Annotated in this window: 39 protein-coding genes and 1 pseudogene (1 of these 40 only partly in view); 20 read left to right on the forward strand and 20 right to left on the reverse strand. The window is 62.9% G+C overall.

Annotated features, from left to right (window positions below; all coding sequences use genetic code 11):
- The 5 genes from CDV49_RS10425 to CDV49_RS10445 all read left to right on the forward strand — a co-directional run.
- Positions 1-129 carry the final stretch of a sugar phosphate isomerase/epimerase family protein gene (locus CDV49_RS10425; RefSeq protein WP_088215473.1) on the forward strand. Its footprint begins 930 nt before the window's first position, so the window shows 129 of its 1,059 coding nt (coding positions 931-1,059); the start codon falls outside the window, past its left edge; its stop codon occupies positions 127-129.
- Positions 126-1,259, forward strand: a complete 1,134-nt coding sequence (locus CDV49_RS10430; RefSeq protein WP_218821936.1) for a Gfo/Idh/MocA family protein — start codon at positions 126-128, stop codon at positions 1,257-1,259. Before CDV49_RS10425 ends, CDV49_RS10430 begins: the two co-directional genes overlap by 4 nt.
- Positions 1,256-2,755, forward strand: a complete 1,500-nt coding sequence (locus CDV49_RS10435; RefSeq protein WP_088215474.1) for a sugar ABC transporter ATP-binding protein — start codon at positions 1,256-1,258, stop codon at positions 2,753-2,755. Before CDV49_RS10430 ends, CDV49_RS10435 begins: the two co-directional genes overlap by 4 nt.
- Positions 2,748-3,719, forward strand: a complete 972-nt coding sequence (locus CDV49_RS10440) for an ABC transporter permease (protein WP_088215475.1) — start codon at positions 2,748-2,750, stop codon at positions 3,717-3,719. Before CDV49_RS10435 ends, CDV49_RS10440 begins: the two co-directional genes overlap by 8 nt.
- A 119-nt stretch (positions 3,720-3,838) precedes the next feature.
- Positions 3,839-4,798 (forward strand): ABC transporter substrate-binding protein, encoded by a 960-nt coding sequence (locus tag CDV49_RS10445; RefSeq protein WP_088215476.1) that lies wholly within the window; start codon positions 3,839-3,841, stop codon positions 4,796-4,798.
- Between the two features lie 140 nt (positions 4,799-4,938).
- Here the strand turns inward: CDV49_RS10445 and CDV49_RS10450 are convergent, their stop codons facing one another.
- The 8 genes from CDV49_RS10450 to CDV49_RS10485 all read right to left on the reverse strand — a co-directional run bounded on the left by CDV49_RS10450 (position 4,939) and on the right by CDV49_RS10485 (position 13,339).
- Positions 4,939-5,409: an SRPBCC family protein gene (locus tag CDV49_RS10450; protein ID WP_088215521.1), complete on the reverse strand. Its 471-nt coding sequence runs from the start codon at positions 5,407-5,409 to the stop codon at positions 4,939-4,941.
- A gap of 350 nt (positions 5,410-5,759) precedes the next feature.
- On the reverse strand, positions 5,760-6,194 hold the full coding sequence (locus tag CDV49_RS10455) for a PaaI family thioesterase (RefSeq protein WP_088215477.1): 435 nt from the start codon (positions 6,192-6,194) through the stop codon (positions 5,760-5,762).
- A 463-nt stretch (positions 6,195-6,657) separates the two neighbouring features.
- Complete coding sequence (locus tag CDV49_RS10460; protein ID WP_256947308.1) at positions 6,658-7,881, reverse strand: pyridoxal phosphate-dependent aminotransferase; 1,224 nt, start codon at positions 7,879-7,881, stop codon at positions 6,658-6,660.
- The gene (locus CDV49_RS10465; RefSeq protein WP_088215478.1) at positions 7,874-8,536 is read right to left on the reverse strand and encodes an amino acid ABC transporter permease; all 663 of its coding nucleotides are present in this window, start codon (positions 8,534-8,536) and stop codon (positions 7,874-7,876) included. The genes CDV49_RS10460 and CDV49_RS10465 overlap by 8 nt, the downstream gene beginning before the upstream one ends.
- A gap of 3 nt (positions 8,537-8,539) precedes the next feature.
- Complete coding sequence (locus CDV49_RS10470; protein ID WP_179209174.1) at positions 8,540-9,205, reverse strand: amino acid ABC transporter permease; 666 nt, start codon at positions 9,203-9,205, stop codon at positions 8,540-8,542.
- Positions 9,206-9,307: 102 nt separating this feature from the next.
- On the reverse strand, positions 9,308-10,165 hold the full coding sequence (locus CDV49_RS10475) for a transporter substrate-binding domain-containing protein (RefSeq protein WP_088215480.1): 858 nt from the start codon (positions 10,163-10,165) through the stop codon (positions 9,308-9,310).
- A gap of 29 nt (positions 10,166-10,194) precedes the next feature.
- A complete protein-coding gene (locus tag CDV49_RS10480; protein ID WP_088215481.1) occupies positions 10,195-12,525 on the reverse strand; it encodes a xanthine dehydrogenase family protein molybdopterin-binding subunit in 2,331 nt (776 codons plus the stop codon).
- A gap of 1 nt (position 12,526) precedes the next feature.
- Positions 12,527-13,339: an amino acid ABC transporter ATP-binding protein gene (locus CDV49_RS10485; RefSeq protein WP_306424945.1), complete on the reverse strand. Its 813-nt coding sequence runs from the start codon at positions 13,337-13,339 to the stop codon at positions 12,527-12,529.
- 213 nt (positions 13,340-13,552) lie between these two features.
- Here CDV49_RS10485 and CDV49_RS10490 point away from each other — a divergent pair, with 213 nt between their 5' ends.
- The gene (locus tag CDV49_RS10490) at positions 13,553-14,425 is read left to right on the forward strand and encodes an IclR family transcriptional regulator domain-containing protein (RefSeq protein WP_088215483.1); all 873 of its coding nucleotides are present in this window, start codon (positions 13,553-13,555) and stop codon (positions 14,423-14,425) included.
- 227 nt (positions 14,426-14,652) lie between these two features.
- Here CDV49_RS10490 and CDV49_RS10495 read toward each other — a convergent pair whose 3' ends face one another.
- Positions 14,653-16,203: a gamma-glutamyltransferase family protein gene (locus CDV49_RS10495; protein ID WP_088215484.1), complete on the reverse strand. Its 1,551-nt coding sequence runs from the start codon at positions 16,201-16,203 to the stop codon at positions 14,653-14,655.
- Positions 16,200-16,790 (reverse strand): TetR/AcrR family transcriptional regulator, encoded by a 591-nt coding sequence (locus CDV49_RS10500; protein WP_256947309.1) that lies wholly within the window; start codon positions 16,788-16,790, stop codon positions 16,200-16,202. The genes CDV49_RS10495 and CDV49_RS10500 overlap by 4 nt, the downstream gene beginning before the upstream one ends.
- Before the next feature lie 278 nt (positions 16,791-17,068).
- On the opposite strand from CDV49_RS10500, the gene CDV49_RS10505 reads away from it, so the two are divergent.
- The 6 genes from CDV49_RS10505 to CDV49_RS10530 are packed head-to-tail and all read left to right on the forward strand — an operon-like array spanning position 17,069 to position 23,001.
- The gene (locus tag CDV49_RS10505; protein WP_088215486.1) at positions 17,069-18,565 is read left to right on the forward strand and encodes an ABC transporter substrate-binding protein; all 1,497 of its coding nucleotides are present in this window, start codon (positions 17,069-17,071) and stop codon (positions 18,563-18,565) included.
- Between the two features lie 57 nt (positions 18,566-18,622).
- Positions 18,623-19,627 (forward strand): ABC transporter permease, encoded by a 1,005-nt coding sequence (locus tag CDV49_RS10510; RefSeq protein WP_088215487.1) that lies wholly within the window; start codon positions 18,623-18,625, stop codon positions 19,625-19,627.
- Between the two features lies 1 nt (position 19,628).
- Complete coding sequence (locus tag CDV49_RS10515; protein WP_088215488.1) at positions 19,629-20,510, forward strand: ABC transporter permease; 882 nt, start codon at positions 19,629-19,631, stop codon at positions 20,508-20,510.
- Between the two features lie 13 nt (positions 20,511-20,523).
- Positions 20,524-20,895, forward strand: a complete 372-nt coding sequence (locus tag CDV49_RS10520) for a Rid family hydrolase (RefSeq protein ID WP_088215489.1) — start codon at positions 20,524-20,526, stop codon at positions 20,893-20,895.
- Complete coding sequence (locus CDV49_RS10525; RefSeq protein WP_088215490.1) at positions 20,892-21,257, forward strand: Rid family hydrolase; 366 nt, start codon at positions 20,892-20,894, stop codon at positions 21,255-21,257. Before CDV49_RS10520 ends, CDV49_RS10525 begins: the two co-directional genes overlap by 4 nt.
- Before the next feature lie 13 nt (positions 21,258-21,270).
- Positions 21,271-23,001, forward strand: coding sequence for an ABC transporter ATP-binding protein (locus CDV49_RS10530; protein WP_088215491.1), 1,731 nt, complete (start codon positions 21,271-21,273; stop codon positions 22,999-23,001).
- A 197-nt stretch (positions 23,002-23,198) separates the two neighbouring features.
- Here CDV49_RS10530 and CDV49_RS20880 read toward each other — a convergent pair whose 3' ends face one another.
- The gene (locus CDV49_RS20880) at positions 23,199-23,327 is read right to left on the reverse strand and encodes a hypothetical protein (RefSeq protein WP_256947310.1); all 129 of its coding nucleotides are present in this window, start codon (positions 23,325-23,327) and stop codon (positions 23,199-23,201) included.
- A 7-nt stretch (positions 23,328-23,334) separates the two neighbouring features.
- The gene (locus CDV49_RS10535) at positions 23,335-24,216 is read right to left on the reverse strand and encodes a LysR family transcriptional regulator (protein ID WP_088215492.1); all 882 of its coding nucleotides are present in this window, start codon (positions 24,214-24,216) and stop codon (positions 23,335-23,337) included.
- Between the two features lie 150 nt (positions 24,217-24,366).
- Between CDV49_RS10535 and CDV49_RS10540 the strand changes: the two genes are divergently transcribed.
- Positions 24,367-25,476 carry a TDT family transporter gene (locus CDV49_RS10540; protein ID WP_088215493.1) on the forward strand — a complete coding sequence of 370 codons (1,110 nt, stop codon included), beginning with the start codon at positions 24,367-24,369 and terminating at the stop codon, positions 25,474-25,476.
- 476 nt (positions 25,477-25,952) lie between these two features.
- On the opposite strand, the gene CDV49_RS10545 is transcribed toward CDV49_RS10540, so the two are convergent.
- The 4 genes from CDV49_RS10545 to CDV49_RS10560 all read right to left on the reverse strand — a co-directional run bounded on the left by CDV49_RS10545 (position 25,953) and on the right by CDV49_RS10560 (position 30,397).
- Positions 25,953-27,038 (reverse strand): replication initiator protein A, encoded by a 1,086-nt coding sequence (locus tag CDV49_RS10545; protein ID WP_088215494.1) that lies wholly within the window; start codon positions 27,036-27,038, stop codon positions 25,953-25,955.
- A 76-nt stretch (positions 27,039-27,114) separates the two neighbouring features.
- Complete coding sequence (locus CDV49_RS10550) at positions 27,115-28,131, reverse strand: ParB/RepB/Spo0J family partition protein (protein WP_088215495.1); 1,017 nt, start codon at positions 28,129-28,131, stop codon at positions 27,115-27,117.
- An 11-nt stretch (positions 28,132-28,142) separates the two neighbouring features.
- Positions 28,143-29,342 carry an AAA family ATPase gene (locus CDV49_RS10555; protein WP_088215496.1) on the reverse strand — a complete coding sequence of 400 codons (1,200 nt, stop codon included), beginning with the start codon at positions 29,340-29,342 and terminating at the stop codon, positions 28,143-28,145.
- 128 nt (positions 29,343-29,470) lie between these two features.
- A complete protein-coding gene (locus tag CDV49_RS10560) occupies positions 29,471-30,397 on the reverse strand; it encodes a carbon-nitrogen hydrolase family protein (RefSeq protein ID WP_088215497.1) in 927 nt (308 codons plus the stop codon).
- 193 nt (positions 30,398-30,590) lie between these two features.
- Between CDV49_RS10560 and CDV49_RS10565 the strand changes: the two genes are divergently transcribed.
- The 5 genes from CDV49_RS10565 to CDV49_RS10585 all read left to right on the forward strand — a co-directional run bounded on the left by CDV49_RS10565 (position 30,591) and on the right by CDV49_RS10585 (position 34,838).
- A complete protein-coding gene (locus CDV49_RS10565; RefSeq protein ID WP_088215498.1) occupies positions 30,591-30,887 on the forward strand; it encodes a ribbon-helix-helix domain-containing protein in 297 nt (98 codons plus the stop codon).
- Between the two features lie 145 nt (positions 30,888-31,032).
- A complete protein-coding gene (locus tag CDV49_RS10570; RefSeq protein WP_088215499.1) occupies positions 31,033-31,428 on the forward strand; it encodes a VOC family protein in 396 nt (131 codons plus the stop codon).
- Between the two features lie 75 nt (positions 31,429-31,503).
- Entirely contained in the window at positions 31,504-32,052 is a 549-nt protein-coding gene (locus CDV49_RS10575) for a Twin-arginine translocation pathway signal (protein WP_088215500.1), read from the forward strand.
- 15 nt (positions 32,053-32,067) lie between these two features.
- Entirely contained in the window at positions 32,068-33,645 is a 1,578-nt protein-coding gene (locus CDV49_RS10580; protein WP_088215501.1) for a GMC family oxidoreductase, read from the forward strand.
- 110 nt (positions 33,646-33,755) lie between these two features.
- Positions 33,756-34,838: a Fic family protein gene (locus CDV49_RS10585; protein WP_088215502.1), complete on the forward strand. Its 1,083-nt coding sequence runs from the start codon at positions 33,756-33,758 to the stop codon at positions 34,836-34,838.
- Between the two features lie 450 nt (positions 34,839-35,288).
- On the opposite strand, the pseudogene CDV49_RS21085 reads toward CDV49_RS10585, so the two are convergent.
- The 4 genes and pseudogenes from CDV49_RS21085 to CDV49_RS10610 form a co-directional block, all read right to left on the reverse strand.
- Positions 35,289-36,435 (reverse strand): annotated as a pseudogene (locus tag CDV49_RS21085) (ABC transporter permease subunit).
- Positions 36,422-37,252: an ABC transporter ATP-binding protein gene (locus CDV49_RS10600; protein WP_088215504.1), complete on the reverse strand. Its 831-nt coding sequence runs from the start codon at positions 37,250-37,252 to the stop codon at positions 36,422-36,424. Before CDV49_RS10600 ends, CDV49_RS21085 begins: the two are co-directional and overlap by 14 nt.
- Positions 37,253-37,262: 10 nt before the next feature.
- Positions 37,263-38,264 (reverse strand): ABC transporter substrate-binding protein, encoded by a 1,002-nt coding sequence (locus tag CDV49_RS10605; protein WP_088215505.1) that lies wholly within the window; start codon positions 38,262-38,264, stop codon positions 37,263-37,265.
- Positions 38,265-38,304: 40 nt separating this feature from the next.
- A complete protein-coding gene (locus CDV49_RS10610) occupies positions 38,305-39,387 on the reverse strand; it encodes a 4-oxalomesaconate tautomerase (protein ID WP_088215506.1) in 1,083 nt (360 codons plus the stop codon).
- Between the two features lie 111 nt (positions 39,388-39,498).
- On the opposite strand from CDV49_RS10610, the gene CDV49_RS10615 reads away from it, so the two are divergent.
- Together CDV49_RS10615 and CDV49_RS20700 are read left to right on the forward strand one after the other, a co-directional pair.
- Positions 39,499-40,401 carry a LysR family transcriptional regulator gene (locus CDV49_RS10615; protein ID WP_088215507.1) on the forward strand — a complete coding sequence of 301 codons (903 nt, stop codon included), beginning with the start codon at positions 39,499-39,501 and terminating at the stop codon, positions 40,399-40,401.
- A 1,396-nt stretch (positions 40,402-41,797) separates the two neighbouring features.
- Positions 41,798-45,334, forward strand: coding sequence for a hypothetical protein (locus CDV49_RS20700; RefSeq protein WP_218821937.1), 3,537 nt, complete (start codon positions 41,798-41,800; stop codon positions 45,332-45,334).
- The last annotated feature ends 408 nt before the right edge of the window (positions 45,335-45,742 follow it).

Here is a 45,742-nt window from a genome sequence, read left to right on the forward strand (position 1 = left end):
GGCGCGCGCGAAGGCGCGGCCCTTGTCAAAGACCACATCATCCGGGTGACGGACCGCGCCTTCGACGATTTCGCCGATGCGGGAACAGGGCGGTCGGACAACCGCCGTCTGTTGGGGCTGGAGGAATGACGCCGCTTCCGCTCGGCATGGTCGGGGGTGGTCAGGGCGCATTCATCGGCGGCGTGCATCGGATCGCTGCGGCCATGGACGGGCAGTTCGCACTGGTGGCGGGGGCGCTGTCCTCCTCGCCGGAGCGGGCGCGGGTCTCGGCGCAGGAACTGGGTCTGGCACGCAGCTACGACGACTACCGCCAGATGGCCCGGGCGGAGGCGCGGCGGAAGGATGGCATCCGCGCCGTCGCCATCGTCACGCCGAACGACAGGCATGTCGGCCCCGCCATCGAGTTTCTGAAACGCGGCATCCATGTCATCTGCGACAAGCCGTTGAGCGCCACTCTCGCCGAAGCCAAGCGGCTGGAACGAGTGGCCGCGGCCTCACCGGCGCTCTTTGTTCTGACCCAGACCTACTCCGGCTATCCGATGATCCGGCAGGCGCGGGACATGGTGGCGCGCGGCACGCTGGGCCGTATCCGGCTCGTGCAGGTGGAATATCTTCAGGACTGGCTGACGGAACCTGTCGAGGCCAGCGGATCGAAACAGGCGGAATGGCGGACGGACCCTGCACGGTCGGGTGCAGGCGGCGCGCTCGGCGATATCGGCACGCATGCGTTACATCTGGCGGAATTCGTCGCCGGGATGCAGGCGGAGGCGATTGCGGCGGACCTGTCGTCCTTCGGACCGGGGCGCGTTCTGGACGACAATGCCCATATTCTGACGCGCTATCCGGGCGGGGCGCGGGGCACGCTCCTCATAAGTCAGGTGTCTCCAGGCAATGAGAACGGCCTGCGTCTGCGGCTCTACGGGGAGCGGGGCGGGCTGGAATGGGCGCAGGAGGAGCCAAACCGCCTGTGGTTCGCACCCGTCGGAGAGGCGAAGCGCCTGTTGACCCGCGGCGGGCCGGAGGCGACGGCGGCCGCCACCCGTCTCACCCGCGTTCCGGCCGGACATCCCGAGGGCTATCTGGAAGCATTTGCGAATATCTACGTGGAGGCCGCGCGGGCCATCCGCGCACGGGAGTCGGGGCTGCCACCGCCGGACGGCGTGATCGTTCCCACGCTGGAGGACGGGATGCGCGGCATGCGGTTCATCGCCGCCGCCGTCCGGTCCTCCAAAGCCAATGCCAGATGGGTGCGGCTATGACGTCCCCTTCCCTCTCTCTCCGGGACGTGAGGAAGGCCTTCGGCCCGATCGAGGTGCTGCACGGCATCGATTTCGATCTCCACCCCGGCGAGGTACATGCGCTGATCGGTGAAAATGGCGCGGGCAAGTCCACGATCATGAAGATCCTCGGCGGGTTTCTTCAGCCGAGCAGCGGGGCCGTTCTGCTGGACGGCGCTCCGGCGCCCTACCGGTCCGGCGCGGAGGCCGAGGCACTGGGCGTCGTCGTGATCCATCAGGAATTCAACCTGGCCCCGGACCTGACCGTCGCGCAGAACATCTGGCTGGGCCGCGAGATGGGCGGCCTGCTGCTCGACCATCGCGCCATGCGGGAGGCGACGCAGGCGCTGCTCGATCAGCTCGAATGCCGCGTCAGCCCGGATGCGCGCATCCGCAATCTCTCGGTGTCGGACCGTCAGATGGTGGAAATCGCCAAGGCGCTGTCGCGCAATGCCCGTGTTCTCATCATGGACGAACCTTCCGCCACCCTGACCCGGCGGGAGGTGGAGGTGCTGTTCCGCCAGATCGACAGGCTCCGGGCGAATGGTGTGGCTCTGCTCTATACTTCCCACCGGCTGGAGGAGGTGGACCGTCTGGCCGACCGCATCACCGTTCTGCGCGATGGGGCCGTGGTCCGCCGTGCGCTGCGCGGCGAAATGTCGGAGGACAGCATGGCCACCGCCATGGTCGGGCGCAAGCTGACCGACATCTTTCCGCCCCGCCGGACCACCTTCGGCCCCGCCGTGCTGGAAGTGCGGGATTTCGACGTGCCCCCCGTGGTCAGCGGTGTTTCCTTCGCGCTGCGGCAGGGAGAAGTGCTGGGGATCTCCGGGCTGATCGGTGCGGGACGGACGGAACTGGCGGAGGCGCTGATCGGGCTGCGGCCCCACCGCGGCACCCTCCTCCGGCACGGCGCGGCAATCCGTGTGGCATCGCCGCGCGATGCGGCCCGCCACGGCATCGGCTATCTGACGGAGGACCGCAAGGAAAGCGGCCTCCTCCTCACCAAGAGCCTGCGCGAGAACCTGACACTGCCTGCGCTGGAACGCTTCGGCTGGCCGCTGCTGTCGCGCCGCGCGGAGGAGGAGGCCCTGACCAGCGCCATTGCAGAGTTCGACATCCGCGCGCCTCGGCGCGACATGGCGGTCGGCAATCTCTCGGGCGGCAATCAGCAGAAGCTGCTGCTGGCGAAGACCATGCTTCCCGATCCCGAGGTTGTCATCATCGATGAACCCACCCGTGGCATCGACATCGGCACGAAAAGCCAAATCTACCACTTCATCGACCGCCTGGCGCGGGAGGGGCTGAGCGTCATCGTCATCTCCTCCGACATGCCCGAGGTTCTGGGACTGTCGGACAGGGTGATGGTCATGCGGCAGGGCCGCGTGGCCGGAATGCTGGAAGGCGCGGAGATCACCGAGACCGCCGTGGTCCGGCTGGTGATGGGAACGACAGGGAAGGCCGAAGCGGATGCGTAAATTCTCCCTCTCGACCCTTGGCCCGTTGGCCGCGCTGATCCTGCTGATCGTGGTGGGCGCGCTCCTGAACCCCAATTTCCTGTCGGCGGGCAATATCACCAACGTCCTTGCCCGGTCCGCCTTCACGGGCATGATCGCGATCGGCATGACATTCGTCATCACCAGCGGGGGGATCGACCTCTCGGTGGGGTCGATGGCGGCCTTCATCGCGGGAATGATGATCCTCGCCATGAATGCGCTGATCCCGACGCTCGGGATCGGTGTGCCGCTCGTTCTGGCGGGGATGGCGGTCGCGCTGGCCGTCGGCCTTGCGGCCGGGTTCGTGAATGGGGCGCTGATCACCCGCGTCGGAATAGAGCCGTTCATCGTGACGCTGGGCACGATGGGGATATTCCGCAGCCTCGTCACCTGGATCGCCGATGGTGGCACGCTGAGCCTCAACTTCGATGCCCGCCAGTTCTACCGTCCGGTCTATTACGGCGGGCTGTTCGGAATCGCATGGCCGATCATCGTCTTCGCCGTGACCGCGGTGGTGGGAGAGGTCGTCATGCGGCACACGCGCTTTGGCCGGCATATCGAGGCGATCGGCTCGAACGACAAGGTGGCGCGCTATTCCGCGGTGAATGTCGAGAACACGCGCCTCATGGCCTATGTGTTTCTGGGGCTGCTCGTCGGGCTTGCGACGATCCTCTATGTTCCGCGCCTTGGCTCCGCCTCCGGCTCCACCGGCCTTCTGTGGGAGTTGGAGGCCATCGCCGCCGTCATCATCGGCGGCACGGCCCTGAAGGGCGGATATGGACGGGTCTGGGGAACGGTGGTCGGCGTGCTGATCCTCAGTCTCATCGACAACATCCTGAATCTCGCCGATCTGGTGTCGCCCTATCTCAACGGTGCGATTCAGGGCGTCATCATCGTGCTCGCCGTCGTGCTGCAGCGGGGGAAATCGACGGCCGAGGGGCGATGAACCCTGCAGCGCGTCCGGGCAGAGAACAGGCTCCGGCCGGCGCAGGAGAGAGCTTCCGCCCAACGTGGCGGCATGAGGGGAAGGCCGCCATGCCGGCGGCACAAAGGGGAGGAGAAAATATGAAACGCAGGCATTTCTTTTCCGCGGCAGCGGCGATTTCCGTCGCCATCGCGACAGCGGGAGCAGTGCGGGCACAGGATGCGGGCGCCACGATCGGCGTGTCCATCCCGTCGGCAACGCATGGCTTCATGGGAGGGCTGAACTGGCACGCGCAACAGACGATCGCGCGGCTGTCGAAGGTCTATCCCAACCTGAAATTCGTGCTCGCAACGGCCGGTGAACCCGGCAAGCAGGTTGACGACATCGAAGACATGCTCGCGACGCGCAACATCGACGGCCTCGTCGTCCTGCCGTTCGAATCCGAGCCGCTGACCGCGCCGGTCAAAGCGGTCAAGGACGCGGGCAAGTGGGTCACGGTGGTGGACCGCGGCCTTGCCATCGACGGGATCGAGGATCTCTACGTGGCGGGCGACAACACCGCTTTCGGCCGGGTGGCCGGGGAATATTTCAAGGCCAACCTGAAGTCCGGCGCCAAGGTGGTCGTTCTGCGCGGCATCCCGACGACGCTCGACAACGAACGTGTCGCGGCCTTCGAAGCGGCCATCGACGGCTCCGGCATCGAGGTGCTGGACAAGCAGCACGGCAACTGGAACCGCGACGACGCCTTTCAGGTGATGCAGGATTATCTGTCGAAATACCCCCATATCGACGCGGTCTGGGCAGCGGATGACGATATGGCCATCGGCGTGCAGGAAGCGATCGCTCAGGCAGGCCGGACGAACGAGATGTGGATCATCGGCGGCGCCGGCATGAAGGAGATCGTGAAGCGGATCATGGACAAGGATCCGCAGTTCCCCGTCGATGTGACCTATCCGCCGGCGCTGATCTCCGCGGCGATAGAAATGACCGCCCTCCGGTTCGTCTCCGACACGCCGGTCTACGGCCGGTTCATCATCGGCTCGACCCTCATCACGCCGGAGAATGCCGAGAGGTTCTATTTCCCCGACAGCCCGTTCTAACCGGGCTTCCCCCGTCGGCGCCATCCGTTGCAACGATCCGGCGGCGCGAGGGGGTGTTCCCCTCACGCCGCCTTGGGAGCGGGGCGCCTGCTGTGACGGGCAGGCTCAATCCGTTCGGCCTCCGGGGCGGGGGGACGAGGCTAACCCTGCAGCCCCCCGCAATAGGCTTCGAGCTGCGCGGCTGCCGTCCCCCAGCCGTAGAGGAACCCCATCTCCTCATGCGTCTTGCGGATCTCCGGCGTGCGGTGCCGGACGATCACCGTATAGGCAGTCTCATCGCCCGGCGCATCGGCAAGCAGCAGGATCGCGGTCATGAACGGCGCGGGCGTTGGCTTCCAGCCTTCAGTATAGCTGTCCGTGAAGACCAGCTTCTCCTCCGGCACGATCTCCAGATAGACGCCGCGGTTCTCCACCACGGCGCCATCCACGTCGAAAGTCGTATTGAATCTCCCGCCGACGCGAAGGTCGATATCCACGCCCGTAACCCTGTGCGGAGCGGGGACAAAGAAATGCGGAATATGTTCCGGTCGCGTCCAGCACGCCCAGACCAGATGTCTCGGCGCGGCCAGAACACGGGAGAAGCCCAGATCGGTATCGGGGTCGAGGTCGATTGTCATGTCGCGCTCCCTGCATCCGGTGTTGCGAGGTCACCGTTCGGCCAGCCGAGTCGGTCCTTCTGGAGACTCCGCTGAGCGTCGGGCCATTTTCTGTTCGCGTCCAGAACTTCGGGATGGTGCAGAAACTATTTCCCCGGGACAGCCCCTGCCCCGCGCCGGGAGCCGCCCGATCGCGTCCCGCAGGCGCGGGACGTTCACTTACTCACGTGGCATGACCTTTTTTCCACCCTCGTTCCGACGGCAGGCGTGGAGAACGGCGGTCCTGACCTATGCGTCTGGGCCCGGGACATGCATTTCCTGCACGGCAAGACAGACAATTGCCCCGAGAGAAGCCGCAGACCTTGTCAGGGCCGCTTTATGAAACAGGTCGCCGAAGCGCTGGCGAGCAGGTTACCCGCCTCGTCGCGCAGCGTCCCCTCCGCCACGCCAAGCGAGCGCGACAGATGGGTCACTCTGGCTTCGGCCAGCAGCGCCTGATCGCAAGGAACGGGGCGCAGCATCTTCACGCTGAGATCCACCGTGCCGTAGCGCGCGCCTGCAGGCAGACGGGAATGCACGGCGCATCCGGTCACCGAATCCAGCACGGTTGCCGCGAAACCGCCATGAACACCGCCCATCGGATTGAGATGCCGTTCGTCCGCCCGCGCATGGATGACGATATGTCCCTCCTCCACCTCCATCGTGGACATGCCCATCGTACCGCTGATCGAGGCGCGCGGCAGTTTGCCCGCTGCCGCGGCGCGCAGCAATTCCAGTCCGGTCATAGTTGCAGGATTCATGGCTCGATCTCTCCCCTATCGTAGCGGATGACCTGAAAAGAGGATCGGAAAAATGTCAACCGACAGAGCGCAGCAGCCTTCCCGCCATTAACAGGCTGCTGAAAAAGGCTTTTTGGCCTGTGTTGGAGCGGAAATCGTTCGCTATCTGACGAAATCCAGCCGGAAATCCATATACTTCCGGGCGTTTCCGGGGCCGATTTTCCGATTTCGGGCACATAGGCATGACACCTCAGGACTTTTTCAGCAGCCTGTTAACAGGCTGAAAGCAGTCGAGCATTGGCCCGGGTTTACCTTGAATGCCAGGAAACCGGGCCGGTCGAGAGTTTCCCGGGCGCTCTTCGACAATGTGGGGCAGATCTCCGCCTCGGCGCGAGCCCCGAAGCCTTTTCAGCGGCCCTCAAGCGAACCTGTCCCGCCGCGACAGGGCCCAAGCGCGACAAGCAGCTTCGCGGCCTTCCTCGTCTCAGCGCAGCGTCGCGCAGAATTCCGCGATCCGGTCGCAGCCGCGCATCAGTTCCGCATCCGCCGCGGCATAGGAAAGCCGGAAGCTGTCGGTGCCGCCGAACGCGGCGCCATGCACCGTGGCCACCCTCGCCTCCGACAGGAGGGCCATGACGAAATCCTCGTCCGTCGCGATCCTCCGACCTGTCGGGGTCGTGCAGCCGATGTAACCCGCACAGGACGGGTAGACGTAGAATGCACCCTCCGGCATGTCGCAGCTCATGCCCGGGATGGCGCGCAGCCGCGCGACCACCAATTTCCGCCGCCGGTCAAAGGCCTCGCGGCTTTGGGACACGTAATCCTGCGGCCCCTCCAGCGCCGCCACTGCCGCCCATTGTGCGATGGAGCAGGCCCCGGAGGTGATCTGGGTCTGAAGCTTCTCCATCGCCGCGATCAAAGGACGTGGCCCCGCCCCGTATCCGATGCGCCAACCGGTCATGGCATAGGCCTTGGACACGCCGTTCATCGTCAGCGTGCGATCCTTCAGCGCAGGCGCGACCTGAGCCATGGTCGTGAAGGGGATGCCGTCGTAGCGCAGATGCTCGTACATGTCGTCGGTCAGGATCCAGACCTGCGGATGCCGCTCCAATACCTCGGCCAGTGCGGCGAGTTCGGCGGGCCAATAGACCGCACCGGTTGGATTGTTCGGCGTGTTCAGGATGATCCAGCGGGTGCGCGGTGTGATCGCCGCCGCCACCGCCTCGGGGGATACCTTGTATTGGTGCCGCGGATCGCCGGGAACAAGCACCGGCGTCGCCCCGCAATAGGCGGTGAGCTGTGGGTATGAAACCCAGCTTGGCGTTGGGATCACCACTTCATCGCCCGGGCCGAGCGTCGCCAGCAGGGCGTTTGCGATCACCTGCTTGCCCCCTGTGCTGACGATGGTTTCGTTGGCCTGATATTCCAGACCGTTCTCCCGCCGAAATTTCGCAGCGATGGCGGATCGGAGTTCCGGGATGCCTGCGACGGGTGGATAGCGCGTCTCTCCCCGGCGGATCGCCTCGGCGGCTGCCGCGCCGATATGGGCGGGCGTATCGAAGTCCGGCTGACCGGCACTGAGGGAGATCACATCCACCCCGGCGGCGCGCAGATCGCGCGCGGTCTGGGTAATGGTGATCGTGGCGGAAGAACCCGTCCGGCGGAGCGCCTCGGAGGGCCGGAAGGATGCAATCAGGGTATCAGGCACGGCGGAGCCTCGCTTCAAGCCGCGATGCGGCCCAGGACAGGATGAGCAGCGCGCCAATCAGCAGGATCGCCACCGAAGTATAGGCTTCGATAGGACGGAAATCCTGATCCGCGATAAGCTTGCCGGCGTAGAGAATGTCGAAATAGGCGACGGAGGACGCGACGGTGGTGAGCTTCACCATCTCGATCGTCTGCGTGGTGAGGGCGGGAACCGTACGGCGGAGCGCCTGCGGGAGGATGACGTGCCGCATGACGCCGCCCATCGGAAGGCCGATGGCCTTCGCGCCCTCCCACTGGCCCCGGTCGAGCGAGCGGATCCCAGCGCGGTAGATCTCGGCAAAATAGGCGCCGCCATAAAGCGAGAGAGAGGCGTAGGCGGCCAGAAAAGGCGATGCCTGTACGCCGAAAATCACCGGCACCGCATAGAAAAACCAGAAAAGCTGCACGATGTAGGGGATGTTGCGGAAGAAGGCGATGATCGCGGCAGCCGGCCAGGACAGAAGCCACGTTGCAGAGATACGGCAGAGCGCCACGACGATACCCACCACCATCGCCGTTGTCACGGCGAGTGCAGCCAGCCACAGGGTACCGAGCAGCCCCTCGATCAGAACATGCTTGTAGCGAATGACGGAGGAGAAATCCCAAGCGTAGCCCATGATCTACTTTCCCCGCCCAAGACGTGCGTTCAGAAACTGAGCCGCTCCGGTGATCGAAAAGATCAGCACGAAGAACACCAGCGCCGTGAGGGTAAAGACCTCCAGCGGCCGATAGGTTTGAGCGGCCAGCATGTTCGCCTGATAGACCGTCTCGCCATAGGCGATGATACCGGCGAGCGTCGTGCCCTTCACCAGTTCGGCAAATCTGATGAGGAACACCGGTATCATGTGCCGCACGGCTTGCGGCAGAATGACGTGACGCACCGCTGCCGCTTTGGTCAGCCCGATGGCGGATGCGGCCTCCCATTGTCCGCGACCGATGGCCTGCATACCCGCGCGGAACACCTCTGCCATATAGGCGGAGGATTGCAGGCCGATGGCCAAGAAGGCGGCGCCGAAAGCATCCAGATTCACATTCGCGATAAGCGGAAAGGCGAAATAGAACCAGACGATGAGTACCAGCGCCGGAGCTGCCCTGAAGAAATCCACGACCGCCACGGCGGGCCAGCGGATAAGGCGTTGCGGCGACATGCGCATGACGGCAAGCGCAAGACCAAGCGGCAGGGCCAGTGTCAGACAGGCGACCGTCAGGATCGCCGTACCCTTCAGCCCTGCGAGGAGCTGATCCATGTTCCGCCAGACGGCGGAAAAGTCCCAAACGTAGTCCACCTGTCCGTCCTTCCGCAGAGGGCTTCCAATCCGGGTCAGACCTTTGCCGACCCCCGAGGAGAGCATGGGCCCGCCCGGCGCAAGGCCGGAACGGGCAGAGGCTCAGCGCATCAGATCCTCGCGCCGCGTGGAGACGGCAGTGGCGGGGTCAAGCCCGCGCCAGGCGAGGAAGTCGCGATAGAGCTTGTCCGTGGTGCCGGTGTCATAGGCATAGGTCACGGCGACCTGCAGGAAGTTCTTCCAACGCTCGTCGGTTTCCTTGCGGATCCCGGCGCTGGAGGGGCGCGCGACCACAGGTTTCGGCACGAGCGTCTTGCCGGATTTCAGCCGAAGACGCGTGACATCCGCCATCGGTCCGGTGGAGGCCGCCCCGTCAACGCGACCGGATTGAAAGGCGGCGATGGCTTCGCTCGATTGTTGGAAGGTGGCGAGCGTTGCGGCAGGCGCTTTCTCGGAGATGACATCCACGAAGGTCGTTCCTGCGGGCGCGGCGAGGCGGTATTTCGGGTCGCTCAGCTCTGCCCAGGTGGTTGGCGCGAAATCGTCCTTCACCACAAGTGCTACCGGATACCACATCACCGGTCCGGCGAAGTCGATCGAGAGCGCGCGTTCGGGCGTCGCGTCAAGCTGGAACATGAAGTCGTACTGGTTCGCCTGCAGCCCTGCCACCGCATTGCCCCAGGTCGTGTCCACGATTGCAAGCTCCACCCCCATTGAATCGGCAATATACTTGCCGATGGCGACAGCGACGCCGCGATAGACACTTCCGTTTGACGTCACGCTCACACCATCAGTCGTGCCGCTCAGATCCTTGAAGCACCAGGGTACGGACTGGGCGCAGCCGAGCCGCACCTTCTTGGTGGACTGGATCTGCTCCCAGGTCGATTGAGCAAGCGCCACGCCCGGCGCAGTTAACGCGGCCGCAACGGCGGCTGCTTTCATCCACGTGCCGATCGTCATGTTTCTCTCCGTGTTGGGGCCTTGTGCGCTCACTTTCCCGCCGCACGGGGACCGCGCGCCAGGACGGCAAAGAGCTTGGGTGCCGTGAAGGGCATCTGAAGGCCCTCCGTGTCGTAGTCGCGCAGCGCATCCATCACCGCATTGGCAATGGCAGGCGGAGCGGCGATTGTCCCCGCCTCACCGCAGCCCTTCACGCCAAGCGGATTGGTGCGGCACGGGATTTCCACAAAATCAATCTCAAAGGCGACGAAATCGTCTGCCTTGGGATAGCAATAGTCCATCAGTGACCCGGTCAGCGGCTGGGCGGTTTCGGGGTCATAGACCACCTCCTCCAACAACGCCTGCGAGATGCCCTGCGCCAGACCGCCGTGGAACTGACCTTCCACCAGACGGGGATTGAGGATCGTGCCGACGTCGTTCACCGCCACATAACGGGTCAGCCGGATCTCCGCCGTTTCGATGTCGATCTCGACCTGCGCGACATGGCAGCCGTTGGGAAAGGTCGGACGTTCCGGCCGGTAATGCGCGGCGATGGACAGCCCCGGCTCCATGCCGGCGGGGAGGAGTGGTGGTGTGAAAGCCGCGCGCACGCAATCTGCCAGCGTCACGCTGCGGTTCGTGCCGGTCAGGTGGAACCGCCCTTCCTCCTGTCGGAGTGCCGAGACCTCGCCTTCCAGCAGATGCGCCGCGATGGCTTCAAGCTTTTCTCGTACCCGGCCGGTGGCCAGATGTACCGCATTCCCCCCGACCGCGAGAGCGCGCGACCCGCCTGTGCCGCGCCCGAAGGCGACCTGATCGGTATCCCCCTGAACGACGCGGATCAGGCGGCGATCCAATCCCAGACCCTGCGCCACGATATTGGCATAGGCCGTCTCATGACCCTGACCGTTGTTCTGCGAGCCGACCATGAGCACTGCTGAACCGGACGGATCAAAGCGCAGTTCTGCAAATTCATCCAGCCCCCGGCCACAGCGATCGATGAAGTAAGCCAACCCCATGCCGGAGAGCTTGCCGCAATCCCGCGCCGCTTCCCGGAGCGACTCCCGCCCGGTGAAATCCGAAAGCGCGACGGCGCGCTCCGCCAACTGGGCGAAATCCCCATCGTCGTAAACCTGCCCCGTCACCGTCGTGAAGGGCATCTTCCCGCGCGGCACGAAATTCCTGAGCCGCAGGTCTACCGGGTCGAAACCGAGCTCGCGCGCTGCTGCATCCACCAGCCGTTCAACGGCGTAGGTCACTTCGGGCCGACCGGCACCGCGATAGGAGTCCGTAGGCAGTGTATTTGTGAACACGCCGCGAACACGGACATGCACGGCCTCCAGGTCATAGGTCGCGGGATGCAGGCCGTCGCCTGCGACAGTAGCGATGTTCGGCCCATGCTGCCCCGGATAGGCACCCATGTCCGAAAGGCAGTCGAACCGCATTGCCAGAAAGCGGCCCGTGTCATCGAGCGCGAGTTCTGCCCGGCAGGTTTGTGCGCGCCCCTGGGTATCGCTGATCAGGGCCTCGCCGCGATCGGACACCCACTTCACAGGCCGGTTCAGTCTCACCGCCGCCAGCAGCACCAGCGCATATTCCTGATAGGCGAAAATCTTTGGGCCAAACCCACCGCCCACGTCCGGCGTGATGACCCGCATCCGCCCTTCTGGAATGCCAAACACGTTCTGGCACAGGATGCGGCGGATCGCATGACCCCCCTGAGAGGAGACATGCAGGGTGAACCGCTCCTCGCGCGCGTCCCACTCACCTATCGCACCGCGCGTCTCCAGCGACATGCCGGCGACCCGGTTATTGTAAAGGTCCACCGATACCACGTTGGCGGCACGTGCAAAGGCGTCGGCAACCCGCTCCGCATCACCCGAATGCCAGTCAAACCCGATATTGTCAGGGGCCTCCGGCCATATGCTTGTTTCTCCCGCAAGGGCCTGCTCAACGGTCGCGCAGGTCTCCAGCGGTTCGTAGTCGACGACGACCATGTCTGCCGCATCGCGCGCCATATCAGGCGTTTCGGCAATCACCACCGCGACCGGCTCACCGACATGACGGACCTGATCCGCGGCCAGCAACGGCCGGGCGGGAAGCACAGGTCGCGCCCAGTCCCACTTGCCTATCTCCGCCAGACAGGGGAGCGCCTTTGCACCGGCGTTCGCGACATCCGCAGCGGTCAGTACAGCGAGCACTCCGGGCATCCCGAGAGCCGCCGCAGTGTCTATATCTCCGATCCGGGCATTGCCATGCGGAGACCGCACGACCACCATCGCAGTGCAACCCTCCGGCCGGATATCGGCCAGGTAGCGCCCCTCACCCCGGAGAAAACGGCGATCCTCTATCCGATGAGCGGTCTGCGCAATGCCCTGCATTTCACTCCGCCGCCATCTTGTGCTCGGGAATGCGGAATTGCGAGTGGCTCGCGAGAAACTCCCTCATCCGGGGTGTCCGGGGGCGAACGAGCACCTCATGCGGCGGTCCGTCCTCATGGATGCAGCCGTTGTGGAGAAAGACAACGCGCGTCGCGACGTTATAGGCGAAGCCCAGTTCGTGCGTGACAATGATCATCGTCATGCCCTCCTCGGCCAGAAGCCGCATGGAGTTCAGAACCTCGCCCACCAGCTCCGGGTCGAGCGCGGACGTGGGCTCATCGAAAAGCATCAATGTCGGCTGCATGGCCACCGCGCGTGCGATCGCCACACGCTGCTGTTGTCCGCCCGACAGCGCGGCAGGGTAACGCCCGGCCTTGTCCGCCATTCCCACCCTGTCGAGACAGGTGTGCGCGATGGCCCGCGCCTCCGCCGCTCCGAGCTTGCGGACCTTCAGAAGCCCCAGCATCACATTCTGCTCGACCGTCAGATGGGGGAAGAGGTTGAACTGCTGGAATACCATCCCAACCTGCCCGCGCACCTTCGTCTGCTCCGCAGCGGGATATTCCGTCCCTTTGCCCGAATCTCTGCCGATTTTCTGGCCATCCAGGTAAATCGCACCTTCGTCCGGTATCTCAAGCAGGTTGACACAACGCAGCATGGTCGATTTACCGGAACCGGATGAACCAAGCACGACAACCACTTCACCGCGGTTGACGGTTAAATCAATACCTTTCAAGACGCGTATAGAGCCGAACTCCTTGACGAGCTTTTCAATCCTCAAAGCTTCCAAAGCGGCTCCTCCTGTTGCGGACAAGCAAAATTCGCGCCTTCGACCTTAGGTGTCAACATATTTTCGCACATCAGTGCGAAAATATGAATTTTGCCCGTTATCAGTCCTTTCATTCCGCAATGTGATCTTGTCATTGCCCGAAATGCCATCATACTGTGCGATATCGCGTGGCCCAGCGGTCGCCATTTCCTGCAGACCCGGCCCCAACCCGTCCGCAAAGACCCAAGGGAGTATCGCATGGCGAGAATCGCCAAGGCCTCGACGAGCCGCAAACCCGCGAACGCCGCGGGCAAGATCAAGCCGGCTGACTTTGTTTCTGCTCTGGCACGCGGCATCGAGGTTCTGCGCCTCTTTTCCGAACATCAGCCGCAGGTCACGACCAGCGAGGTCGCGGAGCGTACCGGCCTCAGCCGTGCTGCGGCACGCCGCTTCCTGCTCACGCTGACAGAGCTCGGATATCTCAGCAATCAGCAGGAATCGTTCAGCCCGCTGCCCAAGATGCTCGAACTTGGCTATTCCTACCTCTCGACCTGGAACTTTCGGGAGATCGTGCAGCCCTACCTTGAGGAGGTGGTGCAGGAGCTTTCGGAAAATTGCTCCTTCGCGGTGCTGGACGGGTCCGACGTCGTTTATCTGTCCCGTGCAGAGGCCCGGCGGATCGTGCAGAGCGTCACGATCTCGGTGGGTACGCGTGTGCCGGCTGCTGTTTCTGCCCTCGGCCGGGTGCTGCTTGCACATCTGCCGCCCGCCGAACTGGACAGAATTCTCAACCCCGAACTTCTGAAGCCGGTAACGCCCCGGACGATCACCGATCCCGTCCTTTTTGCAGAGCGTCTCGCGACGGTACGCGATCAGGGTTATGCGCTCGTCGAAGGGGAGTTCGAGGAAGGTCTGATATCGGTTGCCGTGCCCGTGTTTGACGCCGAAGGGCGCGCTGTTGCGGCCATCAACGTCGGCACACCGATGACGCGGGCGAACGCCGAACAGGTCAAATCGCAGTTTCTGCCAGCAATACAGCGCGCTGCAGAGAATATCAGCCGGGCCTTTGTCACGAGGTCAAGAAACGTGGATCACGAACTGGTCGTGCGACGCGGCTTCTCCGAAGGCTGAAATGGTCTCGACCGTTACCCTGCTGTCGGATTTAGAAATGCGCTTCTGTCCTGCATGATGATGGAACGTGGTTCGGACCGGGGGACAGGCCCAATACCGCCGTCGGTAACACGCAGCGATCGCCGGAACTGCCCGCATGTTACCGATGGCAACTCTCGACCTCGCGCCCCAGCATCGCGAATAAGGCTGAAGTCCATCCGGAAGGCGGCGTTCAACCGCAACCCATTTCATGCATGGCATTCCACGGGTGATATTACCACGCCTTCTCCCTCACCACGCGGGTCATGCGCGGCGACAGCCCCCTCTCTCGACAGCGCAATGACGCCGGCCTGACCGGAGAGCGGGCTCAACTCCGGTATGGGCGATACTTCGTGTCCGCGGCTTTGCAGGGCGGCCAGCGCCGGTCCAGCATCCGCTTCGATCTTCAGGCTGTCGCGACTGTCGGAAAAGGTGCGGCCCAGCAAGAAGCGTGGCCCCCGCAAGGCGGCTTCCGGCGTCTCCTTGAAGTCTATGAGGCGGGTCAATAGCATCGCGAGCGTCTGCGGTTGGCCATCAGCCCCCTGTGTACCGTAGAGAAACCGCGGCCGCCCCTCCCGCAGGGCCATGCCGGGGTTCAGCGTGTAAAACGGCAGCTTTCCCGGCGCGAATGCATTGGGGTGCGCAGGGTCATGGGAAAATGCGGCGCCTCGGTTCTGCCACAGGATACCCGTGTCGCCAGCAATAACCCCGCTCCCCCAGTCGAAATACGTGCTTTGCAATACGCTCGCGGCATTTCCGTGCGCGTCATGCGCGGCAAGGAACACCGTGTCACCTGCCTGCCAGACGGCCGGCCACGGCAAGGCGCGATGAAGGTCGATCTCCTCCGCATCCTTGTTCAGTCGCGCAGGTGCGATCATCTCCGACGTCCTATCCGGCGCGAAGCGCGGGTCCGCAATTCCGTCGCGAGAGAGGAACGCGCGTTTGACTGCCTCCACACACAGATGCAGGTGATCCGCGCTTCCGGGCGCAAGGGCGCTCAACTCGAAGCGCTCGAGTATACCCATGATGGCGAGCGTCACCGCACCCTGCGTTGGCGCGGGCGGCGCCAGAAGCGTCAAATCGCGATAAGGTAATTCTAGAGGCACACATTCCCGCGACCGTGTCCGCGCAAGATCATCGAGGGAGATCACCACGCCCGCCGCGCGCAATCCGGCAACAATTCTCTGCGCCAGCAGCCCCTCATAGAAACTGCGCGGGCCGTGTTCGGCTATCTCACGCAGACTGCGCGCAAGGTCTGGTTGACGTTGCACGATGGCATGGCGGGGAAAATGCTGCGCGAAGCCAGGCCAGTCTTCCGCTTCGGAAGCGCGAAAATCGCGCCAGAACTTCTGGGACGCCGAGATGACGAAACCGGACTCTGCCAGTCCGATGGCTGGCTGCATCAGATCGCCGAACCGCAACCGCCCCCCCCAGTGCAGGGTGGAAAGCGCATGCGCCCTGCCCCAACCGTCCACGACTGCCGCGGTGGTGAGAACAGAACCCGGACCGCGCTGGGGGATTGCACCGGTAACCGGGGGCCGCGCTATACCTTGGCCGATAGCGAGAAGGCAGCTCTTCTGCCCGCGGCGGTCAACCAGCAGCCAGACCGCATCCCCGCCGATGCCACAGAAATGCGGCATGACAACCGTCAGGACGGCACCCGCCGCGATAATCGCCTCTGCCGCCGTGCCGCCCGCCGCGAGAATCTCCTGCCCCGCCGCGGTCGCAAGCGGATGCGGGGTCGTTATCGCAGGGCTCATTCCTCCACCCCGGTTCGCAGCCAGCATAGAATGATGTCGGGCAAAATCCGGCGGCGTCGCTCGAGAAAGGCGGGGCTGGCAAGATCCTCTCCCAGCACGACACCCATTGTATGGCGGTTGGAGGAGTGGATCGTGGCAAGACCGAGAATGGACAGGTAGAGTTCAGCCGCCTCCGGGCGCCGCGCGAATACGCCCTCTGCGGACCCTCGCGACAAGACGCTGTCGATTCTGGTGAACAGGTTCCCTGCGCGGTGGTTGACTGCCATGAGCCTGCGAACGTTCTCCCCCTCCACCATGTTCTCGATACGCATCATGCCCTGAAACTCGGGATGCGCGGTCATATAGTCGAAGGTGAAACGCACAAGGGCCGCGATCGCGTGATCCGGCGGGTCTTCCCAGAAGGTTGCTTGCGCCTCTGCCGCACGCAGATCGTCATAGACCCGTTCCAGACAGGCACGATAGAGACCGTCCTTGCTACCGAAGTAGTGGTAGATCATCCGCACATTGCATTGCGCGCGTTCGATAATCCTCGACACGCTTGCACCATGATAGCCCTGCGCCACGAATTCCGCCGTCGCAGCTGTCATCAGCCGTTCCTGAACACCGTGCACCGCGTTGGAATCTGCCTTCGCCTTGCTTTCTCGCACGCTTTTCGTCCCTTTCATGTGCAAGCGTCATTCTGAACGCCTATGAATCAGGCATAATTTGCGGATGGCGGGCGTTTTTGCCAGAATCCACGAAATTTGCCTGTTCATCAGGTAAGTAAGCATTCACTTACTTACGAAGCAAGCCAAAACGCCAGCAACATATCCTTTTACACCAGCAGCTTGCCCCATAGAGGCAGGCCGGAGCAAAACGGACGGACATGAAAAAATTTCTGCTTTCCACCCTCGCCGCCGTGGCTCTTTCCGCGCCGGCGACTGCCGCAGAGCCGACGAATGCCCGCGTAGCCGTCGCGATCACCGAGACGATCTCCGGCCATAACCCCTACTCCGATCCGGTCGTGCTCGTTTCCAGCGTATGGTGCCAGATTTACGGCTGCATCATGCGTTACGACTTCGACAGAAAGGAATACGTCCCCTATCTGGCGGAGAGCGTGAAACCGGTGGACGCGTTGACATGGGAGCTCCGCCTGCGCCCGGGACTCACCCGCCACAACGGCGAGAAGGTGGTAGCGGCGGATATCGTTCATTCCATCAACTTCCTGAAGAACGACCCGACTTCCGGCAAGGGCTATCTTGTCTCCAGCATCGACAAGGTAGAGATCGTCGACGACCTTACTGTGCTGATCCGGACGACATCCGCCGATGCGACCCTGCGGGATAATCTCGCCGGGATCGTGGTGACATCCAAGGCGCTCTACGACCAGTATGGAGCAGAGATGTTCAGCAAGGCACCCTATGGCGCCGGGCCCTACAAACTCGCTGAGGTGCGGATCGGTGAGCATATGATCCTTGAGCGGAACGACGGGCATCCGATGCTGTCGCCGAACAATCCCCGCCAGGTCATGTACCGCATCCTGCCGGAACCGGAGCAACGCGTGACGGCACTTGCCAATGGTGAGGTGCAGATCGCGCAAGGGGTGCCGCCGCAACTTGTGCAGCGCGTCCGCGACATGCCCAATGCCCGGATCGAGACCATCAATTCGGTGGAGATGATGTTTCTCGCCATGTCACCGAAAACCCACCCTTGGGACAGGAAGGAGGCGCGGCAGGCCGTCGCGCATGCCATCAACCGCGAAGGCATCGTCCGGGCCATCCTGCAAGGGCAGGCAGCTTTGCTGAATGGCCCGGTGAGCGAAGGCCAGATCGGCTTTGATCCGGATTTCGTCAGCCCCTACGACTACAATCCCGAAAAGGCACGGAACCTGCTGAAGTCGGCCGGGCTCGAAGGCGTAGAAATCACGCTTTCCACTCCCGTGGGTCGGTATACGGCCGACCGCCAGATCGCGGAGGCCATGCTGCCGATGCTGGAAGACGCCGGTTTCACGGTCACGCTGGAGACGCCGGAATGGGCCACGCTCTGGTCGAACGTGCAGGCGGGCAAGGTGCCGTTCTACTATATGGGGCGCGGCTCGATGATCGATCCGTCGCGGGCACTCCACCAGTATTTCGGCACGGGCGGTTCTCCCCGGATTGGCTATTCCGACGCGGAACTGGATACGCGGCTTGCGGCAGAAAAGGCGGAGTTCGATCCCGCCCTGCGCAATGAGAAGATGCAGTCCGTGATCTCCCGCCTCGTCGAGGAAGCACCGGCGGCCTTCATGTGGCAGCACCAGATGGCTTGGGGCATCTCCAACACCGTCACCTTCCAGCCGCGGCCGGCCGACCAGGTAAACGGCTGGGAAATCTTCGTGAACTGACGCCGACTTTCAGCTGCTGCACGCGCGCTGTGCCAATTCCCTCATGAAGGAAGCACCATGCTGTTCTATATCGCACGACGGCTCGCGGGGGCCGTTCCGGTCCTGCTGGTTGTCGCCGCGCTGATCTTTACACTGATGCAGTTCGCGCCCGGCGATGCGGTAAGCATGCTTGTGTCGGACGAAGCCACGGCAGAGGAAAAGGCCCGAATCCGGGAAGCGTGGGGGCTGGATCAGCCCGCACCTCTCCAGTTCGCCAACTTCGTGGCAAAGGCGGTTGTCGGCGATTTTGGCGACAGCTTCCGCTACAAGATACCCGTGCTCGACGTCATTGCGACACGCTTGCCCGCGACGATAGAACTCGCCGTGGCCGCCACGCTCATCGCGGTCTTTATCGGCATTCCGCTTGGCGTGCTGGCGGCGGCACGCCCCGGGACGATGTGGGACGCAATTGCATCCGCCATCTCCTTCGCGGGTATTTCGGCACCGAACTTCTGGATCGGCATTCTGCTGATCCTGCTTTTTGCCGGACACCTGCATATGTTGCCGTCGGGCGGTCGAGAGCCATGGGGTATGGAACTGGAGCCGATCACCGGGTTTCTGATCCTTGACGCACTGCTTCAGGGCAGGTGGGATGCACTTGGCCAGGCTCTGAAGCACCTTGCCTTGCCTGCCATTGTGCTCGGCACCAATATGACCGGGATCATCACCCAGCTCACCCGCGCCTCGGTGATGGACGCGCTCGGCGAAGATTTCGTGATGACCGCCCGCGCCAAGGGATTGAGCGGCGCGAGGGTCCTCTGGCGCCACGCCTTCCGCAATGCGCTGGTCGGTGTTGTCACCATCGTCGGGCTGGAATTCGGCGCGCTTCTTTCAGGGGCAATGATCGTCGAGACGGTCTTCGCCTGGCCCGGCATCGGCAGTCTGCTCGTGCAAGGGATAGGGGCGCGGGACTTCCCGCTCATCGTCGGGCTCGTGCTGACCTATACGACGATCTTCATCCTGGTGAACCTGATCATCGACATTCTCTACACCGTCATCGACCCGCGCATCAGGATCAACTGATATGGCCGAGATCTCCGTCCCCGAATTCCGCACCCGCTGGCAGACCCTTCGCACCCGTTACCGGCACCTGTTCGGCGCCAAGGCCGCATTCGGCTTCACGGTGTTGGGGCTGCTGATCCTGACCGGCATCCTCGCACCCATCCTCGCGCCGCATGCCCCGAACCGGCAGGATCTCATGTCTGCCATGCTGCCCCCGGATTGGACGGGGCCGCATGTGCTTGGCACGGATCATGTCGGCCGGGACATCCTGAGCCGCATCATCTTCGGTGCACGTGTGTCGCTTGTCATTGCCCTTTGCGTGGCGCTGTTTGCGAGCGTCGCCGGCGTATTTCTTGGCATAGTGTCCGGCTATTTCGGCGGTCGGATCGATGGCGCGATCCAGAAGCTGGTAGAGATCACCTGGTCCTTCCCGCCGCTTATGCTTGCCATCGCCATTGTGGCCTTCATCGGTCAGGGATTGACGATCGTCATCGTTGCCCTGACGGCCCAACGCTGGATCCCCTATGCGCGGGTCACGCGGGCAGAGGCCATGGCGCTGAAGGAACGGGAGTTCGTCACCGCCGCTCGCGCGCTCGGCGCGAAGGACGGGTTCATCATCCGTCATCACATCCTGCCCAACGTCATGCTGTCGATCATTGTCATCACGACCTTCTCGATGGCCAACGCCATCATCGCGGAATCCTCATTGAGCTTCCTGGGCCTTGGCGTCCCGCCCACCATTCCGACCTGGGGGGGGATGTTGTCGGATGCGCGCTCCTACATCTCCAGCGCCTGGTGGATGGCGCTATTCCCCGGCCTTGCCATCTTTCTGACTGTTCTGGGCCTCAACCTGCTGGGGGACGTCCTGCGGACCCAGTTCGACCCGAAACTCAAATCGCACTGAAAGGCAAATACTGATGACCAAACGCTCTCACTTCGACACGATGGACGGGGCACGCCGTTCGCTGGTCTGCCAAACAGGTCAGTGGGTTCATTTCACCGGGCTGCAGCCCCGCAATCTGGACGGCGACATCAAGGAACAGGCGAAGGATGTGATCGCACAGCTCGACGCGCTGATGACGGAAACCGGCATCTCGCAGTCCGACCTGTTCAGCGTGACGATCTGGCTGAAGGACATGTGCTACTTTTCGGCGCTGAATTCCGTCTGGAACACATGGGTGGACGACACGAACCCCCCTGCGCGGACCTGCGTCTCCGGAGAGCTCTACCGACCGGATCTGCTTCTGGAGATCGTCGCCGTCGCTTACCGCCAGGAAGCCGCAGCATGAGTATTCGGAAAACCGGGCGCAAGGACAGTTGGGGGCCGAAGATTTTCCTTGGCTCCGCAGCGGGGGATATCGCATCCGTCTGCCTTACCGCGCCTGACAAGGCGGAAGGTTTCATCGGTCAGACACGCGGCATCCTGGGCGTAATCGACGAATTGATGGCGGAGATGGGCACAGACCGAAGCGCTCTCATCAATGCGCAACTCTGGATCGCCGACATGGCGGACTGGCCGGATTTCGTGACGGTCTGGAACGACTGGATCGGCGATGGCGAGGCACCGGGGCTTTCCGTGGTGCAGATGGCGGCCTCGCGCCGGGATTCTTTGCTGGAAATCCGCGCCTGGGCCCACCGCGCGGCTGCGTGACGGAGATAAACCGATGAGCGCACCCCTCCTGAGCATCGAAAACATGGTCGTGTCCTTTGGCGGACAATCTCAGCCCGCTGTGCGCGGAGTGTCTCTTGATGTCCACCGGGGCGAGATACTTGCGCTCGTAGGAGAATCCGCGTCCGGCAAGTCCGTCACGGTGAAATCGGTGATGCGTCTTATCGACTTTCAGGGAGGACGGATCACCGGCGGCCGCATCATCCTCTCAGGCAAGGAACCTGTCGATCTCGCGGCGGCCCCGGAGCCAGTGCTTCGGCGGCTCCGGGGCGCCAGGATTGCGATGATCTTTCAGGACCCGATGACATCGCTCAACCCGGTGATGACGATCGGTGCTCAGCTGACGGAGGCGATCCGCCAGCATGGCCGGGCCGCCGATGCGCAAGTCCGCGCGCTTGCCATGCTGGAGCAGGTCCGCCTGAGCGACCCCGAGCGCCGTATGGCCCAATATCCCCATGAGCTTTCGGGCGGCATGCGGCAGCGGGTGATGATCGCCATGGCACTGGTCTGTGAACCGGACCTGCTCATCGCGGATGAACCCACGACCGCGCTTGACGTAACGGTGCAGGCCGAGATCCTGGGGCTGATCCGCGGCCTCCAGAAGCAGAACGGAATGGCGGTGTTGTTCATCACCCATGACATGGGCGTCGTGGCAGAGATCGCCGATCGCGTTGCCGTCATGCTTCAGGGTGAAATCGTTGAGGAGGGCACGGTCCAGAAAGTGTTCGACGCCCCCCGTCACGCCTATACGCGCAAGCTGCTGGATGCTGCACCGAAGTTCCGGGAAGGCGGGACAGCTACACCCGTCGAGGTTGATCGCGCCGCGCCCGTGTTATCCGTCCACCACCTGACAGCCCGTTATCCTGTGCGCTCCCGCCTGCTCCGTCGTCATATCGCCAATGTTCATGCGGTGGAGGATGTGAGCTTCGATCTGCATCCCGGGGAAACGGTGGCGATCATCGGCGAAAGCGGCTGTGGAAAATCGTCGCTTGCCAAGAGCCTGCTGCGGCTCCTCCCCGTGGCCGAAGGGCGCGCCTTCCTGGCAGGGCGTGATCTCCTGACGCTGGAGGGGGAGCATCTGCGCGCCGCGCGCGCCGATATTCAAATGGTGTTTCAGGACCCTTACGCTGCGCTGGACCCGCGCATGTCTATCCGCCAGATACTGTCGGAGCCATTGCGTATAAGGGGCCTGCCGGTGGAGGGCGCCCTGCTGGAAGCGCTTATCGCGCGGGTCGGCCTGCCGGAGGGGAGCCTTGACCGTTATCCCCATCAGTTCTCCGGCGGCCAGCGCCAGCGGATCTGCATCGCCCGGGCGCTGGTCTTGCGCCCGAAAGTGCTGATTGCAGACGAACCTGTCTCTGCGCTCGATGTAGCAATCCAGTCGCAGATTCTCGATCTGCTGAAATCCTTCCAGCGTGACGATGATCTCGCCATGCTCTTCATCAGTCACGACATGGCCGTGGTGGAGCGTGTCGCCGACCGCATTGTCGTGATGTATCGCGGGCGCATCGTTGAGGAAGGTCCGGCCTACGCGGTGCTGGGCCAGCCCTCTCATCCCTATACACGACGGTTGCTTCAGGCGGTGCCGGTGTCACATCCTCGCCGACGGATGGACCGCGCACCGATGGGTGAGCCTACCCCTTCACCGATATTTCCGCTCGGCAGCACTCCCGCGCTCGGCTCATGGCGACAGATCGGGCAGGACCACCGAGTTTGGGAAGCATAGACCGACTGCTCAAGGGTCAGCCTGCCTGCCAGACGGCTGCGGGGATCCATTGACCCCCGTCCGGCATGAGGCCGGCCCCCCTCCCCTGCACGGGCGCGATGCCCTCAGATCGCCGCCGCCACAAGCGCGCTGGCCCCTGACAGGTCGCCGAGCTTCTCGCCTGCGGCAATGCGACCACGACTGCGGTTGGCGCACGCCTACCGGACAGTGGCCTCCTCCAACACCTCCGGCGCCTCCTCAGGCGGAAGGATCAGCACACCACAGTCATCCATGATGACAATATCACCCCGCACGACCGGCACATTGCCAAAGGAGAGCCTGCGCACCGTTGCCTCAGGTGCTCGACAGGATTGCCTTCCCCAAAGAAAGGTCTGCAGTGCCGAGAGCGGCGTTCAGGAAAGCCTGCGCGGCGCGGCTTACATGGCGTTCCGTGGGGCGGACGGCATGGAACATGCGGGGTGGCAGTGGAAAAGGAAGCTCGACCAGCCGGCCAGCGGCAAGCGACGCCTCTACAACCACGCGAGAGAGAGCGGAGATCCCTGCTCCCGCCTCCACCGCCGCACGCACGGCTTCGTTGGAGGGGAGCACCATCTCAATCCTCGGTGTCACACCGGCTGCTGCGAGCGCTTGTTCCAATATCGCACGGGTTCCCGAGCCTTTTTCACGAAAGACCCAACCCGCCCTGCCAGGATCCGCCACCGGCGACGAGGCGACGAGGACGAGCTGATCCATGGCGGCAGGCGTAAGTGTAAACGCAGGGGAGGACACTTCGTCCTCCACGAAACCGAGATCAGCCTCCCCTTCCGCGACGGCGCTTCCTGCGTCGTGGGTGTTGAGGATCCGCAAAGTCAGTTCGATCCCCGGGTGGGCGGCGTGAAAACTCTGCATGATCGGCGGCAGCCAGTAGTTTGCGACGGTCTGACTGGCGACCAGCCGCAACCGCCCGTGGTGCAGACCGGTAGAGGCTGCGAGGAAGGCTACCGCTTCCTCGGCCCGTGCAACGACCGTGCGTGCTTCGGGGAGGAAGCTCCGCCCCAGATCAGTCAATACGATCCCCCGCCCGACTCTGTCGAAAAGCCGAACATCATGGCGTTCCTCCAGCGCTGCGATGGCGGCGCTGGTGGCGGACTGCGTGAGGTTCAGCGCACGCGCGGCCTCTGTCACATGCTGGCGTTCTGCGACGGCAATGAAAATTCGTAACTGTTCCAGGGTCATCTTTCTTCCTCTGCGTGATGAAGCGCCCTGCCCCGCAACGGGCGTAAACTATCATCGATAAAATAGATCATTCGAACAAGTTTAATCCGTTGGATTGGTGATCCCGGTGTCTTTATCTCCGCCGCAGGACCCAAAAGGACAGACGAAACGATGCGCACCGTGACATCCACCTTCCAGCCGCTCAGCCGCCTCGACAGCTCTCGGGAAGTGGTTCGGCAGTTTACGCCCAACTGGTTCGCGGTAACGATGGGCACAGGGATCCTCGCCGTCGCCCTCGCCCAGACGCCGTTTCGCGCGATGGGAGAGGTTTTATGGGTAGCCAATATCGTCCTTTTCAGCCTTTTCACCGTGATCTACGCCGCTCGGTGGGCCATCTTCCCCGGCGAGGCAAAGCAGGTCTTCAACCATCCGGTCATGGCGATGTTCTTCGGTTGCATCCCGATGGGCCTCGCAACGATCATCAATGGCTTTCTCATCTATGGCGCGCAACGTTTCGGAGCATCCGTCTTTATCGTGGCCGAGACACTGTGGTGGATAGACGTGGCGCTGGCAGCCCTCTGCGGCGTCGCCATACCCTACATGATGTTCACCCGGCAGAGCCACTCGATGGAGCAGATGACTGCGGTTTGGCTTCTGCCAGTGGTAGCGGCGGAGGTAGCGGCCGTTTCCGGTGGGTTACTTGCGCCCCATGCGGTAAACGGGCTGACCGTTCTTTGGGTCTCTTACACACTCTGGGCGCTTTCGGTACCGATTGCGATGAGCATGCTGGTCGTCTTGCTGCTGCGGCTCGCACTTCACAAGCTTCCGCACGCGTCCATGGCGGCGTCAAGCTGGCTGGCTCTGGGTCCGATCGCCACTGGAGCCTTGGGGCTGATGACCCTCGGTCAGGTAGCGCCTGATATCCTGACAGCCCATGGTCTGGACCAGTATGGTGCCGCGGCCTCAGGTATTGGCCTTATCGGCGGGGTCATGATGTGGGGCTACGGGCTGTGGTGGTGCGCGATGGCATTGTTGATCACCTGCCGCTATCTGCGAGATGGCCTGCCGTTCAACCTCGGTTGGTGGGGCTACACCTTTCCAATCGGGGTCTATGCCCTTGCGACCCTCAAACTGTCGGTTCTGCTGCCGATTACCGCGATTGGTCTTTTGGGATATTCGATGGTCGGTCTGCTGGGGGTGATATGGGTCATCGTTGCCGGGCGGACGCTCGCTGGCGCATGGCGGGGGGAATTGTTTGCTTCTCCATGCGTGCCAAAGTGAAAAATTTTAACACCTCGCGGTAGGGAAAGTGCTTTCGCCTAAATGGCTTAGGCCGGAAAGACGCTATCGATTTCGCTCGGGGCGTGATGAATGACCGTTTGTTGCGGCAATTCAAATCAAAGAAAGAAATGATCACGCTTAGAAGGTTTATATTGAAGTTAAGCAGTTACAGCGAAAAATCAGGCCCTAATATGATGATAACGAATGACTATTTCCCGGGCTTCGTTCCCGAAGGATCGATCATACGTTCCCGATATGTCGATGTGCTCGTTCCCGATGTGTCGGGGCACTGTTCCTGAAGTGCCGAAACCCGTTCCCGATGTGTCTACGACTCCGATTTTGCGCGTTCCTCGCGCATTGGTTTGAATCACTTTTGATGCCTCTCCGCCGTGAGAGCTTCAATTGCGGGGTGTTGTTGGCTGATGATCGAGTGTCCTGTCGGAGGACCGCGGAGGCGCACGACACTTCGGGAACGCTCAGCGAAGCAGATGCCGGTTTTGTTCGTGGTATTTGCGCACGAAGCCGATGAAGGCTGCTTCTGGATTGGTGGGCGCGCGGCCTGCGGCCTCTGCTACCCAAGCCTGAAACTCGCGGAGCAAAAAGCCCAGGTCCCATCCGGGGCATTCGGATCGCAGCCGCTTCGTCGTCTCATCAGAGAGATCATAGACGGAGCTTAGTGTCTTCGGACGTGCACGCGTATCGATGATGACCTGGGCAATCTTGTCGGGCTGAGACAGGCGGCGCATGCGCAGCATAGGTTCTCCTCGCGCCGCATGTTCGACGGCGAGGGCGTGACCCGGAAGTTCGTTCTTGTCAGCTATGCGGAGCAATTCGAACTTGAAGCGGCGGTATTGACCCTCCGCGCCCGATTTTTCGAACAATGTCGGAAAGGAGATCGCGAAGCCCTGCTCGCCTGCCCCCCCCGCATGCTTGCGTGCGACCCGGTAAAGCCAGCGTTCCCGCCCGCCCGTGATCGCGAAATAAGCTCGCTCTATCGACAGTACACCGCCTGTCATCAAAACGCCTTCGTAAAACCAGTTGGACAGTTCAATCGTCATTCCCCGACTGCGCCCTGTCCGTTCATCTACGAGTTGGGTCCACCCATCCAGCCAGGAAAAAGTCGCCTCACGCCGGTTCTCCGCGCGGATATTTGTCTTTACCGTCGTGGCTACAAGCCTGTCGAGCGCCTGCCCCATCAGCTCATAGGCACGCCCGGTAGTGGGCCGCCCAATGGAACGGAGCAAATCGTAAGGCATAAGGTCGAGCTTCCGCGGGATATCGTTGATGCCGCGTCGCGCCATGTCGGCCAGGACGCTGGCGCAATAGATCAGGATATCGGCGTCCCAGATCGTGGCCATGCCGTAGTCCGGGTTGGCGGAAACATGAACCCAGAGCTTTCCGTCCGGGCTGCGATAGTCGATGGGTTTCGTACGAATCGACTTGGCGAGACTGAAGAACGGGCGCTCCATCATTTCCCGCTGATCCCGCAGGGGCAGGTCGGCGATGTAGGGTAGAAACAGATCGAACTGTTCCGGTCCACGGTTGCTTCGGGAGATGGTCATCGGAAGTTTCCCCGGGGAAATTTCTTGCGAAAGAGGCCATGAAAAGTTTCCCCGGGGAAACTTTTCGCAGCGGACATCATTTCAGATCGAAGCCACCCGACTCCAGCTGATCAAGCGCTTCCATAAGCGCCCCGGCAAGCTCTTCGCGACTTGCACCCGAACCGGAATGGAGGCGGAGCGTGATGCCCTGACGGCTCACCGATTGAACAGAAAGCGCCGGACGCCCGAGGCCGGAATTGAACACCAGCGGTCTGCTTCGTGCGCGGGAGGTTTCTTCGCGAGGGGCAGCCATCAGCCGGGAGAGCACATCGGAGGAGGAGAGCGCCTCCCTTCGCGCATGGCGCCGGTCATCTTGCTCCTTGGCGATCCGAAGCGCCTCGGCGCTGATGGCTCTGAAGGCGTCCCTGCCATTCAGGGCCTGCGCAAGGCTGTATGCCGGTTTGAGCTGGATGTCGTCCACGGAACTGAAGGCCGCAAGAATGGAGTCGGGAATGGCCGCCACGCGCAGCATCTTGGACAGCCAGCCTTCCGATACCCGAAGCCGCTCCGCCATTCGCTTCTGTTTGCCGCCATAGTGACTGGAAAGGGCGGAAGCGTAATTTCGCGCACGTTCCAGATCAGAAATGTCCCGGCGCGCCCTGTTTTCGATGTCCGCGAGACGAAATGCCGCCTCATCATCGAGCATCGCAACTTGTGCGAGAAACTGAATTTCCGGGTAGGAATGAGCCCTTAACCAGCTGATGGACCAGTGACGGCGGGTTCCTGCGATGACTTCATAATCATATGCGGGATCGTCGCTGACATGCCGCACCACCGCCGGAACTTTCTGTCCCCCCTCCGCTATCAGCGATTCGATGAGATCAGCGCAGTTTTCTTCGGTCAGCCGGTCATAACGCCGCGCATTACCCGACCAGACGCGCACGCGAGAAGGGTCGAGGAGAAGCTGCGTGACCTGCTTGACCTCCCCGGACTGCACGCGGGCGAGGGCGGATTCGCGACTCAGAAGCGTGCTGGGACGTACCCTTTCGGTGGCAGGGGAGGGGTCGTTGCTACCAAGCAGATCGGCCAGATAGTCGCTTTGCTTTCGCGCCATTTGTTTCCCCCTCAGCCCGCCGCGTAGAGAATATCGGCCTCATCAGCCGGGGTGATCCGCCCCCAGCCATGACGGACGAGCTGTTCCACCTGAGACAGCGTCTCATCCAGATTGGCGCGGCAACGCTTGTGGGTCTTGGCGGTGCCGATGGGTTTCTCGAGTTCATAGACCGTCATCATACGGAGCGCAGCATGACTGATCTCCGCAGACTCCAGAATTGGAACAGGGATCAGCGCGGGGCCGAAGGTCTGCTCCATGATGGTGCGGATCATGGCATGGGAGGGGTCGTTGCTGTCGAACTTCGAGCAGATCAACCGCACGAAACTGTAGTCCACGGAAATACCTGCACCGTCGAGCTGTTGCAGGACCTGATCCATCATGGACAGGAATTGCACCGTGGAGCAGAAGTCGGGCGTGGTTGCAGCCAGTGGGACAAGAAGCGCATTCGCCGCCTGCATCACCGCGAGCGAGATGGTGCCCAATGCCGGCGGCGGATCCAGAATAACGACATCGTAATTCTTGGAAAGGTCTATAAGACCTTGTTTAAGCTTGCGAAAACGCAAAGGCAGCACGGATTGGCCGTCCGAACCCGCAGCGGCGAGCTCATACTCCACATCAAACAGTTCAAGGTTCGACGGTATCAGGTCCACGTTCGGCCATGGCGTCCGCTTGACGGCGTAGTTGAGCGTGGCCTCCGTCGGATCGATGGAAAGGTAGGGGTAGAGCGTTTCGTTCCGCTCGATATTGAAATGCGGGTTGAAGCCGAACAGCGTCGTCGTGGTGGCCTGGCTGTCGCAGTCAACCACCAGCACACGATATCCCTGAACCGCGAAATAATGTGCAAGATGTGTGGTTACGGTGGATTTTCCGACACCACCCTTGAAGTTCTGCACCGCAATGATGGCCGGCGTGTCATCGGGGCCGCGGCGGGGGCTGGCACCGAGCACGTCCCGCATGTTGAGCAGTTGCTCGATGGAATATCCTGGCCGCCGACCGTTTTCAGACTGCGGGGGAGGGGGGAGGCGCCCGTCTTCCTCCGCCATGCGGATGCGGTTGGTGGAGCATCCCAGAAGCTGCGCCGCCTCCGCGATACCAATGCGCAGGTTGAGACCCTTGCGACTGCCGGGCAGGAACGCCTTGCGCCGCAGGCGTTCGATCATCCGCTCGCCCGACGTCGCCAGATCACCGATCTGGCCAATCACTGCATCCATGAATGTCCCCGCCGTGGATTATGAACGTTTGTTGCGAATAACATCCCACAACTCATTCAATACCGCAACGATTTCCGCGCCCTCCTCCAATCGGATGAAAAAGAGCGCGGAGAGGATCGGGGGGTTGGCTATTCCCTGCCTATCACCGGGAATTTGGGCTCCTCATCCACGATCAGACTGAAGATATCGGGCCGTGAGTAGTGACCCACAACGTCGAAGTCGTATTTTCCGCGCGCGATGTCATCCATATCGACCTCTGCAATGAGCGTCGCCTCCTCTCCGTAAACCGGACCGGCGAGGATTTCGCCCAGCGGGTTCACGATGACAGAGCCGCCACGCATGAGCACGGTTTCTGGATCGTTGCCCTGAATCGGGATATAATCAGCGGGGAAGGCGGCGCGAGTGATATATTGGCAAGTGCTGAAGACGAAGCACCGGCCCTCGCGCGCGATGTGCCGCATACTCGCGGTCCAGCCATCGGAATCATCGGCGGTGGGCGCACAGTAGAGTTGTATGCCCTTGCCATACATCGCCATGCGCAGCATCGGCATGTAGTTTTCCCAGCAGATGACAGAGCCGAGCCGCCCGATCTCCGTCTCGAAGACCGGCAAGGTGGAGCCGTCGCCAAATCCCCAGATCAGCCGCTCCATCGCGGTTGGCATGAGCTTGCGGTGCTTGCCGAGCAGCCCCTCCTCCGGCGAGAAGAACAACACCGTGCAGTACAGTGTGCCACCGTCGCGCTCTATCACGCCGATCACCATATGGACCCGCGCCTCCCGGCAGATCTCCGCCAGCCGGTCGGTATGAGTGCCCGGCACATCGATGGCGCTGTCGAAATAACGCAGAAATGCGTCACGCCCCTCGGGCAGGCGTCCGCCCACCCGTGCACCGAAATCGACACCCTTTGGATAGGCGGACACGAGCGCCTCCGGGAGCACGACCAGTTCGGCCCCCTGCGCCGAGGCAGCGCGGACATGCTCGCCTACTTTCTCCACCGTGGCGGAGGCGTCGAAGGGTACAGAGCCGATCTGAATGACGGCGGCCTTGATTTTCATGATGTCTCCCCGTGATCTCCCGTTCCCGGTGCGACGTTAGGCGGCGCGTTGCCGAGATTCCACCCCCCTGATTCCCGTGGCCGAACGCGCCCGATGACGTAAAAAAGTCGGAGGACGCGGTGCAAGGCCACGCGATTCTTTGACATTTCAGAACTGCATGCGATGCTTTCCGACAGCTAGGGGGGACCGAGCCATGTGCGAAATGTTCGCGAAGCAGGATCCGGCACGTTATCAACCCATCACCCGTCGGCTCAGGCTGAATGGACAGAGCACCTCGGTGCGGCTTGAGGCGGCCTTCTGGGCGATCATAGATGAGATCGCGGCCGATCAGGACATTTCCGTCAGTGCCTTCCTGTCCACCCTGCACAGTGAAGTTCTGGAGCTTTACGGCGAGCCTGCGAATTTCACGTCGCTGCTCCGGTGCTCGTGCCTCGTCTTTCTGGAGAAACGTCAGGCCGGGCAGGGCAGGGACATGAACCGCGCCGCCTGATCCGCTGACCGGCTCCGGCGCGCGGGGCCTTATGGCCCTGATCAGGACTGCGACCGCCCGGGGCCTACAAAAAATCCCGGCGGGTAAGATGATACTACCCCGGCCCGGTCGAAAGCGGTTTTCCTTACTTGCGAGGAGAATGACCATGGCGAAAATGATCCATTCCATGATCCGGGTGATGGAGGAGGCGCGGTCTGTCGATTTCTACCACCGGGCCTTCGGGCTGGAGTTGGTGGACAAGTTGGATTTCGACAGTTTCACGCTGCTTTATCTCGCGAATGCCGAAAGCAGCTTCGAGCTTGAGTTGACCGTGAACAAGGGGCGGGAGGAGCCCTACGAGCGCGGCAACGGCTATGGTCATCTGGGCGTTTCCGTCGATGATGTCGTCAGCGAGCACGCGCGGTTGACACAACTTGGCCTTGCGCCCCGCAAGCTGGTCGATTTCGCGCCCGGGGGCGAGGTGATCGCGAAATTCTTCTTCATTCAGGACCCCGACGGTTACGAGATCGAGGTGCTGCAGCGCGCCGGTCGCTACCTGTAATGAAGGCCCGCCGGGGTCCACCCCGGCGGTAGGCAGCCCCGGAGGAGGGGGCGACCCGAGGAGGAGGAAAGACCAATGACGACTAGCCTGACGGCTGTCTCTCCGCATGGCCTGCGCCATGCGGGACTGACCCGGCGTGCCCTGCTCGGGCGCGCCGTGGCGGCGGGGGCCACGCTGATGATCGGTACGGGGTTCGTGTCCGGCCGGGATGCGGCCTGGGCGCTGGAGACGCAGGTGCTGAAACCCGAAACCATGGCGACCCTGATCCAGATGGCGCGGGACATCTATCCGCACGACCGTCTGGGAGACCGGTTCTACGCCCTCGCGGTCAAGGGTTATGACACGGCGGAAAAGGCGCCCGGTGTGGAGGCGGGGGTGCAATTGCTCAACGATGCGGCAGTGGGGCAGGGGCTTACCGGCTACCTCAACGCGGGTTGGGAGGAGGAGCGCGTCGCGGTTCTCAGGGTGGTGGAGCAGACGCCGTTCTTCCGACAGGTGCGCTCCGGCCTCGTGACGGGGCTTTATAACCAGAAGGAGATATGGCCGCTCTTCGGCTACGAGGGAGAAAGTTTCTCCAAAGGTGGTTACATCGACCGCGGTTTCGACGACATCGACTGGCTGTAAGGGGAGGGCGCAATCATGGTGGATACAGCGAAATACACGCATGACGATGCCTCCGTCGTGGTCATCATCGGCTCCGGCGCGGGTGGCGGGGTGCTGGCCAACGAGCTGGCGCAGCACGGCGTGAAGGTCGTCGCGCTGGAGGCGGGCCCACGGCTCCTTCCGGCAGATTACATCAACGACGAATGGGACAGCTTCACGCAGTTGAGCTGGGGAGAGCCGCGTTCGACCTCCGGCTCATGGCAAGTGGCAAAGGATTTTCCCGACCTTCCCGCCTGGATCGTAAAGGCGGTGGGCGGCACGTCGATCCATTGGGCGGGCGCCTCGCTCCGGCTGCAGGAGCATGAGTTCAGGGCGCGCAGCACCTATGGGCGCGTGGACGGGGCGAACCTGCTGGACTGGCCGATCACCCGGGGCGATCTGGACCCGTATTATGACCTGGCCGAAAAGAAGCTGGGCGTCACCCGCACCAACGACTTTCCTGGTCTGCCTGGCAATAACAACTTCAAGGTGTTGGAGAAGGGGGCCACTGCTGCAGGCTACAAGGAGGTTTCCACGGGCCATATGGCCATAAATTCGGTGGACAACGACGGACGGCCACCCTGTCAGCAGACCGGCTTTTGCTTTCAGGGCTGCAAATGGGGTGCGAAATGGTCCGCCGCCTATACCGACATCCCAAAGGGTGAGGCGACGGGGCTTCTGGAGGTGCGCGACCAGTGCCGCGCGACCCGCATCGAACACGATGACCAAGGCCGCGCGACCGGTGTGCGGTACATTGACCGTGACGGAAAGGAGCAGGTGCAGAAGGCCCGTGTGGTCTGTCTTGCCGCCAACTCCCTCGAAAGCCCGCGCCTGCTGCTCGCCTCCGCTTCCGAGATGTTTCCCGATGGGCTGGCGAACCGCTCGGGTCAGGTGGGACGCAACTACATGCGCCACACCACGGGATCCGTCTTTGCGGTGTTCGAGAAGCCGGTGAGGTTCTGGCGCGGCACCGTCATGGCCGGGATCGTGCAGGACGAGGTGGGTCACAAACCGGAGCGGGGCTATGTCGGCGGCTATGAGATGGAGACCATATCGCTGGGCCTGCCCTTCACCGCCGCCTTCGTCAATCCGGGCGGCTGGGGGCGGAGCTTCACCTCCATTCTCGACGATTACGACAAGCTGGCGGCGCTGTGGATCGTGGGAGAGGACATGCCACAGGAGACCAACCGGATCACGCTGAACCACTCCGTCAAGGACAAGTTCGGCCAGCCCGTCGCGAACGTGCATTACGACGATCACCCGAACGATGTGACCATGCGCAACCATGCCTATGCGGCGGGCGACCGGATCTATCGGGCCGCGGGGGCGGTGCGGACCATGCCGGTCCCGCCCTATCCCTCCACCCACAACCTTGGGACCAACCGGATGTCGGAGAACCCGCGCGACGGGGTGGTGGACAAATGGGGCCGGAGCCATGACGTGCCGAACCTCTTTGTTTCCGACGGTTCGGTCTTCACCACATCGGCGGCGGAAAACCCCACGCTGACCATCGTTTCGCTGGCAATCCGTCAGGCGGAGCATATCGCGGGGCAGTTGAAGGCCAACGCAATCTGACATGGGGGGCGGCGGTGACTCCCGTCGCCCTTTCCTCATGAGGCGTTTTCACGCTGTATTCACCTCACAATTCGGCATATTGAGAGGTGAACAACAAGGCGAAACACCTCATGCCCCATATCTGGCAATCCCCATTCTGGCCGCAGTTCACCTATGATCCCGCGGCCGTGGAGCTTGCCCTTGCCGGTGCGCAGGAGGCATTGGGCGAGGCGCAGGGGCTGCAGGCCGGCCTGTCCGGCGATGATCTGGAAAATCTGCGGCTCGGCCAGATCGTGCAGGAGGCCCTGTCCTCCTTCGGAATAGAGGGCGTCACGCTGAACGCCGCCGAGATAGAGGCCTCCGTCATCGCGTCGCTTCGCCACCGGGAGCGGGCAGTTCTGAGCCGTCGCTCCGATGCGATCGTGGCGCTGATGCTTGCCGCGCGGGAGGCAACCGGCCCGTTGACGGAGGAGGATCTCTTCGAGTGGCACCGCCTGCTGTTCTACGGGATGGAGGTGGAGGACAAAGGCGGCTGGCGGCGCTTCGATATCGAAATCGTGCGTTCCGCCGCAGCGGGCAAACAGGAAGTGCTTTATGCCGCACCGCCGCCGGATCGCGTCGCCGACGAGATGCGTGGTTTCCTCGACTGGCTCGCGCAGCCAAGGCCGCTGCCCGTGCCCATTGCCGCTGCTATCGCGCATCTCTGGTTCGAGTCGATCCACCCCTTCTCGGACGGCAACGGGCGCATCGGTCGAGCAATTATCGAACATGTCTTTGCCACCGGGCGTGCCCTGCCATTCTCGCTCTCGCGACAGATCGAGCGGGAGAAAAAAGCCTATTATCAGGCGCTCCAGGCAGGACGTAGGGAAGGGGAGGGGGCCGTGGACGCCACGGCCTTTGTCCTGTGGTTTCTCCGCTGCCTGCAAAAGGGCGCTGAGGCAAGCCGGGAAGAAGCACGCTATCTCCTCCGCCGCAACGCCTTCTTTCTTCGTTACGGACCCGCGCTTTCCCCCCGGCAACGTCACGCGCTTGAAGTGGTATTCGCGCAAGGCCCGAAACGCGTGGCTGCTGGGCTCAGCGCCCGGAGCTACCGCAAGATTACCGGCGTTTCAGCCGCAACCGCCACCCGAGATCTGACTGCTCTCGAACGTCAGGGAGCCCTTGTTCGTTCCGAAGCGGGCGGACGGGCAGTGACTTATGCGATGAACCTGTAAGACCGCAGTGAATGGCAATGGCGAGACCAAACATCTCACTGCCACCAGGGCAAGTCGTGCGGACGGCAATCAGGTCAAGCACACCTTGCGCCAGACTTCTGGGCACGGGGTCGGACAAATATGCGCTGGCGGCCGCAGGGGTAGAGTAAAGCGCGACAGGACCGGTTGGGGGGTCTGACAAGCAAATGGCGGAGGTGCGATCAGCGGTTTGCGCTGCTCGGGCAAAAAGGCGACTTCGGAGCCTGAAACGCATATAAGCGCCTCTGAATCGTAAGCGCTGCATCTGACCACCGAACTCAAGGCTCCACTTAGCTCTTCAGGGTGGTACAATGGCGCGACGGCGCGACGCGCCCTTGGATCGAATTCAATCATTGATATTATTTGCTTTTAACACGAGGTAGTTACGGAAACTGAACTGCCCCGGGTTTGCTGGAGGCTGATTTTGGTTAGTTACGCGGCCATGGGTTCAGTTTCCAGAGCTGCGTGGAAGTTGGCCTCGGCTTCTGCTGGCGGGATGTTCGCGATGGGCTCGAGGAGCCGGCGGTTGTTGAGCCAGTCGACCCATTCTAGCGTGGCATATTCGACAGCCTCGAAGCTGCGCCAGGGGCCACGGCGGTGGATGACCTCGGCCTTGAATAGGCCGTTGATCGTCTCGGCCAGCGCGTTGTCATAGCTGTCGCCGACGCTGCCGACCGAAGGCTCAATGCCTGCTTCGGCAAGACGTTCGGTGTAGCGAATGGATAGGTATTGGGAGCCCCTGTCGCCGTGGTGGACCAGCCCCGTGCCCTTGGCCGGGCGGCGCGAAGGTCGTGCGTATAGCTTGTCAGGCTGGACGTTCTTCCGCGTTTGGACGCCAGGTGATCAGGCGGCGTTCGGCGAAATCCAGAATCTGGTCGATGATCAGAACGAAGATCGCCAGAATGATGATGCCCGCAAAGACGCCTACGGCATCGAAGTTCCCTTCTGCCTGCGCGATCAGATAACCGAGGCCCGCGGACGACCCAAGGTACTCGCCTATGATCGCACCGACGACCGCGAAGCCGACCGAGGTACGCAACGACGACAGGATCCAGCTCGCCGCCGCCGGGAAATACACGTGGCGCAGCAGTTCTCCCTTTTTCGCCCCAAGCACGCGGGCATTGGCAAGAACCACCGGGTTGACCTCGCGCACCCCCTGCATGGCGTTGAAGAAGGTCACGAAGAACACCAGCGTGACGGCCAATGCGACTTTTGACCACAGGCCAAGCCCCAGCCACAGCACAAAGATAGGCGCAAGGACCACGCGCGGGACCGCATTCAGTCCCTTGATGAAGGGATCGAGAATGCGGGCGGAGGTTCGGCTGAGGCCCAGCCAGACACCCGCCGTCACACCAAGCGCGGTGCCGATGATGTAGCCCAGCACAGTCTCTGTCAGCGTGATGCCCACGTGCCTGTAAAAGCCCACGTCGGAAATCCAGCGGACGATCTGGCTGCCGATCTCGAACGGCGGGGGAAAGAAAAAGCGGTCGATGATACCGGCGCTGACGCCCATCTGCCAGCCGCCGACAAGGACCACCAGAATGACCAACTGGATCAGACGGACACTATTTGCGTGCATAGCTTTTCTCCACCTCGCCGCGAAGCGACGCCCAGATGTTCTTGTAGAGTTCGAGAAAACGCGGATCGAGCTTGATTTCCGCCACGTCGCGCGGGCGTTCCAGATCGACAGGGAAACTGTCGATCACCCGGCTGCGCGGTCCGGCTGCGAGGACGACGACGCGGTCACCCAGAGCGATCGCCTCCTCGAGGTCATGGGTGATCATGACCACGGCGCGGCGCTCCTCCTGCCACAGCCGCAAAAGCTCGTTCTGCATGAGGTGGCGGGTATGGATGTCCAATGCGGAGAACGGCTCGTCCATCAGAATAACCTTCGGTCCGGTGATCAGCGCCTGCGCCATTTGCACGCGCTTGCGCTGACCGCCGCTGAGCTGGTGCGGATAACGATCCTCGAACCCTTTCAGACCGACCTTCGCAAGCCAGTTCATCGCCCGCTCGCGGCGCTCCGCCTTGGCGATGCCGCGGAACATCAGGCCCAGTTCGACATTTTCGATGGAGGTCTTCCACGGCAGCAGGGCATCCTGCTGGAACAGATAGCCAATATCTGCGCCGACATTGGTGACGGGCGCGGCATCAATCGTCACACTGCCCTTCGCGGGTTTCAAGAGCCCCGCGATGGCATTCAGGATCGTGCTTTTTCCGCAGCCGGTCGGACCGACAATGGCAAGGAACTCGCCATCCGCAACCGTGAGGTTGACATCGTCCACAGCGATGAATTCGCCGAACGCCATCCGGACATCTTTCAGCGCCACCATCGACCTGGCCGCCTGCGCGGCATTGTCTGGATATTGCACTTGCTTGAGAGCGGCCAACGCCATTTCCTCCTCCTTAGTTCGATTTGGTTGCGGGGACCGCTTGGACGAATTGATTGGTGTAGGTCTTCGTCAGGTCGATATCGGCGCGGGCGACGGAATCGTTGAAGGTGCGCAGGATCCGCAAGGGCGTCTCGACATCCGCTTCGTTGAACAGTCCGTCCGTGGAAAAGATCGCCTTCGCATTCTCAACAGCCTGGATATAGGTCGCACGGTCGCCCGAAATGTATTCGTTGGGCAGTTTCCCCACGATCTCCTCGGCGCTGTGTTCGCTCATCCATTGCAGCGCGCGGACCGTAGCGTTCGCCACCTTCTGGATCGTCTCCGGGTTTTTGTTGATGTAATCCTGCGTCGCGTAGAGGACGGAGGTCGGATATATGCCGCCATAGACCTCTGTCGCGCCTTTATCGCTGCGTGCGTCGATCAGGATCTTGCCGACGCCTTTCGCCTCGATGAAGGTCGCGGCAGGGTCGTAGTTCACCAGCAGGTCGATCTTGCCCTGCTCCACCGCAGCCACCGCAGCCGAACCCGAACCGACGCCTATGATGGCGATGTCATTTCCGGTCATGCCGTGCTGTTGCAGGTAGTAGCGAATGAAGAAGTCCGAAGACGACCCCGGTGCTGTGATGCCGACCTTCAGGCCCTTGATGGTTTCGGGGTTCGCCGGATCAAAGGTCGTGTTGTTGCCCCCCGCCAGCACAAGGCCGGAATTCCGTGCGAGTTCGACAAAGCCGACGACGTGCTTGTTCTGCGCCTGCATCTGTATGGTGTGGTCGTAGAAGCCGACGGCGATATCGGTGGACCCCGCTACCAGTGCCTGCAACGTCTTGGACCCGCCCGAGGCGAAGTTGTCCACCGTCACGTCAAGACCTTCGTCCTCGTAATAGCCCAGGCCCTGAGCCACCGGGAACGGCAGGTTGTTCAGATTATACGACCCGACGCTCATCCGCACTTCCTGCGCCAGCGCGGGGAATGCCAAAGCGGTGGAAGCGGCAAGCGCCATCATCAAGGTTTTCATGGGTATCTCCTCCAATGGGGCGCCCTCCCGGCGCCTTTGTTCATGCTGCGATCTTGTCAGCCTTTTCGGGTTTTGCATAAACGACGCCATCGAACAGACGCCGCGCGGTCCGCAGGACGCCAGCGATCCTCTGGCCGTCGCGTTCGTCCAGTTTGATGTCGAGTCCCCCGCTCGGATGTTCGATCCGCAGGACCGTCGGGATCGGGCGATCCCCGATCAGCGCCGCCGCAACCGTACCAGCAGATGTCGCAGCGGTTGCAATGCCAATTGCGCCTGTCGTCGCGAGCGAGGGATGGCATTCATGGGGCATGAAATAACGCACGTTCAGGTCACCCCCCTGCCGCGCGGGCGAGATCAGCACAGGCTTCGGGGTCACCTGTTGCGTCACGTCGCCCATGCCCATCAGGTGGCCCGCCTCAAGGCGGATGGCTTCGATGCGCCGCAGTAGCGCGGCATCGGCGTTCAACGCGTCTGCCGTCTCATAGCCAGTCACGCCCAGAGCGGCCGCATTCATCAGCACCATGGGCATCGCGCAGTCGATGCAGGTCACATCCACGTGGCCGATGTGGTTTAGCGGCATGCCGGTTGGGAAAAGCTGGCCCGTCCGCGCACCGGCGGCATCGAGGAAGGTCAGCGCGATCGGGGCCGCATGACCCGGAACGCCGTCGATCGATGCATCGCCCATATAGCACACCTTTCCGTTCGGGGTCGAAAGCTCTGCCTCGATGATCTTGCCGGTGTTGACGTTATGGATGCGCACCAGCGTCTTGCCGTCGGTGCCGGTGACAAGCCCCGCCTCAATGGCAAAGGGCGCGACCGCGGCCAGCATGTTGCCGCAATTTGGCGAGGTGTCGACGATCTGCTGGTCGATCCGCACCTGTGCGAACAGATAATCGACATCCGCTCCGGCGACAGAGGCGGGGCTGATGATCGCGACCTTGCTGGTGACGGGATTGCCGCCGCCGATGCCGTCGATCTGCAAGGGATGGCCCGAACCCATCACGGAAAGCAAAATCCGGTCGCGTTCGGCAACATTGGACGGCAGGTCGGAGCCGAGGAAAAACGGGCCTTTTGAGGTTCCTCCGCGCATCAGCACACAAGGGATGGGTTGAAGATCGTTCATGTTGCGCGCCCTCCCGAACTGTTGCATCTAGAAGATCAACCAACGCGTCCATTGCTTATGTCGGGATAACAGCGATATGTTAAATGCCAATATCGGGTGTTTTATTGCGCTATGAACATCAATTGCGAAATGCTGGACCTGCGCGCCTTTCTTTCCGTCGTCGATCTGAATGGCTTTCACCGGGCTGCAGAGGCGCTGAACCTGTCGCAATCCGCGCTCAGCCGCCGCATCCAGAAGCTTGAGGCCGCCGTCGGCGCCCCCCTGCTGGAGCGCACGACGCGGCAGGTCTCCCTGACGGCGATTGGCAGAGAGCTGATCCCGCTCGTGCGCCGGATGCTTGAGGAGTTCGACTCGTCGCTGTTTGCCGTGCGCGAGCTTGGACGGCAGAGCGGCGCGCTGGTGACCATCGCCTGCATCCCGACGGCGGCGTTCTACTTCCTGCCGACGGTCATCAAGGAATTCACCAAGGTCTATCCGAATATCCGCTTCCGCATTCTCGATCTGACGGCAGTTGACGGGCTACAGGCGGTGGCGCGCGGCGAGGTGGAATTCGGCATCAACATCATGGGCAGTTCCGACCCGGATCTGGACTTCGCGCACCTCGCAGATGACCCGTTCGTGCTGGCGGCGCGGCGCGACCACCCTCTTGCAGCCAAGGAGGCGGTGAGCTGGGGTGATCTCGGATCCTATCCTCTCATCACGGTGCACCGGTCGAGCGGCAACCGGACGCTGCTCGACACGGCGCTTGCCCGACACGATGTGCAACTACGCTGGACCTACGAGGTCACGCATCTCTCGACGTCACTGGGCCTTGTGGAGCAGGGCCTCGGCATCTCGGTCCTGCCGAAGCTGGCGACGCCATCGGGAAACCATCCGTTCCTCGTGACGCGGCCGCTGACCGGCCCCGAGATTTCCCGGCCGATCGGTGTCGTACGCAGGCGCAACGCCAAGCTTTCCCCCGCGGCGGGACGGTTTCTGGAGATGCTGCTGGGAACATGGACCGATGATCGTTGAGGATGTGCTGGCCAGTCACCGAGCAGGCGCGCCTGCTCCCTTGTCGCGGGCCCGGTTGCCCATCTGGAATTGAACACGCCTTCTTCCAAGAGGTAGAGGGAAGATCGCTGTCCCCCGTGATGGCGATGCGATTACACGGAGAGATAAGCGACTTTTAGATCGACCGCTCACGTCAGCTTAAACAGTGCCTCAGTCCGGGTCGCAACCATTCTTGACCATGGAAACAAGGAACACGGCGAACATGGCGAGGGGCTTGTGATACAAGGAGATGGAAGTCCAACCGCAGTTTTCCAGTCTCCGCACCTGGATTGACGACGACCCTGTCTGACCTCTGGATGTTGGCACGAGCGTCTTGAGGCTCCCGGGCGAAGTTATGGGTGAGGCGGGATAAGCCGGCCGTTCAGGGGACAGTCGGCCGCGGCGCAAGACAAGGCCGGCGCGGTGGGTTCGCAACTGCTCTTAGCCCTTAGCAGGCTGCTGAAGAAGGCTTTTTGGTCTGTGCGGGAGCGGAAATCGTTCGCCATCTGACGAAATCCCGCCGGAAATCCTTATACTTCCGGGCATTTCCGGGCCGATTTTCCGATTTCCGGCGCATAGACATGACACTTCAGGACTTTTTCAGCAGCCTGTTAGAGAGAGAACGTTTGACGGTCGCGTCCCTGACATAGCTGTTCCTCCTCTCGACCTGACATTGGTGGACGGATGGTTGGGCTTGGTGAGCCGGTGATCGATCCCGTTTGCCTCTCGGCTCATGTCGAAGCGCATCTGACGCGACCGGGTGGCGTTGGGTTGCGTGGCAACCTGACCGCCATTGTCGGTCAGGATCGGAGGGATACCGCAAAGCACAGCGGGTGGCACATGCGCCGGAAACTCCCGGACGGTCCGCCTGTCGGTCGTGTCCACGGGTTGGCGAACGGCGAACCAGCTGGTACGGTCACTGGCCCCGAAGAACGACAGCTTTCCCGTTGGTCTGCCTTGTGGGTGGAAGAAGCGGACGGAGGCGCCTGAACCGCTACCGCCCCGGCTTGTCGCGGTCCACTTCCGGATGGCGCGCCCATGGTGTATCAGCCGCCGATGCAAGGCCGATCCCATGTCAGTGCGCTCCCCGCGACCAACGTGTCCCATGGGGTCTCCTTCCGGGCCGCAGAAGGGATCAAGTCGTGGGAGCAAACAGGGGGACCGCCTCTTCCCGAATGGGATGCGAAGGCACGCTGACCTCGGCGGAGGCGATGGTGATGCTATGTGAAGGGGCCGTCGCGGGGCCTGCGCTGCGGCGAGGCAGCGCGCGCGGGCCGGCCATGTTCCGCCCGCCGGCCGAGGCAACCGTGCGCGGCGTTTGACGGGTGGTCGAAGGTGAGCCTAGCATCCACCATCGTCCCTTGGCCGATGTGAGATCATGGATCCCCATCCTACCGCCACGCCGACCCGCGTCACGCGCCGCCGTGTTCTGCAAGGTACCACCGCGGTCGCCGCGCTGTGGATCCTGCCGCCCTTTGTCTGGTCTTCAGCGGCGCAGCCCGCGCCCGATGCGCTGAACACCGATCCGCTGGATCCGGCCGCCGCCGATGCCTCGCCCGCGCAGGCCTTTGCCAGCCACCGCGCGCGGGCCAGCGGCATCGCCCGGTCCTTCGCCATGGACCACCCGATCGCCGGCTTCACCGGCGAGGCCGACGAAGACAAGACCATCGCCCTGATGGCCCATTGCCAGGCCGTGCGCGACGATCCGGGCTTTGCCGCCCCCGGCGAGCCGCCGAGCGCGGAACTGCTGCCGCAGGTGCTGCGTCGGCTGAACCGGGGCGACGGCGAGATGGGCTCCCGGCGGGATTACGACATGGCGGTCAAGGGGCTGATGACGCTGGCCTACCGCTATGCGCCCGAACTGGCCGGGCCGGGCGATGCCGGCACGCTGGCGGAGCGCGCCCGGCAGGCGCAGGATTTCATCCTGGACAGCCTGATGCCCGAAGGCTTCGGCGGCGCCCATCCCGACAATATCGAGATCTACAAGCTCGTCTCCGACCCGGCGAGCGTCGGGCTGCATGTCGCCATTCCCGGTGAGCCGGGCTTTGCGCTCTCGCTCCTCGATCCCGCGCCGGAGACCGAGAACCACCTGCTGATGATCGAAAGCTCCCGCTACCTCGTCAACCAGCTCCGCCATCAGCGCACGGGCGATCAGCGCTTCGACAACCGCCGCAACGGGCTCGCCCTCTGGCTCACGCGCTATATGCAGGTGATCGCCCAGCACGATTTCCTGGAGTTCAACGCCCGGCCCTACCAGCGTCTGGCGCTGCACCCGCTGTTCAACCTGCAGGATTTCGCCGGCGATGACGAGGTGAGGGCGGGCGCGCAGATCCTGCTCGACTACACGATGATGAAATTCGCCGTGTCCAGCACGCGGCTGCGCCGGGTGACGCCGTTCCGGCGGCTCCAGCACCGGATCGACCATCAGGCCAACCCGCGAAACGACCTGTTCGACCTCTGGGGCGATCAGGTGGCGGGCATGTTCGGTGCGATCACCGGTATGACGGAGCCGGCCCCCCGGCCGGCGCCCGGGCAGCCGTTCCGGCCCGCCGCCTTTCCCGCCAGCCTGCGCACCACCGCGCTGATCGCCGGGCTATCCGATTACCGCCCGCCACCGGCGGCCTATATCGTCGCGCTCGACCCCGCGGTGCCGAAGGCCTTCCACGTCTTCCATCACGGCCAGCGGCCGGAGTTGCGCGCCGCCGGTGAACTGGCCGAACCGGGGCGGGAGGTCTATTACCGCTCCCCCTCCTTCCTGATGAGCGGGGGCGGATCGTTCCTGAACAGCGGCTATGGCCGGGACGAGATCGACTTCTTCAAACAGGCCTGGGAACAGACCTCGCGCGCGCAGGCCACCACGCTGATCCCCGCCCGGGCGGAGGTGATGTTTCACGATCTGATCCGGTTCGAGCCCTATCCCGATCCCCGCGTCGATCCCTATGCCGACGACCCCGACGACCCCGACACGATCCGCGCCACCTCGGTGAACCTCGGGGTCGCGCGGGGCTTCATGGCGGGTGCCAACCTGCGGCCCGCCGACAAGAAGACCGTTCTGGAGCAGACCTCCGCCGACGGGCCCTCGCTCGCGCTCCACAACGGTACGCTGTTTGCCGGCTGGAAGGGCGCGGGCAACGACAACCTCAACGTCGCGCGGGTGCAGGCCACGCGCAAGCTCGGCATCGACGGGGTGGAGGGGCTGAGCTGGGTGCGCCCGCTGGCCGACAGTTCCCGCTTCACACCGGCGCTGGCCTCCTTCGGCGGGGTGCTGGTCATCGCCTGGACGGGCACCGGCGAGGGGCGGCTGAACATCGCCTTTTCCGAAGATCACGGCCAGAGTTTCAAGGGCAAGGTCACTTTCCGCGACACCAGCGAACACGGGCCCGCGCTCGCCGCCTCCAATGGGCATCTCTACATCGCCTGGACAGGGACGGGGCGGGGCCAGCTCAACGTCGCGCAGGTACCGGTGTTCGCCGCGCCGGTGGATGGCTTCGGCACGCTGCTGAACAAGGTCCAGCTGGAGGAAACCAGCCAAGCCGCCCCCGCGATCGCCAATCATCAGGACCGGCTCTATCTGGCCTGGACCGGCACCGGGGAAGGCGCGCTGAACCTGCTCGTCTCGCGCGACGGGCGGGCCTTCCTCTCCGAAACCAATCTGAAGGACACGAGCGACAAGGCCCCCTGCCTTGCCTCGCACGAGGGGCGGCTCTTCCTCGGCTGGAAGGGGACGGGGGAGGGCAAGCTCAACGTCGCGCCGGTCACGCTCCTTGGCACTACCGCCGGGGGCTTCGGCATCGAGGGGATCGGGGTCAAGACCACACTGGGCGAACGCAGTGACGATGCCCCGGCGCTCGGCAGCGTGGACGGGATGCTGTGTCTCGGCTGGACGGGGCTGGACGAGGAATACCTGAACCTGCGTGTTTCGGTCGATGGCACCTTTCCGCCGCCCGCCCGCTGGACCTTCGTAGACAAGACGGACCTCGGCTTCTGGCTCGCGATCTACCGCGCACCGGTGGCCGAGCCAGACCAGCTGGAGGAACCATTGGACGACCTTGGTTTCGTCTATGCGGTGGAGGCGGCTGACATGGCAGCGCAGGGGATCGGCTTCGCCGCCTTTCGCGACCGGACGCTGGCGCAGAACGGCCACTTGCCCGACCGGCTGGCCTATGGCGGCATCTATCGTTTTGCCGCACCGGACGGGCGCGCCTTCACCGTCTGGTTCGAGATGACCGGTGCGAAGGACAATCCCCGCGTGCAGGAAGAGGGCCGTGTCATCGAATCCTTTGCAGCGCTGCCGCTGGTTTCCGGCGAGTTCATGAACGCGCCCGGCGGGCATGACGGGTTGATCGAACTGCGCCATCCCGGCTGTGACGCCCCGGTGGTACTGGATTTCCGCAATGCCGATGTGCCGACCCGCACCGAGAACCGCGCCGCCTGTCCGCAGCCCTGGATCGATCGCGCCCTGGCCGCGATGACGCTGGCCCGCGCGCTGGAGCAGCAGGGGCGAGCCGTCGTCGCGGCGGCGACCCGGGCCGAGGGGCTGCGGCTTTACAGCGCACTCCTTGCCGAGGCACCGGCAGCGGGCCCCTTGCTCGCCCCCGGCATGATCGAGGCGCTGGCCGCCATGGGCGTGGATTTCAGCGTGCCGGAGACCGATCTGCGCGACTGGCTCGGCGATGCCACTTACACACCATATCCGGCGGTTGCGCAGGCACTGCTGCTGACAGGCCGGCGCTTCACGCGGCCGGTCTATCTCGACGTGATTGTCTGGCAATATGAACATGCGCCGGACACGCCCTCCCCCCGCAAGGTCGAGGATATACGCGCCGAACTGCTCGGGGCCGCAGCCCTCGCAGCCTCGAACGAGCGATATAACCGACAGGACACCACTTTCGACGCGATCACCGCCCCGATCTAGCGCAGAAAAACTCCGCCGGTCGAACAGAGAGGCGCTCCCGCAGCGCAGCCTGCTTTGGAGACGACATCATCGTTGAGGCAGCCGTTTCGGGAGAACTCTGACCAAGGCCACGAACGGGGTCTTGAGCGGAGGAGCCGCCAGTGACCGATCGCCAGATACGCGGAGCTTTCGTCTCGCGCAGCGGGGCGGAGGAGTGCAATGGTAGAGGTCCGCACGTGGGTCAGCCGGGGTCTGCCAGGTCACGGCCGAACGCGGGCGTTCGGGTGTTGTAGTCGGGGCCTAGGTTGTGATCCCCGCGCCGGGTTTTCCTGAGGCTCCAACTCGTGAGTAGGATGGAGCATCATGAGCAAGACGGCGAACAAGTTTTCCCCTGAAGTGCGTGAACGGGCGGTGCGGCTGGTCTTCGAC

The sequence above is a fragment of the Haematobacter genomosp. 1 genome, assembly GCF_002196855.1.
GTDB lineage: Bacteria > Pseudomonadota > Alphaproteobacteria > Rhodobacterales > Rhodobacteraceae > Haematobacter.

What these genes read in the sequence shown, in the direction of transcription:
- CDV49_RS10430 (WP_218821936.1), top strand. Translation starts at nt 126, where the DNA reads ATGACGCCGCTTCCGCTCGGCATGGTCGGGGGTGGTCAGGGCGCATTC.
- CDV49_RS10435 (WP_088215474.1), top strand. Translation starts at nt 1,256, where the DNA reads ATGACGTCCCCTTCCCTCTCTCTCCGGGACGTGAGGAAGGCCTTCGGC.
- CDV49_RS10440 (WP_088215475.1), top strand. Translation starts at nt 2,748, where the DNA reads ATGCGTAAATTCTCCCTCTCGACCCTTGGCCCGTTGGCCGCGCTGATC.
- CDV49_RS10445 (WP_088215476.1), top strand. Translation starts at nt 3,839, where the DNA reads ATGAAACGCAGGCATTTCTTTTCCGCGGCAGCGGCGATTTCCGTCGCC.
- CDV49_RS10455 (WP_088215477.1), bottom strand. Translation starts at nt 6,194, where the DNA reads ATGAATCCTGCAACTATGACCGGACTGGAATTGCTGCGCGCCGCGGCA.
- CDV49_RS10465 (WP_088215478.1), bottom strand. Translation starts at nt 8,536, where the DNA reads ATGGGCTACGCTTGGGATTTCTCCTCCGTCATTCGCTACAAGCATGTT.
- CDV49_RS10475 (WP_088215480.1), bottom strand. Translation starts at nt 10,165, where the DNA reads ATGACGATCGGCACGTGGATGAAAGCAGCCGCCGTTGCGGCCGCGTTA.
- CDV49_RS10480 (WP_088215481.1), bottom strand. Translation starts at nt 12,525, where the DNA reads ATGCAGGGCATTGCGCAGACCGCTCATCGGATAGAGGATCGCCGTTTT.
- CDV49_RS10490 (WP_088215483.1), top strand. Translation starts at nt 13,553, where the DNA reads ATGGCGAGAATCGCCAAGGCCTCGACGAGCCGCAAACCCGCGAACGCC.
- CDV49_RS10495 (WP_088215484.1), bottom strand. Translation starts at nt 16,203, where the DNA reads ATGAGCCCTGCGATAACGACCCCGCATCCGCTTGCGACCGCGGCGGGG.
- CDV49_RS10500 (WP_256947309.1), bottom strand. Translation starts at nt 16,790, where the DNA reads ATGACAGCTGCGACGGCGGAATTCGTGGCGCAGGGCTATCATGGTGCA.
- CDV49_RS10505 (WP_088215486.1), top strand. Translation starts at nt 17,069, where the DNA reads ATGAAAAAATTTCTGCTTTCCACCCTCGCCGCCGTGGCTCTTTCCGCG.
- CDV49_RS10510 (WP_088215487.1), top strand. Translation starts at nt 18,623, where the DNA reads ATGCTGTTCTATATCGCACGACGGCTCGCGGGGGCCGTTCCGGTCCTG.
- CDV49_RS10515 (WP_088215488.1), top strand. Translation starts at nt 19,629, where the DNA reads ATGGCCGAGATCTCCGTCCCCGAATTCCGCACCCGCTGGCAGACCCTT.
- CDV49_RS10520 (WP_088215489.1), top strand. Translation starts at nt 20,524, where the DNA reads ATGACCAAACGCTCTCACTTCGACACGATGGACGGGGCACGCCGTTCG.
- CDV49_RS10525 (WP_088215490.1), top strand. Translation starts at nt 20,892, where the DNA reads ATGAGTATTCGGAAAACCGGGCGCAAGGACAGTTGGGGGCCGAAGATT.
- CDV49_RS10530 (WP_088215491.1), top strand. Translation starts at nt 21,271, where the DNA reads ATGAGCGCACCCCTCCTGAGCATCGAAAACATGGTCGTGTCCTTTGGC.
- CDV49_RS10535 (WP_088215492.1), bottom strand. Translation starts at nt 24,216, where the DNA reads ATGACCCTGGAACAGTTACGAATTTTCATTGCCGTCGCAGAACGCCAG.
- CDV49_RS10540 (WP_088215493.1), top strand. Translation starts at nt 24,367, where the DNA reads ATGCGCACCGTGACATCCACCTTCCAGCCGCTCAGCCGCCTCGACAGC.
- CDV49_RS10545 (WP_088215494.1), bottom strand. Translation starts at nt 27,038, where the DNA reads ATGACCATCTCCCGAAGCAACCGTGGACCGGAACAGTTCGATCTGTTT.
- CDV49_RS10550 (WP_088215495.1), bottom strand. Translation starts at nt 28,131, where the DNA reads ATGGCGCGAAAGCAAAGCGACTATCTGGCCGATCTGCTTGGTAGCAAC.
- CDV49_RS10555 (WP_088215496.1), bottom strand. Translation starts at nt 29,342, where the DNA reads ATGGATGCAGTGATTGGCCAGATCGGTGATCTGGCGACGTCGGGCGAG.
- CDV49_RS10560 (WP_088215497.1), bottom strand. Translation starts at nt 30,397, where the DNA reads ATGAAAATCAAGGCCGCCGTCATTCAGATCGGCTCTGTACCCTTCGAC.
- CDV49_RS10565 (WP_088215498.1), top strand. Translation starts at nt 30,591, where the DNA reads ATGTGCGAAATGTTCGCGAAGCAGGATCCGGCACGTTATCAACCCATC.
- CDV49_RS10570 (WP_088215499.1), top strand. Translation starts at nt 31,033, where the DNA reads ATGGCGAAAATGATCCATTCCATGATCCGGGTGATGGAGGAGGCGCGG.
- CDV49_RS10575 (WP_088215500.1), top strand. Translation starts at nt 31,504, where the DNA reads ATGACGACTAGCCTGACGGCTGTCTCTCCGCATGGCCTGCGCCATGCG.
- CDV49_RS10580 (WP_088215501.1), top strand. Translation starts at nt 32,068, where the DNA reads ATGGTGGATACAGCGAAATACACGCATGACGATGCCTCCGTCGTGGTC.
- CDV49_RS10585 (WP_088215502.1), top strand. Translation starts at nt 33,756, where the DNA reads ATGCCCCATATCTGGCAATCCCCATTCTGGCCGCAGTTCACCTATGAT.
- CDV49_RS10600 (WP_088215504.1), bottom strand. Translation starts at nt 37,252, where the DNA reads ATGGCGTTGGCCGCTCTCAAGCAAGTGCAATATCCAGACAATGCCGCG.
- CDV49_RS10605 (WP_088215505.1), bottom strand. Translation starts at nt 38,264, where the DNA reads ATGAAAACCTTGATGATGGCGCTTGCCGCTTCCACCGCTTTGGCATTC.
- CDV49_RS10610 (WP_088215506.1), bottom strand. Translation starts at nt 39,387, where the DNA reads ATGAACGATCTTCAACCCATCCCTTGTGTGCTGATGCGCGGAGGAACC.
- CDV49_RS10615 (WP_088215507.1), top strand. Translation starts at nt 39,499, where the DNA reads ATGAACATCAATTGCGAAATGCTGGACCTGCGCGCCTTTCTTTCCGTC.
- CDV49_RS20700 (WP_218821937.1), top strand. Translation starts at nt 41,798, where the DNA reads ATGGATCCCCATCCTACCGCCACGCCGACCCGCGTCACGCGCCGCCGT.